This is a genomic window from Enterovibrio qingdaonensis, from assembly GCF_028683135.1.
Taxonomy (GTDB): domain Bacteria; phylum Pseudomonadota; class Gammaproteobacteria; order Enterobacterales; family Vibrionaceae; genus Enterovibrio; species Enterovibrio qingdaonensis.
This window is the reverse complement of the sequence record NZ_JAJUBB010000014.1, coordinates 1-57,671: the sequence shown is the minus strand read 5'-3', so window position 1 is coordinate 57,671 and position 57,671 is coordinate 1. Positions and strand designations below refer to the sequence as shown.

Genomic DNA, 57,671 nt, shown 5'->3' with positions numbered 1-57,671 from the left:
TTGCGAAGCGTATTTTTGATTATCTTTGCTTGTTTTAGCAGAAGATCCTGTAGAGGCGACAGGTGGTTTAGCAATGACTACTGGGACAGCCGCCACAGCCACTGGTGCTGTTGCGACAACCACTGCTGGCGTGCTTCCCTTTTTCCCATAGGATGGTGGAATATACTTTTCTTTCCAAAGGTTGAGCTTTTGGCCAGGAAAAATAGTGTAAGGTTTTGTCAGTTTATTGGCCGCGATAATTTCTTTTACATCACGGTCAGTAATGTAGGCAATATAGTAGAGCGTGTCGCCCTTCTGGACTTCATAATAGCTCCCTCTGTAGCTACCACGCTCTACTTGACTATAGTCTGGGCTGACACTCGACACAGGTGCTGGGCTTGACACCGAACAGGCAGCAAGAAGAACCAACACAGGGAGAAAAAACAAAATTTTCAACTGAATTGAAACCCTTACCACTAGACGTTACCTATGCCAAATCACCAGCAACCAACGGGACAAACCTTACCGCCTCGATTGCTGTTGTCTCAAAATGCTCACCGTTACGGGTCACTTTATACAATACCTGATCTGTCTCACCAACAGGAATAATAAGGCTTCCGCCTTCCGACAACTGCTCACAAAGCACGTGAGGCATTGTCGCCGCAGCTGCGGTTACTATGATAGCGTCAAATGGCCCTTTGCTGGCCCAACCTTTCCAGCCATCACCATGTTTTGTCGAAATATTATAGAGCTCAAGCTGCTTAAAACGGCGCTTTGCCGTCATTTGCAGTTGCTTAATTCGCTCCACGGAATAAACATGCTCGACAAGCTGTGCTAAGACACATGTCTGAAAACCAGACCCCGTTCCAATCTCTAACACTTTACTGTCATGTTTAAGATTCAAAAGCTCTGTCATTTTAGCAACGATATAAGGCTGTGAGATGGTCTGTCCAAAGCCAATAGGTAACGCGTTGTTATCGTAGGCTTGATGCGACATTGCTTCTGAAACAAACAGATGACGAGGAAGCCGCCCGATAGCATCGAGCACAAGCTGATTCGAAATCCCTTGCAATGTAAGTTGTTGAAGAAGTGAATGCGAGTAATTCACCAATGTCACCTTTTATTTGTCCGTTTCAGTTGTAACCCATTGCGTTAATGCAGCTAGAGTATCGTGCGCCGTTAGATCGACCTGCAATGGCGTCAATGAGACACATTGTGTTTCAATGGCATAAAAATCCGTTCCGGGACCGGCATCCTGTTTCGCACCTGGGGGGCCAATCCAATAGATATTTTGACCTCTCGGGTCAACATCGTGAATCATATCTTCAGCACGGTGCCTTGCACCCAAACGGGTAACTTCCCACCCATTCAAGTCATCATAGGCGCAATCCGGCACATTGATATTCAGAATGCGATCAACAGGTAAAGGGCGAGTCTTAGCACCAAGCACCACTTTTTTTACCACTTGTGCCGCAGTATGAAAATGCGAGGAACCACAAAGGGAGACGGCTATCGCAGGGACGCCCATAAAGAAGCCTTCCGTTGCCGCCGCGACAGTACCTGAATAAAGTACATCGTCGCCCAAATTTGCCCCATGATTAATTCCCGTAATCACATAATCGACAGGCTCTTTCACCAGCGCATTGAGTGCCATATGTACGCTATCTGTCGGCGTACCTTGCACAGCAAATCTTCGCTCGCTTACCTCACGCACCCTTAGTGGGTTCTCAAGCGTTAGCGAGTTGGAGGCACCAGATCGGTTTCGATCTGGTGCCACAACCGTTACGGTTGCGATTTCCGACAGCACATCTGCCAGTACATTGATGCCTTCCGCGAATACGCCGTCATCATTACTGATCAGAATGTGCATCAAATTCTCCGTCATTACTTTCTTCAATGATCTCTCGCATTACCGCGGTGGCAAAACATCCAGCGGGTAAAGAGAACTCAATCGTCAGCATATCGCCTTCACGCACCCAGACCATGTTTTCTGGTGACAAAAGAAGTGGACGACGCTCATGACGCATGCGGTTACTGCGAATCACCGCCAACAAGTGAGGTTCAGTATCTACGATAGCCTGCTCAAACGCTTGCGCATCTTGCTGTGTTGGTAATGCGTTATCTCCCGTCATCGGGCCAGAGATCTGCCAATCACCCGCAATCAGTTTTTCAATTGCTGAATCAATGTCTTCAACCAATATGGTTTCTTCATTCGCATTGATCAGCAAATCACCCAGCATGACGGAATGGCATAAGTCTTTCCCAATACGTTCAGACAGAACCTGATTGAACAAGAACGAACGTGCCGCTGATAGATAGAAGCTGCGCTTACTCTTATCGCGAACACGGAATTTGTCTTGCCCCCAATCACGTGCCGAGGTCACGTTGTTACCATTACGACCAAAACGCTGACTTCCGAAATAGTTTGGTACACCTTTTTCACGAATGTCAGCCAGACGTGCTTCAATGGCGTCATCACCATCAAAATCTGTGATAACAAGTTTGAAGTGATTACCAATCAAGTCACCCGGACGCATTTTTTTGTCGTGACGGGCAGTTTCTAAAATGGCATCCACCCCTTCGTGCTCAGCGACAAACTCTGATAAGTCAGGATCAGGCTGCCCAGGCAGATGTACGCTAAACCATTGTTCAGTGACAGCATGGCGATCTTTCAGACCTGCCCAGCTGACGTCACGAGACTTAACGCCACAGGCTTTTGCTAGCTCATTGGCAACATACTTGGTGTTTTCACCGATTTTACGAATGCGCACAAGAAAGTGCTCACCGTGCCCAGCAGGCGTGAAGTCCAACGTCTCACTTACAAAGAAATGTTCTGGCTTAACTTTAAGCTTACCAGTCGCAGTAGGCTTACCATGCAGGTAAGCCAAAGAATTCATTACATCAGTCATGGGAGTCCTTACGGATTATCACCACAGCTTCACAGGCGATACCTTCTTTTCGGCCAGTAAAACCGAGTCGCTCTGTGGTGGTGGCTTTAACGTTAATGTTGCTGATATCCGTTTCAAGATCCTCGGCAATCGCCGCACACATTGCGTCAATATGTGGGGCCATTTTAGGTGCCTGAGCCATGATGGTGACATCCAAGTTACCAATCACATAGCCTTTCGTTTTTACTTTTGCATAGACATCGCGCAGCAGGAAACGGCTATCTGCCCCTTCCCACTCTGCATCGGTATCAGGGAAGTGTCGGCCGATATCACCGGCAGCAATGGCCCCGAGTAACGCATCACAAACAGCATGCAATGCTACATCACCATCTGAATGCGCAATCAAGCCTTGCTCGTAAGGCACTCTGACGCCACCGATAATGACAGGGCCTTCGCCACCAAATTTGTGCACATCAAAACCGTGTCCAATACGAATCATAGTCTGTCCTCTTTCTGTCACATGTTTTCTGCGCGTTGCGACAGAAAAAACGCAGCAAGTGCCAAATCTTCTGGCTGCGTTACTTTAATATTGTCTGCATAGCCAGCAACCAATACTGGCGAACCGCCGCCAAGTTCAATGGCGGAGGCTTCATCGGTTACTGGCCATGATTTTTCGAGTGCTGTAGTCAGCGAAGACAGCAGTTGTTCGCGCTTAAACATTTGTGGTGTCAGCGCATGCCACAGTTCTTCGCGGCACACAGTGTGGTCAATACTGCCATCAACCGATGCGCGCTTCATGGTATCGCGAACGGGCGATGCCAAAATGGCACCATGCGAATGAGTTGTTGCTGCTTCAATCAACAAGTCAATATCACCATGGCGCACACACGGCCTTGCTGCATCATGAACCATGACCCACTCGGCATTGGTTGCATGAAGCCCAGCTAAGACAGAATCAGCCCGCTCGGCTCCCCCCGTTGTAACAATCACTCGGTTATCACAGGCTAAGGACGTTGTTTGGAAATAGGCGTCTTCAGCCCCAATTGCAATGACGACTTTGCTAATTCGGCTGTGCGCTAAGAGGTAGTGAACCGTGTGCTCCAAAATGGTTTTGGTGCCAATGGTAAGGTACTGTTTCGGGCATTCGGCCTGCATTCGCTTGCCAACACCTGCCGCAGGAACAATAGCGACAACGTCGGACACAGGGGTACGAGGCGAGCCAACCTTTTCTTCACTTGCCGGGGTATTCATGATTCTCTTCGCTTAAGTATATGGCGAGCGGGCTTATTCACTGACAATGCGGAAGAAGGTCTCTCCCGGCTTAATCATGCCCAATTCGTTGCGGGCGCGTTCTTCAATGGACTCTTGCCCGCGTTTTAGATCTGCAATTTCGGCAAACATCTGCTGATTACGATGATGGAGCTTATCGTTTGCCAGTGCGGCAGTTTCAGCTACGGCTTTTACTTCGAGGTAATCTGATACCCCATTTTTCCCCCACCAAAGGTGGTATTGGAGCCAGCCGAACAACACGAACAGTAACACTGTCAACATTCGCATCGTTATACGCCTCCACGCTTTAATTCTGAATTTTCTCGGCGATAGTACCGAACACTGTCATTTCTCTAAGGATAGTAATATTCCCACATTCGTCCTTGTCGCACCAGTGTGTGACAATAGCAAACGCGCGAATATCAACAAATTGGCGACGAAAGGCGGAATACGAGTGCAATCGTTCCTTTAAGACGTGCTCAGTATTAAAACAGGGTTTGGCAGAGCAGATAACAAACGTGACAGGCAATTGGCCTCAAAAGCAAAGGTATATTCCGGCGGGCCTGGGGTATACATCAGCTCTTCAAAAGAAAACAGCACCTCGTCGACTATCAACGGAATTGATGAGGGCATGCCAAAGGGACATACAGCCCCCGGAACACAGCCGAGTTGCGCGATCATTTCTTCATCGGTGGCTATCGAGGGACGTTTGCCCATCAGGGCTTTAGTTTTCTTGCTGTCCAATCGCGCGTCTCTGTGTGTGAGAAGCAGTGCATATTCGCCATTTTTAAATGAAAGAAACAAGCTCTTCGTTGGCGTAGCCTGCCAGCCGAGTTCAATGCCTATGCGTTCATCTGTCGCGAAATCCAATATCGGTTCGTGCTGCCAAGATTGGTAGGCCACACTGCACTGCGCCATCAATGCAACATTACGCTCCAGAATCCTTTCCAAAGACTGCGTCATACCGTTCCTTTCCTTTATCCTTTATTCAAGCCCACGCTTAAAAAGTCGTAATCCATTTCTGCATCAACAAGAATGCCACGTAAATCATCATGCCTGCTACCAGAACATCAATGACCTGTCGAACTCGAGGTCGAGACAAAACAGGTGACATCTTTGCTGCCCCCAGCGCAACCCCATAAAACCAAACAAAAGAAGCCAGCACGGTACCAATCGCGAACGCTGTGCGTTCTACGGACTGAAACTGTCCGCCAATCGAGCCTAATACCACCACGGTATCAAGATAAACATGCGGGTTGAGTACGGTCACCGCAAGCGCGCCAAGCACCACGGCCAACAAGCCTTTTTGTGCATTAGCTTCCCCAACATCAATGTCTTCGCTTTCTTCTTTAAATACGCGTCGCAGCGACTGAAACGCATACGTCAGCAAGAAAGCAACGCCACCGAGTGTCACCACGCTAAGGAGAGTCTCGTTGCTCGCTAACATAGCACCACCACCAAAGATCCCCAGCAGAATTAACGCCATGTCACAGAGAAAGCAAATGGTGGCCGTCGCAACATGATGCTGCCTGCGAATGCCTTGGTTAAGGACAAAGGCGTTTTGCGCGCCAATTGGAATGATCATACTCAGTCCCAACCCGAACCCTTGCAAAATGATTGTCGTGCTCACGGCCTCTCCCCCACCTTTTGAAATCACGGTTTCAAGGTAATAAGGTGACAGAAACAAGTAAAACTAATAATTTTAATCTTGTATCAGTTTAACTTATCTAGGGTAATCATGAAGGGATTGGACTACAGGTGGCTAGAAGCCTTAGACGCTGTCATTGCAAATGGCGGGTTTGACCGTGCTGCCGACGCATTGTTTATTACACAATCCGCAGTTTCTCAACGTGTTAAACAACTGGAGAAGCTGGTTGCTCAACCCGTACTGGTTCGCGAAGTGCCACCGCAACCAACCGCCATTGGCAAAAAGCTATTGGGGCTATATCGGCGCGTCCAACTGCTAGAACAAGAGCTCGTCCCTGAGCTTGCTCCCGAGGGAGGCTCACCCATTGTCACCGTCCCCATTGCTACCAATGCCGACAGCCTTGCGACGTGGTTACTGCCTGCTTTATCACCTTTGATGAAAGCGCAAACGCTGGAAATCAATCTAATCGTTGATGATGAAAGCCGAAGCCTCAACCGACTGCGCTCAGGTGAAGCGGTAGTCGCGATCAGCAGTGAGGCCACACCCCTTCACGGCTGTATTGCGGCTCCCCTTGGCACCATGCGCTATCGCTGTGTGTCGACACCTGAATTTAGGACGCGCTACTTTCCCGACGGATTAAACAGAGATTCCGTCAGTCGCGCACCGGCTGTGGTGTTTGACCGCTTTGATGACATGCACACCGTGTTTGTTTCTGAACGTTTTAGTCTCCCCGCGGCGGGTTGGCGAAGCCATATGGTGAGATCGTCAGAAGCATTTGTGAAAATGGCTAAACTGGGTGTGGCCTATTGCCTTATCCAAGAGCTTCAAATTGAGCAAGAGCTGGCCGAAGGTTCTTTGATTGATTTGTGTCCCGACGACGGAATAGAGCGTCACTTGTATTGGCACCATTTTGCTAACCAAAGTGGCGTGTTGGCCGATATGACAGACGCCTGTTTACGCTATGCCAACAAGGTTCTTGGATAATTTTCTGATTCCAGGGATAAACTTCTGCAGTTTGTGGTCAAACAGGCCAGATACAAACAACATGGGAAGAAAATCCATGAAAAAACACCTAATCGCTTCGCTATTCACTGCAACATTGGCTTTGTCTCCGCTCGCGTCCGCAGCGACACCTGAATTTCCACATTTGGAAACTGTCGGTGTGGGTGAAGTGGTTGCTACGCCGGATACTGCCACCGTTAACATTGCAGTGAGCTTGAAACGCACCTCAGCCAAAGCGGCCAAACAGGCGTCAGACGATGCCGTTGCTGCGTTGCTTTCCCGCCTTGAAGAGATGGGGTTGAAAAAGGCCGATGTTGACAGTGCCAACCTGTCTTTGCAGCCTCAATACAGCTACCCGAAAAGTGGTGAACCGAAGCTAACGGGTTACCAAGCTAACCGCAACGTTACCGTTACTGTGCGTGACCTTGCCCAACTGAACACAATTTTGGATGGTGCCCTGTCAGACGGTATTAATCGCGTGAATAACATCAGCTTTTCATCGAGCAAAGAGAAAGCGTTGAAAGAGCAAGCGCGCATGGCAGCGATTGCTGATGCAAAAGAAAAAGCGAGCTCTCTAGCAAACGGGTTTGGTGAGGAGTTAGCTGGCGTCTGGGAAATCCGTTATATGGATGAATCTCCTGCCCGCCCTGTGATGCTGCGCATGGCAGCAGAAGCGCGAAACGTGGATGCCAGCTATATGGACACAGAAATCACCATTCGCGACCGCGTCGAAGTGGTATTTGAACTGAGCGAGTAGTGCCCATAAGAGTAAAAAAAAGAGGCTACCTATTGGTAGCCTCTTTGCGTTATGTCGACAGACATTTGCGGGGGAACAAACTATCTATCTGGTCTTGTTTAATTAGTGAAGGATGCGCGCACGCAAGGTGCCATCGATCGCTTTCAATTTTACCAGTGCTTTTTCTGAATGCTCTGTTTCAACATCGATAACCACGTAACCATACTCAGCGTTAGTTTGCAGATATTGACCAGCAATGTTGATGCCTTCTTCTGCGAAGATGGTGTTGATCTTTGTCAGAATACCCGGCTTGTTTTGGTGAATGTGCAGCAGACGAGATGTACCCACGTGCTCTGGCAGTGACACTTCTGGGAAGTTGACAGAAGACAGTGTTGAACCATTGTCTGAGTACTTCACCATTTTACCAGCGACTTCAATACCAATGTTTTCTTGTGCTTCTTGTGTGGAGCCACCAATGTGTGGTGTCAAAATCACATTATCAAACGCTTGAAGTGGCGAGCTAAATGGGTCGCTATTAGTCGAAGGCTCGGTTGGAAATACGTCCACTGCCGCGCCACCGATGTGACCACTTTCCAGTGCGCCACACAGGGCATCAATGTCAACCACTGTACCGCGCGCAGCATTGATAAAGACCGCACCCGGCTTCATTCGCGCAAACTCTTCACTGCCCATCATATTTTGGGTGGAATCCGTTTCTGGTACGTGCAGAGAGATCACATCGCTTTTATTCAGCAACTCAGACATGGACGCCACTTGTGTAGCATTTCCCAAAGACAGCTTGTTTTCGATGTCGTAGTAGAAAACACGCATACCTAAGTTTTCTGCCAAGATCCCGAGCTGAGTCCCGATGTGACCATAACCGATAATGCCAAGGTTCTTGCCGCGCGCTTCGAACGATTGATCCGCAGACTTCATCCACTCACCACGGTGCGCCATGGCATTTTTCGCAGGGATGCCACGAAGCAATAGCAGAATTTCACCCAAAACGAGTTCTGCCACACTGCGTGTGTTAGAGAAAGGCGCGTTGAAAACAGGGATACCGCGTGTTGCAGCTGCCGTGAGATCGACTTGGTTAGTACCGATACAGAAACAGCCTACCGCGACCAGTTTTTGCGCTTTTGCAAAAACCTCTTCAGTTAATTGAGTGCGGGAGCGGATACCGACGAAATGCGCATCAGAAATGGCTTTTTCAAGCTCTTCGCCTGCAAGAGAGCCTTTGTGATATTCGATGTTGCTGTAACCTGCGCTTTGAAGTACTTCCAACGCGGTAGGGTGAAGACCTTCCAACAGAAGAATCTTGATCTTGTCTTTTTCTAGAGACACTTTAGCCATGCGCTTCTCATCCTTAAAAACAAACCTAAAAATCAAAAATCCGGTTTTAGCCATCCAAATGGCAACAATTAGTGATTAAGGTAACAAAAAGTTGTATGAAAAGGGAGCAGTATTACGCGAATAACGCGAAAAAAAACGGTGTCGCAAGGACACCGCTAACTTATTGAGTTAATTCGACGCAAACGTTTGGCTTTCGTTTCAAAAAAAGTGAAAAAGCTAAAGGTTTGTCTGCGAAGGGGGAATTAGCTTTTCACCACACCATTTGGTGTACCTTCAAGCACTACGTCCGCACCACGATTTGCAAACAGGCCTACTGTCACCACACCCGCGATACCATTGATCGTGTCTTCAAGTTCTTTCGCATTGGTGATTTGCAGATTATGGACATCCAAAATCACGTTGCCGTTATCGGTAATGCAACCTTCACGGTAGCAAGGGTCTCCACCCAGTTTAACCAGTTCACGCGCAACATAAGAACGCGCCATCGGGATCACTTCTACAGGTAAAGGGAATTGGCCCAACACGTCGACTTTTTTACTGTCATCAATGATACAAATAAATTGCTTTGCAATCGCTGCCACGATCTTCTCACGTGTTAGTGCAGCACCACCACCTTTGATCATGTCATTGCTTGGGTTGATTTCGTCAGCACCATCAACATAGATATCCAAGCTTGCCACTTCGTTAGCATCAAAAACCGGAATACCGATCTTTTCAAGGCGCTCAGTTGACGCGACAGAGCTCGACACGGCACCTTTGATTTGCTCTTTCATGGTTTCAAGCGCATCGATGAAGTGATTAACGGTCGAGCCAGTACCAACACCAACAATGGCACCCTTGGTGACGTATTCCAACGCAGCCCAGCCAGCCGCTTTTTTCATTTCATCCTGAGTCATGATGATCTCCTGCAATTTAGGGGGTAATTCGCGAGGCCGATTATACAGATCTGAATTAGACGCGCGCAGATTTTTGACAACGCAGATCCCGTTCTTGTCGATCAACAATGTGTTGTTGTGACGTCCCATGACCAGTGTCGATTCGGCGTTAATATCTCTGGCAAAGGGATGTCCCATGCTTCGACAGGCAGGCGGTCAACTTGCTGGCAATCATGCGCTAAGCCTATTGGCCTTGCCCCTTCTCCGGTTTCATACCACTGTGCCAGCGTTCTGTCGTAGTAGCCTCCCCCCATACCTAAGCGTTGGCCTTGGGCATCAAATGCAACCAAGGGAGTACAAATCACATCTAGTTTTCGCGCAGGCAGGACATCTCTGACATCAAGTTTCGGCTCCAAAATGCCATATCGATTAGGGATCAAGTGACTATTAGGGTGATAGTGGAGGAACAGCAAATGACCTTTACTGAACGGATGAATTACCGGTAGGTAAACAGACTGACCCTTTCGCCAGCAACGCTCAATCAGTGGCGTCGTATCGAGTTCGCCATCGACGGACAAATAGAGTGCAATGTGCGCTGCATTGGACATAGCATCTGACGCTTCAACGCACGTGAGCAATTGATGTGCAGCTAGGTGTTGGCTTTCTTCAGTCAGGGCTCGACGACGTTGTCGAATCTGTTGTCGCAGCAAGGTACGCTGCTCGGAGGTATTCGCTTGCATCGGCTATCCTTGCCGTGTCGCATTGAGAATGTGGGGAAGGCCCCGGAGTGCCGTTGGGATCTTTTGCCCTTGAACCCTGCGGTTCAAGGCGGATGGGCAGAATAGACCGTAGGCTTCTCGGTACGAGCCGAGCTTGCTCAATAGCCTATAACAACTCACCCTTAGATGTGCTTATCGGCTCAGGGACGCGGATCCGCTGACGCACACTCCAGGGTCAAACTGGTTTGGAAACTTACGCTTCCTTCGACACGCTGTGTTTTAACAACGCCTCTTCAATCGTTTGTTGCAGCAGCGACATACGCTGCGCCATTTCATTTCTATCGGCGGCAATATTTTGTTTTTCGGTCTGCAGTTCGTAACAGACATTCAGTGCCGCGATGGTGAGCAACTGCTCTGTATTCGTTACTTTAGTGCGAGCAGACAATTCATGCAACCGCTTATCGAAGTCGTCCGCAGCTTCTTGCAAAGACTGCTCCTGCCCAGCAGGACAGTTAACGCGCATGATCTTTCCAAGGATTCGAATTTCAACAGCTTGCGTGGTCATAATTGTTTCAGAGCTCCCTTCAAAGCGCACTGTCGCACCCTGACGTAACGGGCGCAAATATAAAAAATGGCAGGTCAAACTGCAAGTCTATCCTAAAGAGGATTTGCTCTCGACGAACTAACTAGACGAAAAGTCGTCAATGTGATGAAAATCAGAGCGATTTTTTGGGTTCACCAGTACTTTCAATTCAACAACGGTGACTTTTTCTCAAGAGCTGTTCAGTGGGTTGCTGCTAAGTGATAGCATAGCCGTTGAATCAATTGGTACTCAAGGTGGCCCCAGTGACCCAAGTAACTTTACCTGAATACAGCAATATCGCTACCACGCTTAAATCAGACAGCCTTGCTGTTACCCCTGCAGAAATGCACGGCCTACTGGCGGGCATGTTATGTGGTGGTTTGGACCCTGATTCAAGCAACTGGATGCCAATGCTCTACGACTATACCAATGATGGACAGGGTTGGCCTCACCAATCACTCGGACTTGCCGCCAGTGCACTTGCACAATCAAGCAGTGAGTTGATTGATGGGCAAATGGACTTCGAGCTTCTTCTCCCTGATGAAAATGAATCATTACTCGACCGTGGCGATGCCGTGTCTGATTGGGTTAGTGCTTTTATCGCCGGTATCGGCCTGGTGGGTGTAACCGCAGGCAAGCTGTCTGATGATACAAAAGAAGTCCTCGCTGATTTAGCGGAGATTGCACAGCTCGGTATTGATGAAGATGACGATCAAGAAGAGCAAGCACTGTTACTTGAGCAAGTTATCGAGCACGTCCGAGTATGCGCGATGACGTTGCATGCCGAACTCGGCATCAAACCAGCGAAAGAAGACGCGAAGCCAACACTTCACTGATCGTAGAATTTACTGCCGGAGAGATCGAAGAATGGACGCAAACGCGCCTTCAATGCAGGAATTTGATGTCGTTATCGCAGGCGGCGCCATGGCTGGAGCTACCTTGGCGTTATCCATCGAGCAGTTGACCCAAGGCCAACTTTCCATTGCCGTGGTTGAAGCGGCTATCCCCAACCACTCACACCCTGGCTATGATGCCCGAAGCATTGCGCTGTCTTACGGCAGCAGCCAATTGTTAGCATCGCTGGGGCTTTGGAAAGCCCTCTCTCCTTTTGCGACGGCCATTGAGCATATTCATGTATCTGACAAAGGCCATTTTGGCTTAACCGAGATGCATGCCAAAGACGAAGGCGTTGAGTCGCTAGGCAGTGTGATTGAGCTTGCCGATGCGGGTCGCGTTTTTCACGCAGCACTCACCTCCTCAAAGACGGTTACCCTCTTTTGTCCGGCGTTTGTCACTGATATTCATCGTACTGTCGACGATGTCACGCTGACACTGAACGATAGCAATAAAATCCGAACCAAATTGGTCATTGCTGCCGACGGCGCAACCTCTTCGTGTTGTCAAATGGTCGGTATTGACCGCCATGAGCATGATTTCGAACAAGTAGCACTGATTGCCAACGTGACCACCGCTATGCCGCATCAAGGGAAAGCCTTTGAACGCTTTACTGAAAGCGGTCCAATCGCCTTATTACCCATGTCAGAGGGCCGAAGCTCGCTCGTTTGGTGCGCCAAACCCAAGCAAGCTTCGGAATTGTTAAAGCTGTCTGATAATGCCTTTATTGATGCACTTCAACGTACCTTTGGTTGGCGCTTAGGAAAAATCCTCCATGTTGGTGAGCGCAATAGCTACCCATTAGTCCTTCGCCAAACGACCCAATTGATTTCTCATCGTTTTGCTGTCGTTGGTAATGCAGCGCAAACTTTGCACCCGATTGCTGGTCAAGGCTTCAACCTCGGCCTTCGTGATGTAGTGACCTTAGCAGAAGAAATTGCGAATGCGCACCATAGTGGCGAAGACGTCGGTGGCATGGCGTTACTTCAGCAATACCTTGAACGCAGAGAGCCAGACCGCAATGCAACGGTTGCCATGACATCCGGATTGGTTCATGGTTTTTCGAATACATCTGCCCCGCTCATTCTGGGTAGAAACCTCGGCTTGGCTGCGATGTCAGTCTGCAGTGAATTGAAAGCCCCCTTGCTACAACGTGCAATGGGCTTGGTAGAACGATAATGAAAATGACAAATGTAGATATCGCTATAGTTGGCGGTGGCATGGTGGGTCTAACGTTGGCTGCGGCGTTAGCAGACTCTGATCTTCGTATTGCAGTCATTGAAGGCAGGGAGCCTGAGACTGAACTCAACACATTGCCGGATGTCCGTGTATCCGCGCTTAGCCGCGCCAGTGAGCGAATTTTGAAAAACGTCGGCGCATGGGATGGTATTGTCTCCCGCCGCGCGAGTCCGTATCAAAAAATGGCGGTGTGGGAGCAAGACAGCTTTGCATCGATTGAATTTGATGCGATGGACTTGGGTCAGCCTGATTTGGGTTACATTGTCGAAAACCGTGTTATTCAACTGTCATTGCTAGATCGCATCAAACAACATCACAATGTCACCCTGTTCTGTCCTGATCGCGTCGCATCAATGATGTTCGGTGAATCAGAGGCTTGGCTAACACTAGACTCAGGCAATGCCATTACGGCCAAACTGGTCGTCGGTGCAGACGGTGCCAATTCTTGGGTACGCAACCAGCTTTCTATTCCTCTGACGCATTGGGATTACGGCCACAGCGCACTGGTAGCAAACGTACGTAGCGACGAACCGCATGACGGCATTGCACGCCAAATTTTCACACCGGAAGGTCCGCTAGCGTTTTTGCCACTCTCTGACCCGCACCTTTGCTCCATCGTTTGGTCTCAACCTCCCGAGCAAGCCGATGCCCGTTGCAGCATGTCAGACAGCGAGTTCAACAAGGCTCTCACAGGCGCATTTGATGTGCGCTTGGGGCTATGCCATGTAGAAGGTGATCGCGCCGCATTCCCGCTTAAAATGCGCTATGCGAGAGATTTTGTTGTCGATCGTGTCGCGCTCATTGGCGATGCTGCACACACCATTCACCCACTCGCTGGCCAAGGCGTAAACTTGGGACTACTTGATGCAGCAACGCTCGCCCAAGAACTGACTCGCCTCAGTGAAGATGGCAAAGACATTGGCGAGAAAGCCAACCTACGCAGTTTCGAACGCTGGCGTAAGGCGGAAGCAGCGCAAATGATTGCTGCTATGCAAGGTTTCCGCGATTTGTTTGCTGGTGAAAACCCGGCGAAGAAACTCATCCGTGGTATTGGCTTGATGGCAGCAGCAACCCTGCCAGGCATCAAGACCCAATTTATCAAACGTGCGTTGGGACTATCAGGCGATCTGCCCGCACTCGCGAAGAAGTAGTGATCGCACCACAATAAGCACAATGAGAAAGCCAGCGTAATGCTGGCTTTTTTTATCCGACGTCTTGCTACCCAAACTCACAACGAGAGAATTCAAGCATAAAAAAACGGCTCCCAAGGGAGCCGTTTTTCAATCTAAAGCGGTTTCAGGTAAGCGATTACGCTTGGCCTTTAACTTCTTTCAGACCGTTGAAAGGTGCTTTTTCGCCCAGAGCTTCTTCGATACGGATCAGCTGGTTGTACTTAGCAACACGGTCAGAACGGCTCATAGAACCAGTCTTGATTTGGCCTGCAGCAGTACCTACCGCTAGGTCAGCGATAGTTGCATCTTCAGTTTCACCTGAACGGTGAGAGATAACTGCAGTGTAGCCTGCATCTTTAGCCATCTTGATTGCAGCCAGAGTTTCGGTCAGAGAACCGATCTGGTTGAACTTGATCAGGATAGAGTTAGTGATGCCTTTTTCGATACCTTCAGCAAGGATCTTAGTGTTAGTTACGAACAGATCGTCACCAACTAGCTGGATTTTGCCGCCCAGCAGTTCAGTTTGGTGCTTGAAGCCAGTCCAATCAGACTCGTCCAGACCGTCTTCGATAGAAACGATTGGGAACTGCTCAACCAGACCTGCTAGGTAGTGGTTGAACTCTTCTGAAGTGAAGGTTTTACCTTCGCCTTTCAGGTTGTAAATGCCAGATTCTTTGTCGAAGAACTCAGATGCAGCACAGTCCATCGCCAAAGTAACATCTTTACCCAGCTCGTAACCTGCAGCAGCAACTGCTTCAGCGATTACTTCCAGAGCTTCTGCGTTAGATTTCAGGTTAGGCGCGAAACCACCTTCGTCACCAACTGCAGTGTTGTAGCCTTTAGACTTCAGTACTTTTGCTAGGTTGTGGAATACTTCCGCACCCATGCGTACTGCTTCTTTCAGAGTTGCAGCGCCAACTGGCTGAATCATGAACTCTTGAATGTCTACGTTGTTGTCTGCGTGCTCACCACCGTTGATGATGTTCATCATAGGTAGAGGCATAGAGAATACGCCTGGAGTGCCGTTCAGCTCAGCGATGTGCTCGTACAGAGGCATGCCTTTCGCAGCAGCTGCTGCTTTTGCGTTTGCCAGAGAAACTGCCAGGATTGCGTTTGCACCAAACTTAGACTTGTTATCAGTACCGTCTAGGTCGATCATGATTTGGTCGATTTCAGCTTGGTTAGTCGCGTCTTTGCCTTCCAGTGCGTTTGCAATGTCGCCGTTAACAGCTTCGATTGCTTTCAGAACGCCTTTGCCCAGGAAACGTGCTTTGTCGCCGTCACGCAGTTCCAGTGCTTCGCGAGAACCGGTAGATGCACCAGATGGAGCAGCTGCCATACCAACGAAACCACCTTCCAGGTGAACTTCTGCTTCTACAGTTGGGTTACCGCGTGAGTCAATGATTTCACGGCCCAGAACTTTAACGATCTTAGACATTGTGTTTCCTCTCGTATGTCAATAGCTTAAAAATGCTAATAAAAAGCGGCTGCAAACCTTCGCAACCGCTTATTTGTTCAATTACAGCTCACCACGCTGGTTCTTACCTGCTGCCGCCACGAAGCCTTCAAACAGAGGATGGCCATCACGTGGAGTCGAGGTGAACTCAGGGTGGAACTGACACGCCACGAACCATGGGTGCTCAGGGTTTTCGATAATCTCAACCAGCTTCTTGTCCGCAGACAGGCCAGATACAACCAGACCCGCTTCTTCAATTTGCGGACGCAGCACGTTGTTCACTTCGTAACGGTGACGGTGACGCTCATGGATTGTCGCGTTGCCGTACAGATCACGTGCTTTAGTACCTTCTGCTAGGTGACACAGCTGTGCGCCAAGACGCATGGTGCCGCCCAGATCTGATTTCTCAGTACGCGCTTCAACCTTACCTTCGCCATCAACCCATTCAGTGATTAGGCCAACAACTGGGAATTTGCTGCTCTTGTCGAACTCAGTAGAGTTCGCGCCTTTCATGCCTACTACGTTGCGCGCATATTCAATAAGCGCAACCTGCATGCCTAGACAGATGCCCAAGTAAGGGATTTTGTTTTCACGCGCGAATTTCGCCGCTAGAATCTTACCTTCAACGCCGCGATCACCAAAGCCGCCAGGTACTAGGATTGCATCCAGACCGTGCAGTGCTTCTTCGCCTTTTGTTTCCACGTCTTGAGAGTCAACATACTTGATGTTAACGGTCAGACGGTTCTTAAGGCCTGCGTGCTTCAGTGCTTCGTTGACAGATTTGTAAGCGTCTGGCAGTTCAATGTACTTGCCCACCATACCGATAGTAACTTCACCGGTTGGGTTCGCTTCTTCAAAAATAACTTGTTCCCACTCAGACAGATCTGCTTCAGGAGCGGAGATACCAAAACGTTGGCAAATCAGATCGTCAAGACCTTGAGAACGGATCAGTGAAGGAATTTTGTAGATAGAATCTACGTCCTTCATTGAGATTACCGCTTTCTCAGGCACGTTACAGAACAATGCAATCTTAGAACGCTCATTCGCAGGAATAGCGCGATCGCTACGGCAAACCAGAATATCTGGCTGAATACCGATAGAAAGCAGTTCTTTAACAGAGTGTTGAGTAGGTTTGGTTTTCACTTCACCCGCCGCAGCCAGGTAAGGAACCAGTGTCAGGTGCATGAACATTGCACGTTCACGGCCAAGCTCAACCGCCATTTGACGGATTGCTTCCAAGAACGGCAGTGATTCGATATCACCAACGGTACCGCCGATTTCGACGATAGTCACATCGTGACCTTCGCCACCAGCCAGTACACGCTCTTTGATAGAGTTAGTGATGTGTGGGATAACCTGAATCGTCGCACCTAAATAGTCGCCGCGACGCTCTTTGCGCAGTACGTCAGCGTATACACGACCTGACGTGAAGTTGTTGCGTTTGGTCATCTTGGTGCGGATGAAACGCTCATAGTGACCCAAATCTAGGTCTGTTTCTGCGCCGTCTTCCGTAACGAATACTTCACCGTGCTGGGTTGGGCTCATCGTGCCCGGATCCACGTTGATGTAAGGGTCGAGTTTCATCATGGTCACTTTAAGACCACGTGCTTCTAGAATTGCCGCCAGCGACGCTGCAGCAATACCCTTACCTAGGGAGGAAACCACCCCGCCCGTAACAAAAATGTAATTCGTTGTCATGCTAAACCTGAGAGTTGGATTTAGGGGAAATTATTGGAAATCTGGACGGGACGACATGTTACCAGAGCCAGAAACTTCCCACAACGTGAAAACTATCACACAGCACATCGTTTTTTTTTGTCGTAAATCAATGGAGTGATTTACACCGGTTTGTTGCCTTCGTCACGCTTCACTTCTTGCCACAGCATTTCGAGCTCATCCTGCTGACTTTCTTGCAAGTTTTTACCATTTTCGCGTAATTTCGTTTCAATTTGACGAAAGCGGGTTTCGAATTTTAAATTTGCTTTCCTAAGCGCTGTCTCTGGATTCGTCCCGACATGCCTTGCGAGGTTAACAACGGCAAATAACAAATCGCCGATTTCTTCATCAACACGCGTCTGGTCGACATCGACCATCAACGTTTCTTCCATTACTTCGTGCAACTCCTCTTGCACTTTATCCGCCACTGGCCCTACTGAGTCCCAGTCAAAACCGACACTTGCGCAGCGTTTCTGAAGTTTTGCTGCTCGTCCTAATGCAGGCAAGGCATTTGGCACATCATCCAAAACACTCAGCGGCGAATCGGATGCGGCCTTCGCAGTTCGTTCCTGCGCTTTTATCCCTTCCCAATCGGGCTTTTCAATAGGGTTTCCATCTGCATCTTTTTTGCCAAACACATGAGGGTGGCGACGCGTCAGTTTGTCACAGATAGCACCAATGACATCCTCAAACTCAAACTCGCCCTGCTCTTTTCCGAGTTGACTATAGAACACAATCTGAAACAAAAGATCGCCCAACTCATCACGTGTGTCTGCCCAATCCTTGCGCTCAATAGCATCAGCCACTTCGAAAGTTTCTTCGATGGTGTAAGGAATTATGGAATCAAACGTCTGCTTTTTATCCCAAGGACAGCCCGTCTCCGGGTCTCGTAACTTGGCCATAATTTCCAGTAATTCTTGCATTCGCGACATTTTTTTCATGAGGATTTTCCGGTGTTCAAACTTCGATATATGAAAAAGGGAAAGCCGAGGCTTTCCCTTTATTCGTCACGTTAAATCTAGTGAAGTCGTTTGGCTTCATGCACATCTTTGACTTGTTCAAGCCGCGTGATCACCTTGCCCAGCACATCGATGTCACTTAACTCGAGGTCGAAATCAAGAACCGACATTTGCTGCTTATAGTCAACGCGACTTGCCATGCCCGCCACCTTCACCTTTTCATTGGTGAATACAGTCGTGAGATCTTTAATCAGACCACTTCTCTCAGATGCCAATACACGCACAGTGATTTGGTAGTTACCCACGAAACCGCCGCCCCACACGGTATCAATGATACGCTCTGGCGCGTGGTGGCGGAGCTCCGCGAGCTGCTCACAGTCAGCGCGGTGCACCGAGATCCCACGCCCTTGGGTGACGTACCCTTCGATGGAATCTCCCGGGATCGGCTGGCAACAACGTGCGAGGTGGGTCATCAGGTTATCAACCCCCTCAACCACAACCGCATCGCGCCGCGGCTTCTTCGGTGCAGAAGAGACTTCGGCATGTTCAAGCTTTTCACGAAGCTGCTGATCTTCTTCTTCTTTCGTCGGCTTATTGACTAAAGAATTGATGTAATTGACGACCTGATTGATACGTAAGTCGCCACTACCAACGCCAGCGTAAACCTCATCCAAGCTGTTCATATTGAAACGCTTCATTGCTAGCGAGGCATCTTTGCTGACCGCGCCAATTTTCGCTAATTCAGCATCGAGGATTTCTTTCCCTGCAATCACATTCTTTTCACGAGATTGCTTGCGGAACCAAGCATTGATTTTTGCGCGTGCCCGACCGGAGTTCACAAAGCCCAAGCTCGGATTCAACCAATCGCGGGAAGGATTTGGCTCTTTCTGGGTAATGATTTCTACCTGATCACCCATGTTGAGGTGATAGGTAAATGGCACGATACGGCCTTCGACCTTAGCACCGATACAACGGTGACCCACCTCAGAGTGGATGTGATACGCGAAATCCAGTGGCGTTGCACCAATTGGCAAGTCGACGACATCGCCTTTCGGTGTAAAGGCATAGACACGGTCATCAAAGACCTGACTGCGAAGCTCATCCAGCATCTCGCCAGAATCTGACATCTCTTCTTGCCATGCCAGCAGTTTACGTAGCCAAGTGATTTTCTCGTCATAGCCGCTGCGACCGGCCGAACCGCCTTCTTTGTATTTCCAGTGCGCCGCCACACCAAGCTCGGCATCATCATGCATTTGCTTGGTACGGATTTGGATCTCAACCGTTTTGCCTTCTGGCCCAAGCACGACGGTGTGAATAGATTGGTAACCATTCGGTTTTGGGTTCGCGACGTAGTCGTCAAACTCTTTGGGAAGATGGCGATACTTGGTGTGCACCACACCTAGCGCGGCGTAACAGTCCTGAAGCTGATCAGCAATGATACGCACAGCGCGCACGTCAAACAGCTCATCAAATTCGAGGTTCTTTTTCTGCATCTTACGCCAGATGCTGTAGATATGTTTTGGTCGGCCGTATACCTGCGCATTGATGTTTGACGATCCCATCGATTGCTGCAGGTCGGTCACAAAAGTATCAATGTACTGCTCGCGGTCAATGCGGCGTTCAGCAAGTTGCTTAGCAATTTGTTTATAGGTGCCAGAATGCTGATAGCGGAATGCGTAGTCTTCGATCTCCCACTTAAGCTGGCCAATACCTAAACGGTTTGCCAACGGTGCGTAGATGTTTGCACATTCTTTCGCAACAGTCTGGCGAACCTCATCCGCGTCGTTTTTCACTTCACGTAGGTAGGTAATGCGTTCAGCCAGTTTGATGACCACGCAGCGGAAATCATCCACCATTGAAAGCAGCATGCGGCGGACATTATCCACCTGTGCAGCGGTCGCTTCTTCGTTATTGGCATTCAGGTGGCGAATCGCCGCCATTTCCTGCACACCGTCCACCAGCTTGGCAATGTCATTGCCATAATGCTCTTTCAGAAGCTCATTGCTCAATACTCCATGTTCTACCACAGGGAAGAGCAGTGCAGCGAGAAGGGTTTCCTTGTCCATGCTTAAGGTGACAAGGATTTCAATCATCTCCCGACCCGACCAAAGCGGTTGAGCGAGGGTTTCTGCATCCCCCAGTGATTGGCAATGTTGGTAAGCGTTGATTAATACTTGGGAGACAGCAGCGTCTTGCGCTAGGCCTTCTACCCAGCGTTCAAGCACAAATTCTTTATTGTCGTTTAGGTGCGCGCCACGAATTGCGACCATTTCACTTTCCTGTTCTTTTTCTTGAACGGGCAACCCTCATGGTTGCCCGGTAGGCACTTACGCTTTGACAAACAGTGCCATCGACTCCAAATGCCCAGTGTGAGGGAACATGTCCAACATGCCTAACCTTGCTAAGATATACCCGTTATCGAGCAGTACTTGGCTATCTCGCGCCAATGTAGCAGGGTTACAAGACACGTAAACAATTCTCTCAGCCTGTGATTGTGCCACATATGACATAACCCCTAAAGCACCTGCACGTGCTGGATCGAGCAAAATTTTATTGTATTTTTGCGCTCCCCAATCCGTTTCAGCAGCATCAAGCTCTAGGTTGGCATGGTAGAACCGCGCATTGGACAGTGCATTTCGTTCTGCATTACTTGCGGCCCGCTCTACCATGTTCTCAACACCTTCGATGCCAACGACTGCGTTAACCTGCTGGGCGAGTGGCAGGCTGAAGTTGCCCAAACCACAGAACAGATCCAACACGTTATCGTCAGATTGCACGTTTAGCCACGTCAGGGCCTGTTCGATCATCTTGGCGTTAATGTCCGCATTGACTTGAATAAAGTCCTGCGGCTCAAACTTCAATGACAGATCATCTAATGCATAAAACGGTTGCGCACCCACCAAACGTCGCGCTTCTTCTTCACCTTGCTGGAGATAAAGTACAACGGCATGTTGTTGCGCGAATAACGTTAAGCTCTCAACGTCATCAACATGAAGCGGTTTAATCGCACGTACTAGCAGTACGCGACCCTCACCGGATGTCACAAGTTCAATATGGCCAATCACTCGACGACCGCGTAATCCATCAAGTTGTGAATACAGCTCCGGCAACAAATCATTCAGCGATGCGTCCAACACTGGGCAAGCATTGACGGTCACAATGTCATTGGAATTACGCTGACGGAACCCCATTTCGAATTTGCCATCTTTCGCCACTTTGGTGCTCAAACGTGCACGGCGACGATACCCCAAAGGCGCAGAGACAACAGGCGCATCTTGAGTCAGTTCTGTCGAGGCAAACTTCCGCATCAATTGTCCCAAGATTTCTTGCTTAGCGATCACTTGCGCCTCGTGGCTCAGATGCTGAAGGTTACAACCACCACACTCTCGATAGTGCGCACAAAATGGTTGAACGCGTTCCGCACTTGGTTTCACGACTTTGATTAGCTTTGCACGCGCAAATTGACGCTTGTCTTCTGTTAATTGCGCCAGAATCTCTTCGCCAGGTAAGGCTCCTGCGACAAAAACCGGCTTCTTGCCATCAAATGCAACACCATCGCCTTGGTGGTCTAGTCTGGTGACACTTAACACTTTGTGCTTGGTATCCAAGCTCTTTTTCTTTTGCGGCTTAAAAAAACGCGCCATGATGTTGTTCCAACTACGGCTAAGTGCGCCTTTAACGTGCGCACCTTGCGAATGATACTTATTGACCGTCGAACAGTTGTGATAACCTGCTGAATTATCGCCGACAGCTTTGGTGTAGTGCCGTACCAGAGATTAGAATGTCTCTTAGGTTCTACTGATCCTAGGTACGTCGCGAATTTGACGCCAATTCTCCCACAGAACAAACAGCATGACCAAATACGGACTTCGCGCCAGAGTTATCACCCTAACACTCGCACCGACTTTGATTATCGGTATTTTGCTGAGTGCCTATTTCATCAAAAACCGTTATGTCGAGCTTGAACAGCAACTTAGCGTGACGGGGCAAGCCATCATCGAACCCTTAGCCATCGCCAGCGAAATCGGTTTAACCAATGAAGGTCGGGAAAGCGTTCGGCGTCTGATTGGACACACTCACCGTCAACACAGCCAATATGTTCGAAGCATTGCCGTTTTTTCAAGCCAAAACGAGCTATTTGTTACCTCTAACTATCATCGCAACTTAGACTCGCTCGCGGTGCCGCGTGGACAACCACTTCCCGACAATCTCGAAGTAACACGCTCGGAAGACACCCTATTACTCAGAGCACCTATTAGAGCTATCAGTGGGTTCAACATCGACGAGGTTGATGAAAAGCCGATTGGCTACATCTCTATGGAGATGGACCTCTCCACCGTTAAACTCAAACAATATCAAGAGATCACGTCTGCTGCGGTTGTGCTTCTCTTCGGCCTGATTTTGTCGGGCTTTTTCGCCTACCGACTCCTGCTGGATGTCGAAATCCCCATCAAGCAAATGATCAGCATGATTGACCGTATTCGTCGCGGTCATTTAGACGTGCGTATTGAAGGGAAATTACTTGGTGAGCTCGACACCCTGAAAAACGGCATCAATGCCATGGCGATTTCACTGTCAGAATACCATTTGGAAATGCAGCAAAGCATTGATCAGGCAACTTCCGATCTGCGTGAAACTCTAGAACAACTTGAAATTCAAAACGTTGAACTCGACATCGCGAAAAAGAATGCACAAGAAGCAGCGCGTGTGAAGTCTGAGTTCCTCGCCAACATGTCCCATGAGCTTCGCACACCACTCAATGGTGTCATTGGTTTTACACGCCAAATGCTCAAAACCCAGCTTAGTACCAGCCAACAAGATTACTTACAGACTATCGAGAAGTCTGCAAACAATCTACTGACCATCATCAATGACATACTCGACTTTTCAAAACTGGAAGCCGGCAAACTTCTGCTGGAGAACATCCCGTTTGATTTTGAAGACTCGCTTGATGAAGTCATGCGGCTTCTGGCTCCAATGGCCCATGAGAAAGGCTTGGAGCTTAACCTTCGTATCGACCCACGCATCCCAACGGGTGTGATTGGCGACCCACTGCGCATTCAACAAGTGCTCACTAACCTAATTGGTAACGCAGCGAAATTTACAGAACGCGGCCATATCAGTGTGAGTGTGGAGCTTAGATTGCAGCGTGATGAGCAACTCGAACTGCAATTTACGGTAAGAGATACGGGTATTGGTATCTCTGAGCGTCAGCAAGCACAGTTGTTCCAAGCCTTCAGACAAGCCGATGCAAGTATCAGCCGACGTTATGGTGGCACCGGTCTTGGCTTGGTAATCACACAAAAGTTGGTTCAACAAATGGGGGGAGACATAGGCTTTAGCAGCCGTCTTCACCAAGGATCTACCTTCTGGTTTACCTTAACCTTATTGAAAACCGATTTGCCGTTAATACAGCCTATCGACCAAGCGTCACTGGCAGGAAAAAGCGTGTTGTTGGTTGAGCCGCATCAGGAGACCCGCATTTCGCTCAGTGAACGCCTGTCAAACATCGGGTTGATGGTACAAAGCTACCCGCAGTTCCCTGAAACCTCATCACATTTTGACGCTATTTTGCTGTGCATTGATGCCAATGAGTCACCAGAAACCGATGACGTTATCGATTTGGCAAGGCATGCCGAATCTCGTGCGAACAAAGTGATATTCGGCTTGCCCACCACCGAACTTGCACTTTCTGAACAGCTTATTGAAGCAGGCATCGACGCTTGTCTGGCGAAGCCTTTGCCGCTTCGTAAGCTCGCAGAGCAGTTACAAGAAGACGCTCCTGCCGCTGACGACCTTGTCCTACCAACGCCTCATGCGCAGCCTAAGTTTCCAATTACTGTCATGGCGGTCGATGATAATCCTGCCAACCTCAAACTGATCGAAGCATTGTTGTCCGAGCGGGTTACCAATGTCGTTGTGGCAGCGACAGGTAAAGAAGCCGTTACCAAAGCCTATGAAAATAAGTTTGACCTGATATTGATGGATATACAGATGCCAGAGATGGACGGTGTCACCGCGTGTAATGAAATAAGGAAAGGCCCGCTAAACGCCAGCACCCCCATTGTTGCCGTCACCGCACACGCAATGACGGGCGAGAGAGAGCGTTTACTGCGAGAAGGCATGGATGACTACCTGACCAAACCAATCGAGGAGCACATCCTCGAGCAAGTACTTCACCATTGGACAACCTCCAGCGGTGACGTGCCACTCCCAACAACACCGGTGATGAACATTCAATCGCCCGCTTCACTCGCTCTCAGTGTTGATTGGGCTCTGGCAATGAAACAAGCAGCAGGAAAAGAGCATCTTGCGCGAGACATGCTCCAAATGCTGATCCGCTCGTTTGATGAGGTGGAAGATAAAGTCTCTCAGGCACTAGAAAATCACGACATCGACTTGTGGCCGGTTATCCATAAATTGCACGGCAGCTGCGCATACAGCGGTGTGCCCAAGCTTAAGCAGCTTTGCTACGAGCTCGAAACGCAAATGAAAAGCGGCCAATCTACCGCTGATATTGAGCCTGAACTGCTGGAGCTCATGGACGAGATGCACAATGTCCGCGCGCAGGCACCGCATTACCTCACCCCTGACTAATTGGAAGAAAAGCTGGCACCTGAGGGTGCCAGTTTTTTATACACCCCTCTCTAGCAAAAATTAAGAATGCGTATAAAACAGCAATTTTCACCAGAATGAACGCATATAGCTCCCGGCTTCATCTTCGAGCAATCTCAAAGAAAATTGTCCAGAAATGCAAACAGGTCAAAAACTTCACGATACATCACGTAATACCACCTTTCTGATTTAGTGCTCAGAAAGCCAGTCTGATATATCTCTCAACACTTCGGTTGAAAAACAAACCACTACTGAAAGTGGGAAAATACAACAACGTTAGAGATAAGTATCATGGCTGATGTAAATACAAAAAATTTCGAACTAGTTAAAGCTGCACTCATCGAGATGTTTGATGTGGCTGCAGACGACGTCTCACCTGACGCGAACCTTTATGAAGATCTTGTTTTAGACAGCATTGATGCTGTAGACCTTGTCGTCCACCTACAAAAAGAGATTGGCCAAAAAATCCCACCTGAAGCCTTCAAAAGTGTCAGGACCGTACAGGATGTCGTTGACGCGATTAACGCGCTTCTGCAAACGGCCTAAATAGACAATTGCGTGCGCTTTATGTGCCAATCTCGATAACGACGATATCGATAGCGAACAGGAACATAACAGCGCACGTTTTCAATTAGACACTGGCAATCCCTCAGATTCACGTACGTCATTTCCCTAAGCATCAAGTGCTCATGCCGATGATGCAGGCTATTGGCTGATTGAATCGACGGATTTCTCACGTCCTCACACCTCGGGTTAAGCCTATGCCCCCAAGGTGTTCTGTCACTTATTGAGGTTTGCAAGCGATATGGGCTTACCCACTTTTTCCCAACTTCTCGCTATTGAAGGAAGCCATCTTGTCACGGCGGATTTAGACGACGCAAAGCATTGGCAAGACTTCCAACACGACGTTGCAACTTTGCATGATTTGCTTGCGAACGACACGCGATCGCGCTGGGCGCTTTGCCTGGATGATAGCTACCACATGGCCGTTGCATGCTTAGCATTAGCCCATGCTGGAAAAACGATCATTATTCCGGGAAATCTGCGCCCTTCTGCACTTGCCGAATTATCTGACGCATTCGATGGCGTAATCACGGACAGTGCCGCTATTTCACTTCAAGGAAAGGCGTCCGTGACGCTTCCAGTCGATGCTGCGCAATCCTGCTTACCGCTTCCTCACTTTAATGATGAAGATGTTCAGCTCATCCTCTACACATCAGGATCCAGCGGCACACCCAAAGCCATAGAAAAATCCTTACATCAATTAAACGTAGAAGTGGATACGCTGGAAAACACGTGGGCAGACATCGTTCACGGTAGTGAAATCGTGAGTACTGTGTCTCACCAACATATTTACGGTCTGCTTTTTCGTGTTTTTTGGCCATTGTTTGCACGCCGACCGTTTGCACGGAGCAACATTAATTACTTGCAACAGACTGCATTAAACAGCACACGTCCTTTAACGCTAATCAGCAGCCCTGCACAACTAAAAAGGCTCAATCCCGTCGATCCTGCATTTTACTGTGCCGCCGTATTTTCTTCAGGCGGCCCTCTTCCTTATGCAGCCGCTCAATGCAGTTTATCTTTGCTGGGGCAGTTACCTTTCGAAGTATTTGGCAGTACGGAAACTGGCGGTATTGCGTATCGTCAACAAGAAAACGAAACAACACGCTGGCAATTGTTTGAAGGCATTCATGCCTCGATAAATAACAACGGGTGTTTGTCCGTTAAGTCCCCTTACATCGACCCTCATTCATTTTATGAAACGGCGGACCTTTGTGATTTTAATAGTGACGGCACATTCAGCTTGCTTGGCAGAGCTGATCGCATCGTAAAAATTGAGGAAAAACGCGTTTCTTTAAGCGATGTAGAGTCCAGACTGGTTCAGCACCCTTGGATCAGTGATGCAGCCTGCATTCCATTGGACGAAGACGGCCGACAGTTTATCGCTGCAGCAATTACGCTAAATCATGAAGGGGCCACCCAAATGGCTTCTCAAGATGAGCATGCGCTGCGCTTGAGCATCAGAAAGCTTCTCACACAATGGCTCGACAATGTGGCTATTCCGCGTCGTTTCATACTTCTCGACTCAATACCCCAAAACAGCCAAGGGAAGAGGCAGCACGCCATCATTGAAAGTCTGTTTACTGACGACCCGACTGCATTGTCTCCTCAGCGTCTACCGTCATTGGTCAAAGCAGAAACAACGACTGATCAAGCCAGATTACACCTCAACATTGACAACAAACTGCCTGAGTTTTGTGGGCATTTCCCTAGATTCCCAATCTACCCAGGGGTGTCGCAGATAGATGCAGTTCTGCGCTTCGCCAAAGACCTGTTTCCTATTCATGGTCAGTTTTCATCCATTAATAAGTTGAAATTCGAGGCACCTGTTTGGCCAGGAACACAATTGGTGCTGACGCTCAGTTGGCATGCAGGCACGAAAAAACTGACCTTTCGATATGAATCGGATCAAGGCCTTCATACCCGAGGGGTCGTGAGTTTTATTTAAAACAAGAACCGCTGCCAGAAACGGCGCATTTGACCTTAATTTCGGTCGCACATTCAGTTAGCAGGGAAAGACTATGAAAGAATCAACCAATCAAACCATTTTATTTGGTGAAGGACCGCTGACTATCGAGTCAGTTGAAGCCATTGCAAGTGGCAGCAAAGCCGTACTCAATAACTCACATGCCTATACTGACAAAATCAATCGAAGCGTGGCGTTTCTTGAGAGACTACTGAAAGAAGACGGTGCTATATATGGGGTAACTACTGGATACGGAGATTCCTGTACTGTTGCTATCCCACCGTCTTTGGTTGATGAACTGCCGTTGCACCTTACCCGATTTCATGGCTGTGGCTTAGGTGAAGACCTAAACCCAACTCAAGCCAGAGCAGTCTTAGCGACACGCCTTAACTCACTGACACAAGGTATGTCAGGTGTCAGCATGGATTTGCTGAACCAAATCATCACCTTGATCAACAATGACATTGCGCCTCGTATTCCTCAGGAAGGTTCTGTTGGCGCAAGTGGTGACCTTACCCCACTCTCATACCTCGCAGCGGCATTGATCGGTGAGCGAGAAGTGCTTTACAAAGGCGAAGTTCGCCCAACTCACGAAGTTTACCGAGAGCTGGGTATCTCCCCTATCAAGTTAAAGCCTAAGGAAGGCCTTGCTCTGATGAACGGCACCTCGGTTATGACTGCGCTAGCGTGTCTTGCTTACAAACGTGCGGAATACCTGTCCCAGCTAACAACCCGCATCACAGCCATGGTGTCACTCGCCATGCAGGGGAATGACTTCCACTTTGACGAAGCACTGTTTGCCGTTAAACCGCACCCAGGCCAGCAGCAAGTTGCTGCGCGACTTCGCGATGATTTGAAAGTAAACCGCCCACCACGTAACAGTGACCGTTTACAAGACCGTTACTCATTGCGCTGCGCACCACATGTGATTGGCGTACTGGAAGACAGCTTACCTTGGCTTCGCCAAATGATCGAAAACGAACTCAACAGTGCCAACGATAACCCAATCATCGACGGTGACAATGAGCGCGTTCTGCACGGTGGACACTTCTACGGCGGCCACATTGCGATGGCAATGGACAGCATGAAAACAGCTGTCGCAAACCTCGCTGACTTGTTAGATCGCCAAATGGCACAGTTGATGGACTATAAGTTCAACAACGGCTTACCGTTTAACCTCACCGGTGCCGAAGGCAGCCGCAAGCCAATTAACCATGGTTTCAAAGCGGTTCAAATCGGCATTTCTGCATGGACGGCAGAAGCCCTTAAACACACTATGCCAGCGAGTGTTTTCTCTCGTTCAACAGAATGTCACAACCAAGATAAAGTCAGCATGGGCACCATCGCGGCGCGCGATTGTCTGCGTGTACTGGAACTCACAGAACAGGTCGCGTCAGCGAGCCTTCTGGCGGCCTTCCAAGCACTGCAATTGCGTTGTCGCACCGGCGAGTTATCAATGAGTGAACTCAGCCAACCAGTCCGCGACATGGTCTATAACGTGGGTTCTCAATTTGATTTCGTTAATGAAGATCGTCCATTAGAGCAAGACTTACGCCGCTTTATTTCCTTTATTCAAACGCGTGAGTGGGAGCTGTATGAATGACAACCATTCGCTTGCGCGCTGAAGCAAAGCTAGTCACTGCCTTTCAAGATGCCGACCCCATGGGGGTCGTCTATCACGGCAATTACTTTCGCTATTTTGAAGAAGCTCGTCGCTTGCTCATGGAAAAAATTGACTATGGCTATCGTGCCATGGAGGCCTCGGGTTACGTATGGCCAGTTGTTGATGCGCACGTTCGTTATATTCGTGCCATTGATTACAACCAACCGATCCGGGTGGTTGCAACACTCGCCGAATGGGAAAACCGCCTGAAAGTCGACTACGTGATCTTGAACGCTGCCAATCAACGAATGTGTAAAGCGCACACGGTCCAAGTTCCTGTCACCATTGAGGGGCAAGAAATGCAATTTGCTGCCCCTTCAGTGCTAAAAGAGAAGCTGCTTGCGTACGCTGCGCTCTCTAAAGAATTGGGGGACATCTTTCATGACTGACACCCAAACTACGTATCCACCAATCGCTTCCTTGGTGCCTCATAGAGCCCCCATGTTGCTCGTGGATGAGCTGATCTATGCGGATAAAGCCCATGCACATTGCCAAGCGATACCAACCAGAGAACATCATTTTTTTGATGCTTCCCTGCAAGGTATACCCGCTTGGGTAGGCATCGAGTTGATGGCGCAAACCATCGCAACGTGGGCTGGCTATCAAGACTTTCTGGCGGGAAAGTCTCCCGCAATCGGATTCCTAGTTGGAAGCCGACAGTACAAAGCAACCGTGCCGCATTTCCCCGTCGACAAGACACTCGACATCTTTGTCGAAGAAATCATGAGCGATGGCGGGATGTCCGTGTTCGGTTGCCATATTGAGTTGAACGGTATTGAGGTCGCCACGTGCCAGTTGAGCACCTATGAGCCCTCACCTGAAGCACTCAGTAAAATGACAAAAGGAGTACCAGCATGACACGCACAGTTCTGGTCACAGGTGCCAGTAAAGGTATCGGGCGAGCCATTGCAATCACACTGGCAACTGCGGGCTTTGATATCGTTGTCCACTACGGTAACGACGAAGCCGGAGCAAGAGAGACGCTCACGGCCATCGAAGAAATCGGTCGTTCTGGACGCATCGTACGTTTCGATATACGCAATCGTGAAGAATGTCGAACGTGTATAGAGAATGACATTGAGGCCTATGGAGCCTATTACGGCGTAGTCAACAACGCGGGAGTAACCGCTGACACCGCATTTCCAGCAATGACTGAAGAAGAATGGGATGGTGTTGTCCATACCAATCTCGATAGCTTCTACAACGTCATACACCCCATTGTTATGCCCATGATTCGCCTGCGCACTGGCGGACGAATCATCACCATGTCATCCGTTTCTGGACTTATTGGCAACCCAGGACAAACAAACTACAGCGCAGCAAAAGCAGGCATTATCGGCGCAACAAAAGCACTGGCCATGGAGCTTGGAAAACGCAACATCACCGTCAACTGCGTCGCACCTGGGTTAATAGACACGGGCATGATAGACGAAAGGATCCTTGCTAAAGCCCTGCCTGACATCGCCCTTAATCGAATGGGAACACCTGAAGAGGTTGCCAATGTGGTTGCCTTTTTAATGTCAGATGCAGCCAGCTATGTCACCCGACAAGTCATTTCTATCAATGGAGGTTTTCGATGAATAGACGTGTAGTCGTTACCGGAATGGCGGGTGTCACCGCATTCGGGAACAACTGGGATGCCGTATCGTCTCGCCTTCGCGAGCACAAAAATGCGGTCAAATATACAGAGTCCCTTGAGCAATATAGCGGACTCAACACCCGTTTAACCGCACCTCTAGATGAATTTATTCTGCCCAAGCACTATGGTCGGAAACAAGTTCGATCTATGGGTTTGGTGGCGAAGTATTCAACCGTAGCCAGTGAACTTGCACTCATTCAATCAGGGCTCATGGGCATGGATGTGCTCAATAATGGGCAAACTGGCGTCGCATTTGGCTCGTCGACCGGTAGTAATGGCCCTTCAAGAGCTTTCTCCATCATGATGGAACAGAAGACGACTGAAGCGATTACGGCCAATACCTATGTACAAATGATGCCCGCAACAACAGCCGTAAATGTGGGTCTTTTCTTTGGTCTTCGTGGCCGTGTCATTCCAACCAGCAGTGCCTGCACGTCAGGCAGTCAGGCGATTGGTTATTCTTATGAAGCCATCAAACATGGTTACCAGACTGCCATGGTTGCTGGTGGTGCCGATGAGCTTTGCCCGACCCAACCTGCGGTATTTGATACCTTGTATGCCACCAGCCAGAAAAATGACACGCCAGAAGCAACACCGCGTCCGTTTGATATCAATCGAGATGGAATTGTCATTGGTGAAGGCGCGGGTTCATTAGTACTGGAAGACTATGAACATGCCAAAGCACGGGGTGCCACCATCTATGCAGAAATCGTCGGTTTTGCCAGCAATTGCGATGCTGCGCATATCACTGATCCTCAGATGGAAACCATGCAAATTTGTATGGAAAACGCCCTGAAAAATGCTGGGGTATCCGCTAACCAAATTGGCTATGTATCCGCGCATGGTACGGCAACCAGCAAAGGGGACATTGCCGAAACCCAAGCCACGGCAAATGTATTTGGGCCACGTATGCCAATCAGCTCATTGAAGAGTTACTTTGGCCATACGCTGGGGGCTTGTGGCGCAATCGAAGCGTGGCTTGCGATTGAAATGATGAACAATGGTTGGTTCAGCCCGACCTTGAATCTCGACAATGTCGACCCTGCTTGTGGAGACTTGGATTACATCCGTGGAGAAGAACGTCATATCGATTGCGAATACATCATGAGCAATAACTTCGCATTTGGCGGCGTGAATACGTCTATCGTTTTCAAGCGTTATACTGGGTAAACAAAAACGCCCGCATCATGCGGGCGTTCTTTTTATTCTTTCACTACCACGTCACTACACGGTACGTTCAAGAAGCACAGTTGCAACGGCGTACCGCTTTTCATCTGCGATGGTCAGCATAACATTGTTAACGCCATGACTGTCCGCAATCTCCTTGGCAACACCCGACAAGGTCAATATTGGCTTGCCATGCTCGTCGTTGGTGACATCAAAGTCGTGAAATGTCACGCCACAGGCAATCCCAGTACCCAACGCTTTAGACGCGGCTTCTTTCGCAGCAAAACGCTTGGCAAGATAACGGGCTTTCTGCTTGGTTTGTTGATACTTTTCTAGCTCAGATGACGTGAGGACACGCTGCGCGAACGCCTCCCCCGTATTTCGGGCAATAATGGTTTCAAATCGCCCGATTTCAGCAATGTCAGTACCTAAACCAACGACGGCCATTAACGACGCGCGTCCTGCATGATAGCTTTCATGTCTGCTACTGCTTTAGGTAGGCCGTCAAATACCGCACGACCGATGATGGCGTGACCAATGTTCAATTCGTAGATTTCTGGAATTTTCGCGATTGGCGTAACGTTGTGGTACGTCAAGCCATGACCCGCGTTCACTTTGATACCCAAGTCATGCGCGTAGCTTGCAGCAGCTGCGATTTTCTTCAGCTCTGCTTGCATGTCTTCTTCCGTTTCTGCCTCAGCGTAAGCACCGGTATGCAATTCAATAAACGGTGCACCACACGCTTTTGCCGCATCAATTTGCGTACGGTCAGCATCAATGAACAAAGAAACCTTGATGCCTGCTGCATTCAGTGTCTCTGTTGCCGCTTTGATTTTCTCAAGCTGGCCAGCCACATCCAGACCGCCTTCAGTGGTCAACTCTTCACGCTTTTCTGGCACCAGACACACATACGCAGGCTTCACATCCAATGCGATGTTTACCATTTCATCCGTCACGGCCATTTCTAGGTTCATACGCGTTTGAAGTGTGTCACGCAGAATGTAAACATCACGATCTTTGATATGACGGCGATCTTCACGCAAGTGGACAGTGATACCATCAGCACCCGCACGCTCGGCAATTTCCGCCGCATGGACTGGATCAGGGTACTTCGTGCCACGCGCATTACGAACAGTCGCCACATGGTCAATATTCACGCCCAGGTAAATGGTATTCATTGCGTTGATTTCCTTGTTCTTAACAAAAATAGCTCTCTGCTTTTGAGAGGCTTTGAACCAAGATAAGGCTTGAGTGCCAGCCGTGTAAAGCGTTTCGCCGCTTTTAACTGTTCGCGGGTCGTAAACTGGCGAGACGCCAATGCGAGCAGGTCACTGCCAGTAAATGCGAGGTTACTGCTTTTCATTAACGACGCGACAAACCCCTGTTGCTCTCGAAAAATGTACGTCATGGATTCATCAACAGATTCCCCACTACCGGCGCAGTGCAGAAAGTCCACGCCATACCCCAATGAATCAAGCAGGGCGAGTTCAAAGCGGCGCAGGGCTGGTTCAGGGTTGCTGTGTTGAGCAAGCTCTGTCAGTGCCGTTACATAGTCATAGAAAAGTTGGTGGTATCCCGTTTCCTGCTCAACCACTCGGCTGAGTATCTCGTTGAGATAGAAACCAGAAAAGAGCGCATTACCGGAGAGTGGGATAGCTAAGCCCATGGCTTCCGCTTGACGCAATGTACGCATTTCGCCACGGCCGGACCATTTCATTAGCAGAGGTGTAAAGGGCTGCAAAGCCCCTTTAAGCGGGGAGCGCTTACCACGGGCACCTTTCGCCATAATGCTGACTCGCCCGTGGTTTTCGCTAAAAACATCCAGAATAAGGCTGGTCTCACTGTAAGGGCGTGAGTGCAGAACAAAGCAGCGCTGCAAGCCTTCCATATTGCTCCTGATGTTTTCTATGTTACGTATCTCGGCTTATAGATCGTCGATGTAGCCAAGACTGCGCAGTGCACGCTCGTCATCAGCCCAGCCCGATTTCACTTTTACCCAAAGTTCGAGGTAAACCTTACGGTCGAACAGATCTTGCATGTCCAGACGCGCTTCACGGCCGATGGTTTTGATTTTCTCGCCACCTTTACCGATCACCATTTTCTTCTGGCCGCTACGCTCAACCAAGATCAAACCGTTGATTTCAAAACCGTCAGTTTCTGGGTTGTAGTCAAAGCGTTCGATCTCTACTGTCACCGAATAGGGCAGTTCATCACCGGTGAATCGCATCAGTTTTTCACGGATGATTTCAGAGGCCATAAAACGCTGAGAACGGTCGGTCACGTATTCTTCTGGGAAGTACCACTGACCTTCAGGCAAGTGCTCACGAACCAGTTTCTCAACCACGTCAATGTTTTTACCGCTCTTCGCTGAAACCGGTACAACATCAACGAAGTCCATTTTCTCGCTCAGCACTTGCAGATGCGGAAACAGTTCGCTTTTCTCTTTAACGTTATCCACTTTGTTGATCAGCAATACGACAGGCAGCCCAGATTTCTTGAGCTTGTTTAATACCATTTCGTCATCTGCGGTCCAAACCGTGCCATCGACCAGGAACAATACCAATTCAACGTCGGTCAGTGAGCTTGAAGCTGCACGGTTCATCAATCGGTTGATGGTACGCTTTTCTTCAATGTGAAGTCCCGGCGTGTCCACGTAAACCGCTTGGAAACCGTCACGGGTATCAACACCCATGATACGGTGACGCGTGGTTTGTGGTTTGCGCGACGTAATTGATAGCTTCTGACCAACTAATCGATTCAGAAGTGTCGATTTGCCTACATTCGGGCGACCTACAATGGCAATAAAGCCACAGTGGTGTGTTTGCTGCGTATCTGTCATGAATCCAGCTTTTCTAATGCCAGTTCTGCAGCCGCTTGCTCAGCCTTGCGTCGACTGCTGCCTTTACCGACTACAGGTCGATCCAGACCTGCGACTTCACACTCAACCGTGAACTGTTGGTTGTGTGCTTCACCCTGCACTTTAATTACATTATAGGCAGGTAGTGGCTTGCGACGTCCTTGCAGGAATTCCTGTAGACGTGTTTTCGGGTCTTTTTGGTTCGCACCTGGCTGAATAGTTTCCAGACGCTCTTTATACCAACCCAGCACAATTCCACGTACCGTTTCCAGATCGCTGTCGAGATAGATAGCACCGATAATGGCTTCTACCGCATCGGCCAGAATTGAGTCGCGGCGGAAACCACCACTTTTCAACTCACCCGGGCCCAATTGCAATACGTCACCAAGATCAAACTCGCGGCCCAGTTCGGCCAGCGTGTTACCACGAACCAGCGTTGCACGCATACGGCTCATGTCACCTTCATCAACGTTCGGGAAACGATGGTAGAGATCGTCAGCAATAACGAAACTCAAAATAGAATCACCTAGAAACTCCAAGCGCTCGTTGTGGTTACCACTTGCGCTTCGGTGAGTCAGGGAGAGACTAAGAAGCGCCGCATCGCTAAATTCATAGCCGATACGACGCTGCAATTTATTTGTTGGTGTTGTCATGTCGTTCCAAGTTAATCAATGCCGCCGATGCGGTTAAACCGCACGCCGACAGGTACCCAAGACGGCAAGAAGCTGTCGCCTTGTTCATCAAATTCAAAACTGATCCAGATACCGACCGCTTTACCCACCAGATTTTCTTCAGGCACAAATCCCCAGAAGCGGCTGTCCTTACTGTTGTCTCGGTTATCGCCCATCACAAAATATTGGCCCTGTGGAACAACCCACTCTCCCAGACCAGGCGTCGGGTAGTACTGACCCGTTTGGTTTGGAATGTAAGGATTCACCAAAATCTCGTGTGGTTCTTTACCAAGAACTTCTTCAGCTTGAATAAGGTTAACACCTCGTTGTGTAAACTCGCTCTGATGGATATTGTCTACCGGCACAAACTCGCAGGTAGACTCGCCCTTCTTCTTAATACAAAGACGCTTGTCATCGGTGTAACGCACGGTATCGCCCGGCAAACCGACAACTCGCTTGATAAAATCAATGCTAGGTTGTGGTGGGTATTTGAATACCACCACATCACCACGCTCCGGCTCACCCGTTTCAATTAACTGGTGACGGAACACAGGATCTTTCAGGCCGTAAGCAAACTTCTCCACAAGGATGAAGTCTCCCACCAGCAAAGTCGGCATCATAGAACCAGACGGGATTTGGAACGGCTCATAAATAAATGAGCGCAGAACCAAAACTAAGCCGATAACTGGGAACACAGACGCTGAGGTTTCAATCCAGCTTGGCTGAGGAGCAACACTCGCTACTTGCTCTTCACTCACTTCTCCGCTTTCCATCTGTAGCACTTCTGCTGCCTTTTGTTGGCGACGTGGTGCCCATACAAATTTATCCAGTGCCCAAATGATCCCTGTAAACAGGGTGACGAGCACCAAAATCAGCGAAAAAGTATTAGCCATTGTGTTCCCCTAACCTTCCAAATCCGTTTTTATTCTTTACCTGACTTCTCCTCTGAGAAGTCAGGTATTTTTACTTTTTGAAACCTCGATTCAGCGTTATGCGAAGCTAAGGTTACTTATCTTTACCTACATGCAGAATTGCCAAGAACGCTTCTTGAGGCAGCTCAACGTTACCGATCTGCTTCATACGCTTCTTACCTTCTTTCTGCTTCTGTAGCAGTTTCTTCTTACGGCTTACGTCACCGCCGTAACATTTCGCGGTTACGTTTTTACGAAGCTGCTTAACCGTAGAACGGGCAATGATGTGGTTGCCGATAGCCGCCTGAATCGCGATATCGAATTGCTGACGAGGGATGAATTCTTTCATCTTCTCAACCAGATCACGACCACGGGTTTGAGCTTGGTCTTTGTGCGTAATAATCGCCAATGCATCCACGTTGTCGCCGTTCAATAGCACGTCTACACGCACCATGTTTGACGCTTCATAACGCTGGAAGTTGTAATCCAAAGACGCATAGCCGCGTGATGTTGATTTCAGACGGTCAAAGAAGTCCAAAACAACTTCAGCCATTGGGATGTCGTAAGTCAGCGCAACTTGGTTACCGTGGTAAACCATGTCGACCTGCACGCCACGCTTCTCGATACACAGGGTGATAACGTTACCCAGATACTCAGACGGTACCAGAATATTACAGCGCGCAATTGGCTCACCCATGATTTCAATGTCGTTAACCGCAGGCAATTTCGCTGGGCTATCAACATAAAGGGTATCGCCGTTGGTCTTTTTCACTTCGTACACTACTGTCGGTGCCGTGGTGATCAGATCCAGGTTGTATTCACGCTCTAGACGCTCTTGGATAATTTCCATGTGCAGCATGCCAAGGAAACCACAACGGAAACCAAAGCCCAGAGCTGCAGAGTTTTCTGGCTCATAGAACAAGGATGCATCGTTCAGGCTAAGCTTGCCCAACGCATCACGGAAGTTTTCGTAATCATCAGAAGACACAGGGAACAGACCTGCGTATACCTGAGGTTTTACTTTCTTAAAGCCAGGCAATGCTGTCTCTGCACCGTGTTTCGCAAGCGTCAAGGTATCACCTACTGGCGCACCAAGAATGTCTTTGATACCACAGACAACCCAACCTACCTCACCGGTACGGAGAGCTTGTGTATCTGTTTGCTTCGGCGTAAAGATACCGATGCGATCAACACCCCAAACTTGGCCGGTGCTCATCACTTTAATTTTTTCACCTTTCTTCAGTTCGCCATTTTTGATACGAACCAAAGAAACAACGCCCAAGTAGTTATCAAACCATGAGTCGATGATCAGTGCTTGCAGCGGTGCTTCTGGATCACCTTCCGGAGCAGGAATGCTTCTTACGATATCTTCCAGAACCAGGTCAACGCCAAGGCCAGTTTTCGCTGAACAGCGGGTCGCTTCAGTCGCATCAATACCCACGATGTCTTCAATCTCTTCCGCTACGCGATCAGGGTCGGCAGCTGGCAAATCGATTTTGTTCAGAATTGGCACCACTTCCAGGTCCATTTCAATCGCGGTGTAACAGTTAGCCAGCGTCTGAGCTTCAACACCCTGACCTGCGTCAACCACCAGCAAAGCACCTTCACAGGCCGCCAGTGAACGCGAAACCTCGTAAGAGAAGTCAACGTGTCCAGGGGTATCGATGAAGTTCAGCTGATAGGTTTCCCCATCTTGCGCTGAATAATTCAGCGTCACACTCTGTGCTTTGATGGTGATACCACGTTCGCGCTCCAGATCCATGGAATCCAGAACCTGTGCTGCCATTTCACGGTCGGTAAGACCGCCACAAACCTGAATCAAACGGTCTGATAGGGTCGATTTGCCGTGGTCAATGTGGGCAATAATCGAAAAGTTACGAATGTGCTTCATAGATGGTGTGACTAACTCGTTAGTGAAAATTTGAAGATCTATAGATCAAGTGGCGGGATTCTACCGAAATTAATGGCTAGTCGCTATCCTCAGTTGCGGCATTTATCACCGCTATATCGGTCAGCGAGGTACCCAAGACACGCAAAAGCGTCGGTGTCATCCCGGCATCTCGTTCCATCTTGCGAGAAACGGAGCGGGCTACAAGCACACCCGCACCACCAAATGCCAATGAAGTTAGGATAATCACCCCTTCTCCGGCTGCCAGTAAATTTGCGAGAAACTGGCCGAAAAAAGCCCCAACCATGGCGAAAATGAGCGGCAGTACATACACCACAGCAGCGGATTTCAGTACCGTTTGTTCTTCCAGCCCAATTTCAATGATTGAGCCCACTGCCAGTGGCTTATCGGAAGGTACCTGAATATCCAGCACCTTACCCGGCAATGCATTATTCACAATGCCTGTCCCACAAGCACTTTTAGACGCGCAACTGCCGCAACTGGTTTTTTGTTGGCAACGTACAAAGACAACGCCGTCGCCATTGCCCGTTACCTCTGCGAGAGCTTTAATCATTGTGGTGCCGCGCTTGGTTGTGCAGGCGTACCTTCAGTGACATTCGGCGTTTTAGGTGACGCAATAAAGCGAACCGACTCCGCCACTTTTTTTGCAGTCGCGGGAGGAATATCGCCCACTACCGTCACTTCTGCGTTACCTGAAATATGGCTGTGCAAGGTTCTGCGCCCCTTACGGACGAGTTGCTCCGGCACGGAAAACTTATCCGCCTCAGATAAATAGACAGAGAAACTGAACAACCCATCACTGAACATCTGACTTTCTACCGGACGCTCGGTGATAAGTAAGCGATGTCGGTTGCGATAAATAGGTTTAAACCCAACAGGCAAGTCAGTCACTTGCCAACTTAAGCCAGTGTTCGGCTTATTCGGTAAGTGCACCACTGGCGGCAAATCTACTTTTGCCAACTGACGCATCATGTCACCCACTTGCGGTGAGACCACAACGGACAGAGCGCGATATTGCTCGATAGGGTCACCATCACGATCAAGCAAATCGGCACGAACCAAGAGCTTGCTGTCTTGGTCAATCCATAACACGTAAGAGTAACGCTCACCATCTTTCGGTGAGACCCTCACCACATCACATGCAACGCCTGCTTCGCGAGCTCGACCTAGTGGCACGAAATCATACATGGTCGCGAGTTGCTCGATATTGGTCTGCATAACCGCAGGCAAAGGCGCAACCATTTGCGTGCTTTGAATGGTGAAAGGATCAATGCCCGGTTCAAAATAGCTGATTTCATCTCCACGACGAATCACCTCACGTGGCGGTCCACTGAGGTAAGCGATTTGACCAAAGGATTTACCATCGACAACGGCGTGTCGAAAACGAAGGGGTTCTATGCTGCTTTTTCGAACCAATATATAAGACAGTTCATAATCTAACTGCTCGGTAGCCTGGTGCATATTATGCAGCAATGCCTCGGCGGGGCTTTCATCCGTCGAGGCATTGGCAACCAGGCTGACCAACGCAATTGCGCTGATCAGAATGGGTTTCATCAATCTTGTACGCTCACTTCAGTGTTTAGCGGATCGCTTTCATCTGCAATGTCATCAGCATTAAGTCGAAGTTGCAACTCGTAGTCTTGGAACATCGCATTCACACGACGACGTTGTTCCATCAACTGTGCCTCAGATGGACTTGCTTGCATTGACTCGCGGCTCAAGCTAACAGGCTGCGCAGATCCAGACAGCGGAATAGTTTGAAGAACAGGAGGTTGAGTCTCCGCCAACATAGGATCTGATTCCAACCCACCATTGTATTGCTGAACACCAACGATCACCGCGAGTGAAACGGCCGCTGCCATACCCACTTGCGTCAATTGTTGTAGCCACATCGGCATCGAATTTCTCGCAGCCACTGGCGTGGGTTGTGCTTCTTGCATTGGGATAACGTCTTGTTGCGGCGCGGTACCATGAGCAGGCTCATTTTCCAGTGCCAATGCAACGCTTGCAGCAATATCCCAGCTTTGTTCTTTCGGGGCATCTCCGCGCAGTACGTCTCGGGTCGCAGCATAACTTTTCCATGTTTGCTGCGTTTCCAGATCCATTTCGATATCGTCAAAAGACGCTGAATGTTGCACATCACCGTCGAAAAACGCAGAAAGATTCTCTTTTCCAGCCATTTATTTCACCGTTATTAACAGCTAACTCTGTTACTGATTAATCAATGGACGAACACGCTTATCTACCGCTTCCCTGGCTCGGAATATGCGCGAACGCACCGTTCCTACCGGGCAGTCCATTACTTCTGCGATTTCTTCATAGCTAAGGCCATCAATCTCTCGCAGCGTAATCGCCGTTTTCAAATCGTCAGGCAGTGCTTCAATGGTATTGAACACTACCTCTTTCAACTGTTCTGACAACATAAGGTTCTCAGGGTTCGAAATTTCTTTCAGTGCGCCACCATTTTCATAGTTTTCCGCCTCTTCAGCATCGATATCACTTGAAGGCGGGCGCCGACCCTGAGCCACTAAATAGTTTTTGGCGGTATTTACCGCGATACGATACAACCAAGTATAGAAGGCACTCTCGCCTCGAAACCCGGGTAAAGCGCGGTACGCTTTGATGAAGGCTTCTTGCGCCACATCTGGTACATCGCCACTGTTGCTCACATACCGCGAAATCAGGCTACACACCTTATTCTGATACTTGATAACCAACAGGTTAAATGCTTGCTTATCGCCACTTTGTACGCGCTCTATCAGGGCTTGATCAGTTAACTGCTCGCTCATTCGAGCGTTTACTCCTTTATTATTGATACCAATATGCCTTTGTTGCTTGATCGAGTCTGAATGTCATTCGTCAACGCAATGTCAGCATTTGGTATTTCTTTTCGCTCTTCGCCACTGTCTGCCACTTCATCGTCGAGTCGCTAGCCATAAAGATTGAGCACGGTGATATGAGTGACAAAATAAATGAAAGTTCCCAAATTTGTCGAGAAACGTCTGATGTTCTGATCTCTCTCGCAAAGTCTACCAGATTGTCGGGCAGCTCTGTATCCCATCGCCTTTTCTCACTCGTACATATTTACGCCATTCTCCCTCTCGAATGATTGGTGTACACTGACGCAAAAACTATATCTCGTTGTTTCAAAGGCCAGTGCATTGAGATGCGTGTGGCAACTTTGAGAGAAAGGAATGCGTATCAATGAGTACTCACAAAGAACATATCTGTGACGTTCTTGTCATCGGCAGTGGTGCTTCCGGGCTGTCACTGGCGTTGCACTTGGCATCCACACAAAAAGTCATGGTCCTGAGCAAAGGACCAAGCAACGAAGGCGCGACTTACTACGCTCAGGGCGGTATTGCAGCTGTATTTGATGAAAATGACTCAGTAGAGTCACACGTTGAAGACACGCAAATCGCAGGCGATGGCCTTTGCAATGAAGATGTCGTGAACTTTATCGCGGAAAACGCGAAAGAATGCGTTCAATGGCTGATTGATGGTGGCGTACCGTTCGATCTCGACGAAGACAGTGATGACGACGAACCTAAGTTCCACCTAACCCGTGAAGGTGGGCATAGTCACCGACGCATACTGCATGCTGCTGATGCGACAGGCATGGCTGTGCAGACCTCTCTGCAAGACAACGTGATGCAACATCCGAATATTTGTGTGATGGAAAGGCACAATGCGCTGGACTTGATCACACGGAAAAAAATCGGCATCACGGGGCCTAACCGTGTACTTGGTGCCTATGTCTGGAACCGAGACAGAGAAGCCGTGGAAACCGTACGCGCTAAATTTGTGGTGCTCGCAACCGGTGGCGCATCAAAAGTTTACCAGTACACATCTAATCCCGATGTGTCTTCTGGTGACGGTATTGCCATGGCGTGGCGTGCTGGCTGTCGGGTAGCCAATCTTGAATTTAACCAGTTTCATCCGACCTGCCTGTTCCACCCAGAAGCGCGAAACTTTTTGCTGACCGAGGCACTGCGTGGTGAAGGTGCTTACCTTCGTCGTCCAGATGGCTCCCGCTTTATGGCAGACTTTGATAAACGCGCAGAGCTGGCTCCTCGTGATGTGGTCGCACGTGCGATTGACTATGAGATGAAGCGTATGGGTGCAGATTGCATGTACCTTGACATCAGCCATAAAGACCCTGAGTTTGTCATTAAACACTTCCCGACAATTTACGAGAAACTAATGACATACGGGTTTGATTTGACCAAGCAACCTATCCCAATTGTCCCTGCCGCACATTACACCTGTGGCGGTGTGATGGTAGATAAAAATGGTCAAACAGACTTAGAGGGGTTGTACGCGATTGGTGAAGTCAGTTACACAGGTCTTCATGGCGCAAACCGTATGGCCTCTAACTCGCTGCTAGAATGCGTGGTTTATGCATGGGCGGCGGCGCAACATATTGGCGACAATGCGGCCAAAGCGGAAGTTCCTCCATCATTGCCTCACTGGGATGAAAGTCAGGTCAGTTGCTCAGATGAAGAAGTTGTACTCCAACACAACTGGCACGAACTGCGTCTTTTTATGTGGGATTACGTCGGTATCGTGCGCTCAACGAAGCGATTAGAACGTGCACTTCGCCGTATCGAACTGCTAAAGCAAGAAACGCATGAGTATTACAGCAATTTCCGTGTTTCGAATAACTTACTGGAAATGCGTAATCTGCTTCAGGTAGCTGAATTGATGGTCCGTTGTGCAATGGCACGAAAAGAAAGTCGAGGCCTTCACTACACGCTCGACTACCCAGAGAAACAGGAAGAAAGCGGCCCAACCATTCTGGTGCCCGATTTCCCTTGTTAATAGAAAAGCGCAATAACCAGCATTAAAAAGCCCTCGATAACGAGGGCTTTCTTTTTCTCATTGTCTTACGCGCGGAAAGCGGAAATTGCAAATTCCAACTCTTTACTTTGCTCTGCCACCCTTTCCGCAGCCAAAGCATTCTCGCTGGTTGACGCGGTATTCTTTGCGGTGATTTCCTGAATAGAATGCACATTCAGGTTCACTTCTTTGGCAACCATGCTCTGCTCTTCAATCGCGGCGGCGATCTGGGTACTCATATCCATGATTTGTTGCATATCGTGCATGATGTTATCCAACTCATTGGCTGCATCTTCAACATGTGTTACCGATTCTTCACTGTCTTGCTGGCAGGCAGAAATACGGTCGACCACCAAGTTAGTTTGCTGTTGCAACGACGCAATCATAGTCGCAATTTCATCTGTGGATTTATGGGTACGGGTCGCCAATGAGCGCACCTCATCCGCCACCACCGCAAAACCTCGGCCCTGCTCGCCTGCGCGTGCAGCTTCGATAGCCGCGTTCAAAGCGAGTAAGTTCGTTTGTTCGGAGATATCTTTGATCACGTGAACAACGGTACCAATTTGTTCAGAGAGTGACACCAAACTCTGAATATCTCGGTTTGCATCATCCAGCCCTTGAGACAAGGTCACAATTGCTGAACGGGTATTTTGAACCGTAATGTGCCCTTTGTTTGCACGTTCCAAACTGTGCGATGCATTCTCAGCGGCACGCTCTGTGTTAGAGGCGATCTCGCGAATTGTCGCTTCCATTTCATTGACCGCCGTTGCAGCCATGTCAGCTTCTGCATGCTGTTTATCCAGTGCAACCTCGGCTTGGTGACAACGCTCACTGACTTCCATTGCAGTGCTATTCAGTGTTGAGCTTGAAGTTTTCACACCCGCGATCACCACCTGACAATGCTCTAGCACCGAGTTGAAATCAGCGGCGACAAGAGAAATCTCATCATTGCCTGTCGTGTCGGCGCGTAAGGTCAAATCGCGGTCAGCGGCAACCTGCTCCATCGTTTGAGTCAGCGTTGTAATTCGACGTTGAATATAGCGATTTAGCCAAATACTCAGTGCAATAAGAATAATGGATACCAAGGCCAGTAGCGTTGCAACAACCGTTACTACGGTACCTGATGCCTTTTCAAGCTCACCTGTAAGCTGAGCACGCATCGCGTCAAAGTCGGCTTCAACCTGATGCGACTGCTGGCGTATTGCCCCGAGAAGACCGGACTTATGGTCTAGCCCGACTTTCTTGTTTAAAGCGTAATATTGTTCGATTAACGCCTTTTGTTCCTTCAGGTTCTGCGCATTGCCGGTGACCAAACGATTCCACGTTTCAAGGTATTCGGTGTAACGATTTTCACTGATATCAGCGACAAACAAACGCGCTAACGTCACAAGGTAGTGCGCATTCGGGTCTTCTGACGCCGCCAAGACATTTTCATTTGCCTGTGTTATCTCACCGCGAAGCCCAGATTCACGATCCAGCCCCAGTGCCCGATAACCATCAGACAGTGTTAAAAATCCATCTTGATAATTATCCATCGCTTGAGCAACCGCACCGATTTGCGGAAGCGTTAGATCTAACTCTTCGGCATATTGACGCAGTTGGACTAAATCATTTTTAAAGCTGTTACTTTGCAGCTCAAACGCCTCAATATATTTCGCATCAAGGCGAGCAAGAAAGTCTTTCTCATTTCTTCGTAAGTTCAACAGGCTTACTTCAAGATCCCCAACGAGGGTCAGCTTGGTTTTGAGATCGATCATACGCTCTGACGCTTGCCAACCTATGAGGGAGAAAAGCAACAGAGAGGCGGCTGAAAAAGCAGTGAGAAGGTAGAGTTTCGTCCGAATATTCATGGCAGTTTCCCGGAAAACTTTTGGGCATTGCCTTGTTATCGGTAACAAATTTATATTTTTTAGGTACGGTATACAGTAAATCAATAAGACGTGAGCAATATCACCCTTTTAACTCTAAACATATCCGACTGATATGGCGAAAGTCTTGGGCAGGAAAAGCATCAAACATTAACGGTATGCGCTTCACATTGTGAAGTTCACCGACCTCCAAGACAAAGCCTAATGGGCACTGAAAGGTGATTTGCCCCACTTGGAATTCACTGTTACGCCAGTAGCAATGTCCATCGATATGCAATGAAAAATTGCCCGTCATCGAAAAAATATAACGACGACAACGTTGTAATTCTTTACCTAGAAAGACAACTAATAAGGTTTTGATCTCTAAAGGCCACACACCAGCAGACAACAATAGCAATGTCACTGTTATGTAGCCTAAAAAGACACTCCGTAATAGAAATGTAGACGGGGCTAAATGTGTATTAACGTAGTTTGCTGCGGTTATGCGCGACAATTTTATCCGTCATCGCCGCTAGCTCAGGTTTTTCGCTACGACTATGCCCCATCATCCAAGTAAAAAGATCCGGATCATCACACTCCAACAAGGCAACAAAATCCAGCTTTTCTGATTCCGTTAAGGCGTCAAAACACTCTTCGAAAAACGGCATTATAATGACATCAAGCTCCAGCATTCCGCGTCGGCACGCCCACTTGATTCGCGCTTTATCTTCTGCGCCCAGCATGATTACCTCTGAAAATACATCATAGAAATTGGCACAAATAGTATCAGTGGGTCGTCAGCCTTGCTATGACCGTATTATTGAATCTTGCAACGCTGTGATCTGACCCCATATCAGTGGTATATAGATAGCAGCCGCATTAACATATATCCCTAAGTAACCTGAAACTGCTCGGGTACATAGCCACTGACTTTTAAGCGAGAGACACCATGACTAACTGGTATTCAACGCACAACTTTTCTCGACTCCCACTTTCTTCTGACAGTGCTCTACCCGCTCTGTCTGTGATGGCGCTGGATAATCTTGCACTTATTACTGCGGTTGGTGCTGACACCATCAGTTATCTGCAAGGCCAACTAACCTGCGATCTTGTCTCGCTGGATAAAACACAATCGACGCTAGCAGCGCACTGTGATGCCAAAGGTAAAGTGTGGTCTGCAATTCGCCTTTTCCATCACAACGATGGTATTGCGTATGTTCAACCCGCCTCTATTGCCGAAAAGCAGTTAACTGAAATTAAAAAATACGCCGTGTTTTCTAAAGTGGCCTTCGCACTGAGTGACCAAGTCCTTATCGGTGTCGCTGGGGAAAAAGCGGACAATGCCGTGCAGTCACGCTTTATTGGTGAAGGCGATGTTCGAGTCACCCAAACAGGCGCAGCAGTAAAAATCGAAGCTAACCGTTGGCTACTTGCTATCAATGCGGAAGAAGCCGATACCATCATTGCTGAACTTGGCGATCGCTGCGTCTTGAGCGATAGTAGCCTTTGGGAACTGTATGAATTGCGGGCGGCGATCCCAGCCGTTGATCTGGTGAACACCAATGAATTCATTCCACAGTCTTTGAATCTGCAAGCCCTTGACGGTATCAGCTTTAAAAAAGGCTGTTATACGGGTCAGGAAACCGTGGCGCGTGCAAAATACCGTGGCATCAATAAGCGCGCAGCATACCTGCTGGAAGGTGAGGCATCTGACGCACCAAAAGCGGGTGATGTATTCGACCGCAGCGTAGGTGAAAACTGGCGTACTGGCGGCACTGTCCTATCAGGCTACCGCTTTGATGACGGCAAGGCACTGGCATTGGTGGTACTTCCAAACAACCTAGATGATGACAGCCAGTTCCGCTTGCCGGACACCGACCTGCTTTGGCACAAATTGGCTCTACCGTACAGCTTGGAAGAAGCGTGAGCCTCGTGATGCCTGAGATTGACACCCCCATTCTTTCTATTCTTAGAGACGCCGGTATTGTTCACCGTATTTTGCCGCACCAACGTGCGGCAACATCTGTGCTGGATGCAGCAGAACAGCGCGGCGTAAACCCTGATCAGATGGTCAAATCTATGTTGCTTCGCGACATGGGCGGCGTGTTGGCACTGGCTTGCCTACCTGGAACCGCCTCTGTAGACCCTCGCAAGGTGCGAGACATACTTGGCTGTCGTCGCATGACCTGCGCGGATAGCGGGCATGTACAAAGCATCACAGGCTACTCTCCGGGCATGGTCACCCCACTTTCAGTGATGGGTTTCATGCCAATCATTATTGACCCGACCCTTGAGCAATATGAGTTCGTCAATATCAGTAGTGGCTCCCCGATGGCCGGTGTAGAACTTCGATTCGACGATCTGGTTCAACTGTGTTCACCAACCATTGCAGATATTCGCAGAGACGCGAAAGAGGAATGAGTGCATGAAGCTGGTCAACTGGCGTGGTGTTGATTTGAATCTATTGGTCGCTTTTTCGGCACTAATGGAAACGCGCAGCGTAACCCGTGCAGCAGAGAAGCTGTCCATCGGCCAATCAGCGATGAGTCACAATCTGTCTCGCCTTCGCACCTTGCTGGATGACCCGCTGTTTCATCGTCAGGGCAATGAAATGTTGCCTACATCTCGCGCATTCGAGTTGGAACCTATCGTTAACCAACTTCTAGAAACAATCGCCCTCGACGTGCTTACCCCTGTTCAATTCAACCCCTCGCAATATCATGGTCCAGTGCGTATCGGGTTAACAGACTATGCTGAGCTGGTGTTCGCTCCCGTTCTTTTTGATGTATTTCGTCAACAAGCACCACACTGCCAACTCAGCTGTCGCCCTGTCGACAGAGCGAGCTACAAGGAAGCATTGAAAGCCGATCACGTGGATGTGGTGCTAGGTGCTGTTGAAACAGAAGACCCGCTGTTTCAGATGGAAGATCTCTACACCGAGCAACACGTATGTTTGTTTGATCCCTCTTCAACTGGGCTGAACACCGCTTACGCTAGACGACTACACCACTACCCCACATGCGTTGGTAACCGTAGATGGACAGCTCAGCAGCCCCGTCGATGCCACGTTGAAGGCCCTAAACTGTGACCGACAAGTGGTCATGGGCTCACAACGTTTTCTCACGGTCAGGCATCTTCTGTCAGGTCGAAACCTTGTCTGCACGGTGGCTGAACTCATGGCAAAACTTGACATGTTTAATGACACACTGGCCATCAGCCCGACACCAGTTGATGTGAGTAGCTTCGGTATTCGCCAAATCTGGCATAAGAAAAATGCCACCAACGCAAAAAATGTGTGGATTCGTCAAACCATTCACCAGACTGTCATTCAACAAGTACATGATTTACGTGCAAGATAACCTGCTAGCCCGCGTATTTTCTGGAATGTGACCCCAAGCTTATTCATCGACTTGCATAGATAAAATTTGAAGTAACTGTCTTGCTTGTCACATTGTGGTCACACCCTCATCGTTATAATGCCGTCCGCCAGAATTCCAGACGTTATCGCTGGAAAATGGAATGTTGGCTATACAAAAACGATAAAGGAATAACAAATGCGGATGTTTAATCGATATGTCCCCACCATGATTGCAAAGCACGTTTACCGTTTATTTAAGGGGCGTCTTTCCATTGAGGGCCGGGGAGATTTCGAGTTTCATCAGGGATTGGTGCAAGCCCAATCAAACGCCGATATTCAGCACTACCAGACCGTAAAGGAAATCAATGCTGAGATCCGACGCTTGAAAGAGCTTTGATTGTCGCGCTAACACTTCGCTTGAACAAAAAAACACCGCCTATGCGGTGTTTTTTTTATCTTATTGTTCGCAGAGAATTACTCTTCTTCGTCAAGGGTATCTTGATACGACTCAGCATCCAGCAGTTCATCTAGCTCAGAGTCATCGCTGATACGTATCTGGAACAACCAGCCATCACCATAAGGGTCTGTATTCACCAACTCTGGTTGCCCTTCCAGCTCTTCATTAATGGCCACAATTTCACCCGTCAGCGGGGTATAAATGTCTGACGCTGCTTTTACTGACTCTGCGACCGCACAATCATCACCCGCATCAACCGTGTCACCCTCGTCTGGCAAGTCCACGAAAACCATATCCCCAAGCATTGCCTGCGCGTGGTCAGAGATACCAATTGTATATACCCCGTTACCTTCCGGTCTTACCCATTCATGGGAATTGGTGAACTTCAGCTCAGATGGGATATTGCTCATAAGTCAGGTTCCTTCTAAAAATCATGCTGCAGACGGTCAATGAATAGTAAAGCGAATATTTCTAGATAGGCAAATTAGGAAAGCCTTAAGCACTTCGCAAGAAAAATCAGCGTCCGAAAATCAATAGTTTTAACTCGATCAAGCCTTTGCAATATCACCCAAGATTGTCGAAAAACTGGCAACAAAAAGCGCCAGCCCCAAATAAGGAGTCTGGCGCTTTTTAAAGCATGGAGTTAGCCATCATTTTTAGGCATATGAACATCCATTTGCGGGAACGGAATTTCAATACCCTCTTTATCCAGTTCTTCTTTAATTGCCTGTAACAGGTCGAAATACACACCCCAATAGTCAGAAGTGCGCACCCAAGGACGAACAACCAAATTCACGGAAGAATCAGCTAACTCTACAACACCAATGGTTGGCTCAGGTGTCGACAACAAGCGAGACTCTTCAGACAGAACGCGCGCCAATACCTCTTTGGTTTTGTGCAGATCGGCACTGTAAGACACGCCAATTACGTAATCAATACGTCGAGTATCATGCTTAGAGTAGTTGGTGATCGGGTTAGAAATGATTGCGCCGTTAGGTACTACCACCATCTTGTTGTCTGGTGTAGTAAGGACAGTCGAGAAAATTTGGATCGAATCCACCGAGCCCGATACGCCGCCCGCTTCCACATAGTCACCGGATTTAAACGGACGGAACGTCACAATCAACACGCCCGCAGCAAAGTTAGAGAGAGACCCTTGCAGTGCCAAACCAACCGCTAAGCCTGCGGCACCGATAACCGCAACGACTGAAGCGGTTTGAACACCAAGACGCCCCAACGCTGCAATGATAACAATCACGAACAGAAGGTAACGAACAAAGGTGTGTACAAAGCTAACAACAGCTTCATCAAGCTGCTTTTTACGCATCATACCCGCAATGCCATTTGCGATTGCTTTGACGACCCAGTTACCAATAATGAGGATGAGAATGGCAGCGATAATGTTCACTGCATACTGAAGCAGGAGTTCCTGATTGCCACTGAACCAGTTCATGGCTTCATTTGTTGCATTTTCCATTGCGATTTCCTTGATGTTGTAATGGCTTTACTTTGGCCTATCTGAGATGCGATTGCTGAATCTATCGAGCACTCGTGAGAACCACTCAGATAAAAACAGAGCAGAGTGTACAGTTTATGCATCGAAATCCAGTGTCTCAAATGTAGAACAACAACATGGTTCCATCCTTCTTTAATGCCGAACGAGCGCATAAAAAAACCCTGCCGATTGGCAGGGTTTCATCAAAACAGTGAGCGTTATGCCACTTGTTTTGGTTCTTGATTCATTTGCTCTTTCGCTGCGGCATGGTAATGAACATCCATTTGCGGAAATGGAATTTCAATACCTTCTTTGTCCAACTCTTCTTTGATGGCTTGCATCAGGTCGAAGTATGCGCCCCAGTAATCTGCTGTTTTCACCCATGGACGAACCACGAAGTTAACAGACGAGTCCATCAGCGCGTGAACGCCTACGGTTGGCTCAGGGTCTTTCAGTACGCGCTCATCTGCCATAACAACGCGAGTCAACACTTCTTTGGTCTTCTGAAGATCAGCCTTGTAAGACACGCCAATAACGAAGTCGATACGACGGGTTTCATGGCGCGAGTAGTTGGTGATTGGGCTAGAGATCACGGTGCCATTTGGTACAACTACCATCTTGTTATCCGGTGTTGTCAGAACAGTCGAGAAGATCTGGATTGACGCAACAGAGCCTGCAACCCCACTCACTTCAACGTAATCGCCAGATTTGAACGGACGGAAGGTCACGATCAATACGCCCGCAGCAAAGTTTGACAACGAACCTTGCAGTGCCAGACCGATTGCCAGACCTGCCGCACCAATTACCGCAACGATAGACGCAGTTTCTACGCCAAGGCGACCCAGTGCCGCAATCAGCACGATGGTAAACATCACATAACGTGCCATGTTCTCGATAAAATCGACAACCGTTTGGTCAAGGTTACGCTTTTTAAGCACGGTTCCCACCGAGCCAGCTACTTTCTTCACGATCCAGTGACCAACCAACAGGATCAATACAGCGGTCAGGATATTCATCGCGTACTGAATCATCAATTCTTGGTTTGACGCCAGCCAGTGCATTGCTTCAGTTGCTGTTTTCTCAACAGCGTGCGCAGCATTTTGCTCAGTCATTTTTCTCTCACTTCTAAATAACTAAACCATCTCGATATCTCGCGTCAAAAAGACGCGCTATCAAGATGGTTTAGGGACTTCTCACTATGGTCTGAATTTCAGCCATAAAAAAACCCGCTAAATTTAGCGGGTTTTATCAATTTTTGTAATAAGTTTTTTAACTAAACTTAAATTACAGAACGTCGATAGCGTTCAGGTCAGCAAATGCTTTCTCAAGACGAGTAACCATAGAAGCTTGACCAGCACGTAGCCATACGCGTGGATCGTAGTACTTCTTGTTTGGCGCAGATTCGCCAGTTGGGTTACCGATTTGACCTTGTAGGAAATCACGGTTTTCAGCTTCGTAAGTACGGATACCGTCCCACGTTGCCCACTGAGTATCAGTATCGATGTTCATTTTGATAACACCGTAACCGATAGACTCTTGGATTTCTGCTTCAGAAGAACCAGAACCGCCGTGGAATACGAAGTTCAGCGCGTTAGGTGCGATGCCGAATTTCTCTGCACAGTAAGCTTGTGAATCACGCAGAATGGTTGGAGTCAGTACAACGTTACCTGCTTGGTAAACACCGTGTACGTTACCGAAAGATGCAGCGATAGTGAAACGTGGGCTGATTGCGCTCAGTTTCTCGTATGCGTATGCAACGTCTTCTGGAGAAGTGTACAGCTCAGACGCGTCCATGTGGGAGTTGTCTACGCCGTCTTCTTCACCACCAGTACAACCCAGTTCGATTTCCAGAGTCATGCCCATCTTTTCCATGCGAGCCAAGTACTCAGCACAGATTTCGATGTTTTCTTCCAGAGATTCTTCTGACAGGTCAATCATGTGAGAAGAGAACAGTGGCTTGCCAGTTTCTGCGAAGTGCGCTTCACCCGCGTCCAGCAGACCGTCGATCCATGGCAGCAGTTTCTTAGCAGCGTGGTCAGTGTGCAGGATAACTGGAACGCCGTAAGATTCAGCAACAGCGTGAACGTATTTTGCGCCAGCTACTGCACCAAGGATTTGTGCACCTTGACCTTCCAGCTTAACGCCTTTACCAACGAAGAAGCCTGCGCCACCGTTAGAGAATTGAATAACAACTGGTGCTTTAACTTTAGAAGCAGCTTCCAATACACCGTTGATTGAATCTGTGTTTACTACGTTTACCGCTGGAAGAGCGAACTTGTTCTCTTTAGCAATTTCAAACACTTTCTGTACGTCGTCACCAGAGATAACGCCAGGCTTTACAAAATCAAAAATCTTAGACATAACAATAGTCCTATTTACTCTGTTGTCTTTGAAGAAATCATTACCGAGCTGGCTCTATCCTGGCCAACTCAGCTAAATCGGCAAACGTTTGCGATCAGCGCTGCGCATTGTACCCAAACGTGATTCCAAACACATTACTTTTTGCATTTGGATATGCGCCTAAGTCCTTCAAACGTGGAGTTAGACGCATAAAAAACGGGAGCAATAACCCCCGTTCATCATTACGCTTTCGCGCGGTTTTCCAGCATTTCAACTGCTGGCAGAACTTTACCTTCAACGAACTCAAGGAAAGCACCGCCACCGGTAGAGATGTAAGATACATCCGCTTTGATACCGAACTTGTCGATAGCTGCCAGCGTATCACCACCGCCCGCTACAGAGAAACCTGCAGAGTCAGCGATTGCTTTAGAAATACCTGCAGTACCTGCTTCAAAGTTTTTGAATTCGAACACGCCTACTGGGCCGTTCCACAGGATAGTTTTTGCGTTACCGATGATTTCCGCCAGTGCTGCAGTTGAATCTGGACCCAAGTCGAAGATCATGTCGTCGTCTTGTACTTCAGAAACGTGCTTGATTTCAGCTTCTGCGTTCTCGTCGAATGCTTTCGCACATGCAACGTCAGTCGCAACTGGGATTGAACACTCTTTCATCAGTTTCTGAGCGGTTTCGATCAGGTCTGCTTCGTACAGAGATTTACCTACGTTGTGGCCTTCTGCTGCGATGAAGGTGTTTGCAATACCACCGCCAACAACCAGTTGGTCAGCGATTTTAGACAGAGACTCAAGAACAGTCAGTTTGGTAGAAACTTTAGAACCACCAACGATAGCAACCAGTGGACGCTCTGGGTTGTCCATTGCTTTGCCCAGTGCTTCAAGCTCAGCTGCCAGCAGAGGACCCGCACATGCGATTGGTGCAAACACACCTACACCGTAAGTAGATGCTTGTGCGCGGTGCGCAGTACCGAATGCATCCATTACGAATACGTCACACAGTGCCGCGTATTTCTTAGACAGTTCGTCTTCGTTTTTCTTCTCGCCTTTGTTAAAGCGAACGTTTTCCAGAACAACCAACTCACCCGCGTTCAGCTCTAGGCCGTCTACGTAGTCTTTTGCCAGTTTAACGTCACAATCCAGTGCGTCGTTCAGGTAGTTAACAACAGGTTGCAGAGAGAATTCTTCCGCGTATTCGCCTTCCGTTGGGCGGCCAAGGTGAGAAGTCACCATTACTTTCGCGCCAGCTTCCAGGCAGTGCTTGATAGTTGGCAGAGACGCTAGAATACGCGCGTCAGAAGTCACTTTACCGTCTTTTACTGGTACGTTCAGATCGGCACGGATAAATACGCGTTTGCCAGCCAGATCCAGATCGGTCATTTTGATTACAGACATTTTCGTCCTCTCTCTAAGTTGCAAAAATTAAAAATTTGCTAAGGCTTTCTTTACTCCAGAAAGCCGTGGCTCAAGCCTTCGAGCCACCAGTAACTGTTGCCATGGCCAATGCCGTATCTAACATACGGTTAGCAAAACCCCACTCGTTATCACACCATACCAACATCTTGATTAAGTTATGATTACTAACCCGAGTTTGAGAACCATCAACGATGGCACTGTGAGGGTCATGGTTAAAATCTATCGAGACAAGTGGTGCCTCGGTATAGTCGACAATGCCGCTTAATGTACACCGAGCGGCCTCCTCGAGTGATTGATTTACGTCATTAACTTTCACTTTTGTGTTAACTGTGACACTCAAGTCCATTGCTGTGACGTTAATTGTTGGCACTCTAACCGAAATAGCTTCAAATTTGTCAGAAAGTTTCGGAAAGATTCTTCCAATTCCCAAATGTAATTTGGTGTCGACAGGAATAATTGACTGACTCGCTGCGCGTGTGCGGCGCATATCTGAGTGATAAGCGTCAATCACTTGCTGATCGTTCATGGAAGAGTGAATAGTGGTAATCGTGCCAGACTCAATACCAAACTGTTCGTCAAGAACCTTGATAACAGGGACGATGCAGTTTGTGGTACAAGAGCCGTTGGAGACGATACGGTCAGAGGGTTGAAGCGTATCTTCATTTACACCAAAGATAATGGTGTTATCCAAGTCGTTCCCGCCTGGGTGGGAGAACAAGACTTTTTTCGCCCCCGCATCAATATGCGCTTGGCCGTGTTCACGGTTACCAAACACACCCGTGCAATCGAGCACGATATCTATGTCTAAATCGCGCCAAGGCAATAAAGAGATATCACTGAGATGGAGAATACGGATATTGTCATCACCAACAAACAGGTACTCCTGACTGTTAGTAACTTTCTTGAAGAATCGACCATGGCTGGAGTCGTACTGCAGAAGGTGCGCCATCGCATCGGGCTCAGCGAGCTCGTTAACCGCAACGACTTCGATTTGATCTCGTTTGTTACTTTCATACAGTGCACGCAGTACACTGCGACCAATACGGCCAAAACCATTAATTGCAACGCGTAGTGCCATGTTCCCTGACGTTCTTGATTTGCTAATGATATGCGGCAACAGTCTATCTCAAGCACATGAAATACGCACGTACAATGTGATTTTCCTCTCACACGCCATACGGAAAACTAACACTGTACTGAGGTAAACAGCACGTAAAAAGTGCTGCAATTCATTATTGCAGAACGAACGCAGCAGAATAAAAAATAGCGGGGGTGCCCGCTATTTCCGTTGCTACAGGTGATCGAGCCAGTACAACCGTAAGGCTTACTCACACTCACCGAAACCTGCGTAACTACATTAACCATTTCCACCAAATAAAGAGCGCAAGGAACCCGAAAAGGTACACTAAGCCGGAAAGGGATAACCATTTCATTGGTGTACTCAGCGACAGTTCTTTTGGCAGCTTGGTATTGGTTACTAAGATGTAATTTAACAACGCAAACACTGGCGTAGTCACAAACGCCATCACCATCGCGAAGTCCAACATAGGGATTAGTGCATTACCCCAAAAAATAATAATCCCCATTGCAGCGACTGATACCGCGAAAATCCACAGTTGCAGTACGCGTGGGTGCTGCGTTTCCTGGCGTTTAATCAAGCGTTGTGACTCGGCCACCACGCGAGAATACCCGTCAATAACGGTAATCGTGCTGCCGAAAATACAAAAGAAGGCAATCACAGCGATAAGGTAGCGCGACCATTCACCGATGGTTGATGCATACAGACTGACAAGCTGATGAGAGAAGCCTACGCCAGATTGGGCAAACTCTACGCCTGAGCCGTGAAGCACTAACGCCCCTAATGCGAGAAAAACAATCGCCAGAATCGCGGTACCAATGTAACCCACATTGAAATCAAACAGTGCAGAACGTGCCGTCACTTCTTGTTGGCGTTTTTGACTCTTCAGCCACATAGATGTAATGCTCGACACTTCGATCGGCGCAGGCATCCACCCCATCGTCACAACCAAAAATCCGATCGCCGCTAGCGTCCAAGGCGATGGAGAAATGGCGATTTCTTTGACCGGAGCAGGGCTTGCAAAAGCAATCACAACAGCAGCGACCGTTGCCACCGTCAGCACGGCCATGATCACTTTCGATAGGACATCGAGTGCTTTGTAGTGCCCTGCGAACAAGATCCCCAAACACACGACAATAACAACCGCTGACAATACTACTGGCGACAGCGTAAATGGAATGAAATAGCCCAAGAGGCTAGCACTAAAGAGTAACAGCGCAGCGATATTCACCACCGCAGAGAACAAACATAGAGGCGCAAAGACCCAAAGATAAGGGCGTCCTAATTTGGCATAGCCTTCAACAAGGCTCTCGCCTGTTCCCAACGTATATTGAATTCCTGCTTTGAAAAAAGGGTATTTGAACACATTAACCAACAGGATAAGCCCTGCCAGTTGCCAACCATAGATTGCTCCTGCCTGGGTAGATGCAACCAAATGCGACCCACCAACAGCGGCCGCAGCCATCATGATCCCCGGCCCCATTGACCGGACTAATTGGCGTAAGGTTTGTGCACCACCTTGTGCCGTGGAAAGAGAGTTTTCCATTGTCGTTCCTTGTAAAAGTTATGTTGTGTTTGGGCTTTTAAATTTGTCTTTTTTGAGTGTTTTATCATTGTCAAGACAGATACTAGATATCACAAAAAACTTAAGCGTCAACATAAAGTTACAAGTCGGGGCATAAAAAAACCCGCAGAGAACTTCTGCGGGTTTTTGGTGAAAAAAAGCGCGAATTACGCGAGCAATTCTTTCGCAGTCTCAACCACGTTTTCAGTGGTGAAGCCAAACATCTTAAACAGTTGGTCAGCTGGCGCAGACTCACCAAAGGTGGTCATGCCGATGATGCGACCGTCAAAGCCAACATACTTGTACCAGAAGTCAGCGATGCCCGCTTCGATTGCAACACGTGCAGTCACATCTGAAGGCAGGACTGATTCACGGTACGCTGCATCTTGCTTATCGAACACGTCAGTTGCTGGCATTGATACCACGCGCACTGCTTTACCTTCTGCTGAAAGCTGTGCTGCTGCTTCTACTGCCAATTCAACTTCTGAACCGGTTGCGATCAGGATAAGCTCAGGCTTACCTGCACAATCTTTCAGGATGTAACCACCCTTCGCGATATCAGCCACTTGCTCTGCTGAACGGTCTTGTTGTGCCAAGTTTTGACGCGAGAAGATCAGCGAGGTTGGGCCGTCTTTGCGCTCAATCGCCAGTTTCCAAGCAACCGCAGACTCAACTTGGTCACATGGACGCCATGTGCTCATGTTTGGCGTCAGACGCAGTGATGCGATTTGCTCAACAGGCTGGTGCGTAGGACCGTCTTCACCCAGACCGATTGAATCGTGGGTATAAACTTGGATGTTCTGCACTTTCATCAGT

57 protein-coding genes, 1 other RNA gene and 1 pseudogene (1 of these 59 running past the window's edge) are annotated in these 57,671 nt (G+C 48.6%); 18 read left to right on the top strand and 41 right to left on the bottom strand.

The features are described from left to right. The 9 genes from LRP49_RS17405 to LRP49_RS17365 form a co-directional block, all read right to left on the bottom strand. A protein-coding gene (locus tag LRP49_RS17405; protein WP_274143583.1) for a peptidoglycan DD-metalloendopeptidase family protein crosses the window boundary here: on the bottom strand, positions 1-435 show its start. The gene continues 504 nt to the left of window position 1, outside the view; the window shows 435 of its 939 coding nt (coding positions 1-435); it begins with the start codon at positions 433-435; the stop codon falls past the left edge of the window. Between the two features lie 31 nt (positions 436-466). Next, positions 467-1,087 (bottom strand): protein-L-isoaspartate(D-aspartate) O-methyltransferase, encoded by a 621-nt coding sequence (locus LRP49_RS17400; protein ID WP_274143582.1) that lies wholly within the window; start codon positions 1,085-1,087, stop codon positions 467-469. A gap of 12 nt (positions 1,088-1,099) precedes the next feature. Continuing rightward, positions 1,100-1,849, bottom strand: a complete 750-nt coding sequence (surE, locus tag LRP49_RS17395) for a 5'/3'-nucleotidase SurE (protein WP_274143581.1) — start codon at positions 1,847-1,849, stop codon at positions 1,100-1,102. Next, positions 1,830-2,888, bottom strand: a complete 1,059-nt coding sequence (gene truD, locus LRP49_RS17390; RefSeq protein WP_274143580.1) for a tRNA pseudouridine(13) synthase TruD — start codon at positions 2,886-2,888, stop codon at positions 1,830-1,832. Before truD ends, surE begins: the two co-directional genes overlap by 20 nt. Next, positions 2,881-3,363: a 2-C-methyl-D-erythritol 2,4-cyclodiphosphate synthase gene (ispF, locus tag LRP49_RS17385; RefSeq protein WP_274143634.1), complete on the bottom strand. Its 483-nt coding sequence runs from the start codon at positions 3,361-3,363 to the stop codon at positions 2,881-2,883. The genes truD and ispF overlap by 8 nt, the downstream gene beginning before the upstream one ends. 20 nt (positions 3,364-3,383) lie before the next feature. Further along, entirely contained in the window at positions 3,384-4,118 is a 735-nt protein-coding gene (ispD, locus tag LRP49_RS17380; RefSeq protein WP_274143579.1) for a 2-C-methyl-D-erythritol 4-phosphate cytidylyltransferase, read from the bottom strand. Between the two features lie 33 nt (positions 4,119-4,151). Continuing rightward, positions 4,152-4,424 (bottom strand): cell division protein FtsB, encoded by a 273-nt coding sequence (gene ftsB / locus LRP49_RS17375; RefSeq protein WP_274143578.1) that lies wholly within the window; start codon positions 4,422-4,424, stop codon positions 4,152-4,154. Between the two features lie 180 nt (positions 4,425-4,604). Continuing rightward, positions 4,605-5,099, bottom strand: coding sequence for a YbaK/EbsC family protein (locus LRP49_RS17370; RefSeq protein WP_274143577.1), 495 nt, complete (start codon positions 5,097-5,099; stop codon positions 4,605-4,607). Between the two features lie 37 nt (positions 5,100-5,136). Further along, the gene (locus LRP49_RS17365) at positions 5,137-5,766 is read right to left on the bottom strand and encodes a LysE/ArgO family amino acid transporter (RefSeq protein ID WP_274143576.1); all 630 of its coding nucleotides are present in this window, start codon (positions 5,764-5,766) and stop codon (positions 5,137-5,139) included. Between the two features lie 108 nt (positions 5,767-5,874). On the opposite strand from LRP49_RS17365, the gene LRP49_RS17360 reads away from it, so the two are divergent. Both LRP49_RS17360 and LRP49_RS17355 read left to right on the top strand, forming a co-directional pair. Continuing rightward, positions 5,875-6,768 (top strand): LysR family transcriptional regulator ArgP, encoded by an 894-nt coding sequence (locus tag LRP49_RS17360; RefSeq protein WP_274143575.1) that lies wholly within the window; start codon positions 5,875-5,877, stop codon positions 6,766-6,768. A 76-nt stretch (positions 6,769-6,844) separates the two neighbouring features. Then, a complete protein-coding gene (locus LRP49_RS17355) occupies positions 6,845-7,543 on the top strand; it encodes an oxidative stress defense protein (protein WP_274143574.1) in 699 nt (232 codons plus the stop codon). Between the two features lie 102 nt (positions 7,544-7,645). On the opposite strand, the gene serA is transcribed toward LRP49_RS17355, so the two are convergent. The 5 genes from serA to zapA all read right to left on the bottom strand — a co-directional run bounded on the left by serA (position 7,646) and on the right by zapA (position 11,034). Further along, on the bottom strand, positions 7,646-8,875 hold the full coding sequence (gene serA / locus LRP49_RS17350; RefSeq protein WP_274143573.1) for a phosphoglycerate dehydrogenase: 1,230 nt from the start codon (positions 8,873-8,875) through the stop codon (positions 7,646-7,648). Positions 8,876-9,117: 242 nt separating this feature from the next. Beyond that, the gene (gene rpiA / locus LRP49_RS17345) at positions 9,118-9,771 is read right to left on the bottom strand and encodes a ribose-5-phosphate isomerase RpiA (protein WP_274143572.1); all 654 of its coding nucleotides are present in this window, start codon (positions 9,769-9,771) and stop codon (positions 9,118-9,120) included. A gap of 101 nt (positions 9,772-9,872) precedes the next feature. Next, a complete protein-coding gene (locus LRP49_RS17340; protein ID WP_274143571.1) occupies positions 9,873-10,490 on the bottom strand; it encodes a 5-formyltetrahydrofolate cyclo-ligase in 618 nt (205 codons plus the stop codon). Between the two features lie 35 nt (positions 10,491-10,525). Further along, positions 10,526-10,708: non-coding RNA, 6S RNA (ssrS, locus tag LRP49_RS17335), on the bottom strand. Between the two features lie 14 nt (positions 10,709-10,722). Next, entirely contained in the window at positions 10,723-11,034 is a 312-nt protein-coding gene (gene zapA / locus LRP49_RS17330; protein WP_274143570.1) for a cell division protein ZapA, read from the bottom strand. 281 nt (positions 11,035-11,315) lie between these two features. Between zapA and LRP49_RS17325 the strand changes: the two genes are divergently transcribed. The 3 genes from LRP49_RS17325 to LRP49_RS17315 are packed head-to-tail and all read left to right on the top strand — an operon-like array spanning position 11,316 to position 14,336. Continuing rightward, a complete protein-coding gene (locus LRP49_RS17325) occupies positions 11,316-11,888 on the top strand; it encodes a YecA/YgfB family protein (RefSeq protein WP_274143569.1) in 573 nt (190 codons plus the stop codon). Between the two features lie 31 nt (positions 11,889-11,919). Then, complete coding sequence (ubiH, locus tag LRP49_RS17320) at positions 11,920-13,125, top strand: 2-octaprenyl-6-methoxyphenyl hydroxylase (protein WP_274143568.1); 1,206 nt, start codon at positions 11,920-11,922, stop codon at positions 13,123-13,125. Then, positions 13,125-14,336, top strand: a complete 1,212-nt coding sequence (locus LRP49_RS17315) for an FAD-dependent 2-octaprenylphenol hydroxylase (protein ID WP_274143567.1) — start codon at positions 13,125-13,127, stop codon at positions 14,334-14,336. Before ubiH ends, LRP49_RS17315 begins: the two co-directional genes overlap by 1 nt. 157 nt (positions 14,337-14,493) lie before the next feature. Here LRP49_RS17315 and eno read toward each other — a convergent pair whose 3' ends face one another. The 5 genes from eno to rlmD form a co-directional block, all read right to left on the bottom strand. Further along, positions 14,494-15,795 carry a phosphopyruvate hydratase gene (gene eno, locus LRP49_RS17310; RefSeq protein ID WP_274143566.1) on the bottom strand — a complete coding sequence of 434 codons (1,302 nt, stop codon included), beginning with the start codon at positions 15,793-15,795 and terminating at the stop codon, positions 14,494-14,496. An 81-nt stretch (positions 15,796-15,876) separates the two neighbouring features. After that, positions 15,877-17,511: a CTP synthase gene (locus tag LRP49_RS17305; RefSeq protein ID WP_274143565.1), complete on the bottom strand. Its 1,635-nt coding sequence runs from the start codon at positions 17,509-17,511 to the stop codon at positions 15,877-15,879. Between the two features lie 140 nt (positions 17,512-17,651). After that, on the bottom strand, positions 17,652-18,470 hold the full coding sequence (gene mazG / locus LRP49_RS17300; RefSeq protein ID WP_274143564.1) for a nucleoside triphosphate pyrophosphohydrolase: 819 nt from the start codon (positions 18,468-18,470) through the stop codon (positions 17,652-17,654). Between the two features lie 77 nt (positions 18,471-18,547). Next, positions 18,548-20,758, bottom strand: coding sequence for a GTP diphosphokinase (gene relA / locus LRP49_RS17295; protein ID WP_274143563.1), 2,211 nt, complete (start codon positions 20,756-20,758; stop codon positions 18,548-18,550). A gap of 57 nt (positions 20,759-20,815) precedes the next feature. Continuing rightward, a complete protein-coding gene (gene rlmD / locus LRP49_RS17290) occupies positions 20,816-22,132 on the bottom strand; it encodes a 23S rRNA (uracil(1939)-C(5))-methyltransferase RlmD (protein ID WP_274143562.1) in 1,317 nt (438 codons plus the stop codon). A gap of 208 nt (positions 22,133-22,340) precedes the next feature. On the opposite strand from rlmD, the gene barA reads away from it, so the two are divergent. From barA to LRP49_RS17250, 8 genes are all read left to right on the top strand, one after another. Then, a complete protein-coding gene (barA, locus tag LRP49_RS17285) occupies positions 22,341-25,085 on the top strand; it encodes a two-component sensor histidine kinase BarA (protein WP_274143561.1) in 2,745 nt (914 codons plus the stop codon). A 309-nt stretch (positions 25,086-25,394) separates the two neighbouring features. Further along, on the top strand, positions 25,395-25,649 hold the full coding sequence (locus LRP49_RS17280) for an acyl carrier protein (protein WP_274143560.1): 255 nt from the start codon (positions 25,395-25,397) through the stop codon (positions 25,647-25,649). A gap of 259 nt (positions 25,650-25,908) precedes the next feature. Next, complete coding sequence (locus LRP49_RS17275; protein WP_274143559.1) at positions 25,909-27,615, top strand: ApeI family dehydratase; 1,707 nt, start codon at positions 25,909-25,911, stop codon at positions 27,613-27,615. Between the two features lie 73 nt (positions 27,616-27,688). Then, positions 27,689-29,236 (top strand): HAL/PAL/TAL family ammonia-lyase, encoded by a 1,548-nt coding sequence (locus LRP49_RS17270; protein WP_274143558.1) that lies wholly within the window; start codon positions 27,689-27,691, stop codon positions 29,234-29,236. Then, on the top strand, positions 29,233-29,685 hold the full coding sequence (locus LRP49_RS17265; RefSeq protein WP_274143557.1) for an acyl-CoA thioesterase: 453 nt from the start codon (positions 29,233-29,235) through the stop codon (positions 29,683-29,685). Before LRP49_RS17270 ends, LRP49_RS17265 begins: the two co-directional genes overlap by 4 nt. Then, a complete protein-coding gene (locus tag LRP49_RS17260; RefSeq protein ID WP_274143556.1) occupies positions 29,678-30,154 on the top strand; it encodes a hotdog family protein in 477 nt (158 codons plus the stop codon). Before LRP49_RS17265 ends, LRP49_RS17260 begins: the two co-directional genes overlap by 8 nt. Then, positions 30,151-30,876 carry a 3-ketoacyl-ACP reductase FabG2 gene (locus LRP49_RS17255; RefSeq protein WP_274143555.1) on the top strand — a complete coding sequence of 242 codons (726 nt, stop codon included), beginning with the start codon at positions 30,151-30,153 and terminating at the stop codon, positions 30,874-30,876. Before LRP49_RS17260 ends, LRP49_RS17255 begins: the two co-directional genes overlap by 4 nt. Next, entirely contained in the window at positions 30,873-32,105 is a 1,233-nt protein-coding gene (locus LRP49_RS17250) for a beta-ketoacyl-ACP synthase (protein ID WP_274143554.1), read from the top strand. Before LRP49_RS17255 ends, LRP49_RS17250 begins: the two co-directional genes overlap by 4 nt. A 54-nt stretch (positions 32,106-32,159) precedes the next feature. Here LRP49_RS17250 and acpS read toward each other — a convergent pair whose 3' ends face one another. From acpS to rpoE, 11 genes are all read right to left on the bottom strand, one after another. Beyond that, positions 32,160-32,549 (bottom strand): holo-ACP synthase, encoded by a 390-nt coding sequence (acpS, locus tag LRP49_RS17245; RefSeq protein WP_274143553.1) that lies wholly within the window; start codon positions 32,547-32,549, stop codon positions 32,160-32,162. Continuing rightward, positions 32,549-33,280: a pyridoxine 5'-phosphate synthase gene (gene pdxJ, locus LRP49_RS17240; RefSeq protein WP_274143552.1), complete on the bottom strand. Its 732-nt coding sequence runs from the start codon at positions 33,278-33,280 to the stop codon at positions 32,549-32,551. The genes acpS and pdxJ overlap by 1 nt, the downstream gene beginning before the upstream one ends. Then, positions 33,277-33,990, bottom strand: coding sequence for a DNA repair protein RecO (gene recO / locus LRP49_RS17235; protein WP_274143551.1), 714 nt, complete (start codon positions 33,988-33,990; stop codon positions 33,277-33,279). Before recO ends, pdxJ begins: the two co-directional genes overlap by 4 nt. Positions 33,991-34,026: 36 nt before the next feature. Beyond that, the gene (gene era, locus LRP49_RS17230; RefSeq protein WP_274143550.1) at positions 34,027-34,941 is read right to left on the bottom strand and encodes a GTPase Era; all 915 of its coding nucleotides are present in this window, start codon (positions 34,939-34,941) and stop codon (positions 34,027-34,029) included. After that, on the bottom strand, positions 34,938-35,612 hold the full coding sequence (gene rnc / locus LRP49_RS17225) for a ribonuclease III (protein WP_274143549.1): 675 nt from the start codon (positions 35,610-35,612) through the stop codon (positions 34,938-34,940). The genes era and rnc overlap by 4 nt, the downstream gene beginning before the upstream one ends. Before the next feature lie 11 nt (positions 35,613-35,623). After that, positions 35,624-36,523, bottom strand: coding sequence for a signal peptidase I (gene lepB, locus LRP49_RS17220; protein WP_274143548.1), 900 nt, complete (start codon positions 36,521-36,523; stop codon positions 35,624-35,626). A gap of 112 nt (positions 36,524-36,635) precedes the next feature. Continuing rightward, positions 36,636-38,432, bottom strand: coding sequence for a translation elongation factor 4 (gene lepA, locus LRP49_RS17215; protein ID WP_274143547.1), 1,797 nt, complete (start codon positions 38,430-38,432; stop codon positions 36,636-36,638). A gap of 76 nt (positions 38,433-38,508) precedes the next feature. After that, positions 38,509-39,003 (bottom strand): SoxR reducing system RseC family protein, encoded by a 495-nt coding sequence (locus tag LRP49_RS17210; RefSeq protein ID WP_274143546.1) that lies wholly within the window; start codon positions 39,001-39,003, stop codon positions 38,509-38,511. Beyond that, the gene (rseB, locus tag LRP49_RS17205) at positions 39,000-40,004 is read right to left on the bottom strand and encodes a sigma-E factor regulatory protein RseB (protein WP_274143633.1); all 1,005 of its coding nucleotides are present in this window, start codon (positions 40,002-40,004) and stop codon (positions 39,000-39,002) included. The genes LRP49_RS17210 and rseB overlap by 4 nt, the downstream gene beginning before the upstream one ends. Then, on the bottom strand, positions 40,004-40,630 hold the full coding sequence (locus LRP49_RS17200; protein WP_274143545.1) for an RseA family anti-sigma factor: 627 nt from the start codon (positions 40,628-40,630) through the stop codon (positions 40,004-40,006). Before LRP49_RS17200 ends, rseB begins: the two co-directional genes overlap by 1 nt. Before the next feature lie 30 nt (positions 40,631-40,660). Beyond that, complete coding sequence (rpoE, locus tag LRP49_RS17195; RefSeq protein WP_274143544.1) at positions 40,661-41,239, bottom strand: RNA polymerase sigma factor RpoE; 579 nt, start codon at positions 41,237-41,239, stop codon at positions 40,661-40,663. Positions 41,240-41,654: 415 nt separating this feature from the next. Here rpoE and nadB point away from each other — a divergent pair, with 415 nt between their 5' ends. Continuing rightward, a complete protein-coding gene (nadB, locus tag LRP49_RS17190; protein WP_274143543.1) occupies positions 41,655-43,271 on the top strand; it encodes an L-aspartate oxidase in 1,617 nt (538 codons plus the stop codon). Between the two features lie 65 nt (positions 43,272-43,336). On the opposite strand, the gene LRP49_RS17185 is transcribed toward nadB, so the two are convergent. The 3 genes from LRP49_RS17185 to LRP49_RS17175 all read right to left on the bottom strand — a co-directional run bounded on the left by LRP49_RS17185 (position 43,337) and on the right by LRP49_RS17175 (position 45,879). Further along, positions 43,337-45,139 carry a methyl-accepting chemotaxis protein gene (locus LRP49_RS17185; protein ID WP_274143542.1) on the bottom strand — a complete coding sequence of 601 codons (1,803 nt, stop codon included), beginning with the start codon at positions 45,137-45,139 and terminating at the stop codon, positions 43,337-43,339. Between the two features lie 100 nt (positions 45,140-45,239). Beyond that, positions 45,240-45,650: a protein YgfX gene (locus LRP49_RS17180; protein ID WP_274143541.1), complete on the bottom strand. Its 411-nt coding sequence runs from the start codon at positions 45,648-45,650 to the stop codon at positions 45,240-45,242. Next, complete coding sequence (locus LRP49_RS17175; protein WP_274143540.1) at positions 45,619-45,879, bottom strand: FAD assembly factor SdhE; 261 nt, start codon at positions 45,877-45,879, stop codon at positions 45,619-45,621. The genes LRP49_RS17180 and LRP49_RS17175 overlap by 32 nt, the downstream gene beginning before the upstream one ends. Positions 45,880-46,085: 206 nt before the next feature. Between LRP49_RS17175 and ygfZ the strand changes: the two genes are divergently transcribed. The 4 genes and pseudogenes from ygfZ (at position 46,086) to LRP49_RS17155 (ending at position 48,891) form a co-directional block, all read left to right on the top strand. Continuing rightward, positions 46,086-47,063, top strand: a complete 978-nt coding sequence (gene ygfZ / locus LRP49_RS17170; protein WP_274143539.1) for a tRNA-modifying protein YgfZ — start codon at positions 46,086-46,088, stop codon at positions 47,061-47,063. A 5-nt stretch (positions 47,064-47,068) separates the two neighbouring features. Then, the gene (locus LRP49_RS17165) at positions 47,069-47,557 is read left to right on the top strand and encodes an aminoacyl-tRNA deacylase (protein ID WP_274143632.1); all 489 of its coding nucleotides are present in this window, start codon (positions 47,069-47,071) and stop codon (positions 47,555-47,557) included. A 4-nt stretch (positions 47,558-47,561) separates the two neighbouring features. After that, a pseudogene (locus tag LRP49_RS17160) lies at positions 47,562-48,495 on the top strand (LysR family transcriptional regulator). A 195-nt stretch (positions 48,496-48,690) separates the two neighbouring features. Continuing rightward, positions 48,691-48,891: a DUF1107 family protein gene (locus LRP49_RS17155; protein WP_274143538.1), complete on the top strand. Its 201-nt coding sequence runs from the start codon at positions 48,691-48,693 to the stop codon at positions 48,889-48,891. Positions 48,892-48,968: 77 nt separating this feature from the next. Here the strand turns inward: LRP49_RS17155 and gcvH are convergent, their stop codons facing one another. From gcvH to LRP49_RS17115, 8 genes are all read right to left on the bottom strand, one after another. Further along, positions 48,969-49,361 carry a glycine cleavage system protein GcvH gene (gene gcvH / locus LRP49_RS17150; protein ID WP_274143537.1) on the bottom strand — a complete coding sequence of 131 codons (393 nt, stop codon included), beginning with the start codon at positions 49,359-49,361 and terminating at the stop codon, positions 48,969-48,971. 233 nt (positions 49,362-49,594) lie between these two features. Next, complete coding sequence (mscS, locus tag LRP49_RS17145) at positions 49,595-50,428, bottom strand: small-conductance mechanosensitive channel MscS (protein ID WP_274143536.1); 834 nt, start codon at positions 50,426-50,428, stop codon at positions 49,595-49,597. Positions 50,429-50,664: 236 nt separating this feature from the next. Further along, positions 50,665-51,558, bottom strand: coding sequence for a small-conductance mechanosensitive channel MscS (mscS, locus tag LRP49_RS17140; protein ID WP_274143535.1), 894 nt, complete (start codon positions 51,556-51,558; stop codon positions 50,665-50,667). 172 nt (positions 51,559-51,730) lie between these two features. Then, positions 51,731-52,807, bottom strand: coding sequence for a class II fructose-bisphosphate aldolase (gene fbaA, locus LRP49_RS17135; protein ID WP_274143534.1), 1,077 nt, complete (start codon positions 52,805-52,807; stop codon positions 51,731-51,733). 221 nt (positions 52,808-53,028) lie between these two features. Further along, positions 53,029-54,192 (bottom strand): phosphoglycerate kinase, encoded by a 1,164-nt coding sequence (locus LRP49_RS17130; protein ID WP_274143533.1) that lies wholly within the window; start codon positions 54,190-54,192, stop codon positions 53,029-53,031. A 70-nt stretch (positions 54,193-54,262) separates the two neighbouring features. Continuing rightward, positions 54,263-55,291, bottom strand: a complete 1,029-nt coding sequence (gene epd / locus LRP49_RS17125) for an erythrose-4-phosphate dehydrogenase (RefSeq protein ID WP_274143532.1) — start codon at positions 55,289-55,291, stop codon at positions 54,263-54,265. Between the two features lie 274 nt (positions 55,292-55,565). After that, positions 55,566-56,837, bottom strand: coding sequence for an NRAMP family divalent metal transporter (locus LRP49_RS17120; protein WP_274143531.1), 1,272 nt, complete (start codon positions 56,835-56,837; stop codon positions 55,566-55,568). 185 nt (positions 56,838-57,022) lie between these two features. After that, positions 57,023-57,671: transketolase-like TK C-terminal-containing protein (locus tag LRP49_RS17115; RefSeq protein ID WP_274143530.1), on the bottom strand; the 649-nt coding region annotated here is incomplete at its 5' end.

What these genes read in the sequence shown, in the direction of transcription:
- surE (WP_274143581.1), bottom strand. Translation starts at nt 1,849, where the DNA reads ATGCACATTCTGATCAGTAATGATGACGGCGTATTCGCGGAAGGCATC.
- truD (WP_274143580.1), bottom strand. Translation starts at nt 2,888, where the DNA reads ATGACTGATGTAATGAATTCTTTGGCTTACCTGCATGGTAAGCCTACT.
- ispD (WP_274143579.1), bottom strand. Translation starts at nt 4,118, where the DNA reads ATGAATACCCCGGCAAGTGAAGAAAAGGTTGGCTCGCCTCGTACCCCT.
- ftsB (WP_274143578.1), bottom strand. Translation starts at nt 4,424, where the DNA reads ATGCGAATGTTGACAGTGTTACTGTTCGTGTTGTTCGGCTGGCTCCAA.
- LRP49_RS17370 (WP_274143577.1), bottom strand. Translation starts at nt 5,099, where the DNA reads ATGACGCAGTCTTTGGAAAGGATTCTGGAGCGTAATGTTGCATTGATG.
- LRP49_RS17360 (WP_274143575.1), top strand. Translation starts at nt 5,875, where the DNA reads ATGAAGGGATTGGACTACAGGTGGCTAGAAGCCTTAGACGCTGTCATT.
- LRP49_RS17355 (WP_274143574.1), top strand. Translation starts at nt 6,845, where the DNA reads ATGAAAAAACACCTAATCGCTTCGCTATTCACTGCAACATTGGCTTTG.
- serA (WP_274143573.1), bottom strand. Translation starts at nt 8,875, where the DNA reads ATGGCTAAAGTGTCTCTAGAAAAAGACAAGATCAAGATTCTTCTGTTG.
- rpiA (WP_274143572.1), bottom strand. Translation starts at nt 9,771, where the DNA reads ATGACTCAGGATGAAATGAAAAAAGCGGCTGGCTGGGCTGCGTTGGAA.
- LRP49_RS17340 (WP_274143571.1), bottom strand. Translation starts at nt 10,490, where the DNA reads ATGCAAGCGAATACCTCCGAGCAGCGTACCTTGCTGCGACAACAGATT.
- zapA (WP_274143570.1), bottom strand. Translation starts at nt 11,034, where the DNA reads ATGACCACGCAAGCTGTTGAAATTCGAATCCTTGGAAAGATCATGCGC.
- ubiH (WP_274143568.1), top strand. Translation starts at nt 11,920, where the DNA reads ATGGACGCAAACGCGCCTTCAATGCAGGAATTTGATGTCGTTATCGCA.
- LRP49_RS17315 (WP_274143567.1), top strand. Translation starts at nt 13,125, where the DNA reads ATGAAAATGACAAATGTAGATATCGCTATAGTTGGCGGTGGCATGGTG.
- eno (WP_274143566.1), bottom strand. Translation starts at nt 15,795, where the DNA reads ATGTCTAAGATCGTTAAAGTTCTGGGCCGTGAAATCATTGACTCACGC.
- LRP49_RS17305 (WP_274143565.1), bottom strand. Translation starts at nt 17,511, where the DNA reads ATGACAACGAATTACATTTTTGTTACGGGCGGGGTGGTTTCCTCCCTA.
- mazG (WP_274143564.1), bottom strand. Translation starts at nt 18,470, where the DNA reads ATGAAAAAAATGTCGCGAATGCAAGAATTACTGGAAATTATGGCCAAG.
- relA (WP_274143563.1), bottom strand. Translation starts at nt 20,758, where the DNA reads ATGGTCGCAATTCGTGGCGCGCACCTAAACGACAATAAAGAATTTGTG.
- rlmD (WP_274143562.1), bottom strand. Translation starts at nt 22,132, where the DNA reads ATGGCGCGTTTTTTTAAGCCGCAAAAGAAAAAGAGCTTGGATACCAAG.
- barA (WP_274143561.1), top strand. Translation starts at nt 22,341, where the DNA reads ATGACCAAATACGGACTTCGCGCCAGAGTTATCACCCTAACACTCGCA.
- LRP49_RS17280 (WP_274143560.1), top strand. Translation starts at nt 25,395, where the DNA reads ATGGCTGATGTAAATACAAAAAATTTCGAACTAGTTAAAGCTGCACTC.
- LRP49_RS17275 (WP_274143559.1), top strand. Translation starts at nt 25,909, where the DNA reads ATGGGCTTACCCACTTTTTCCCAACTTCTCGCTATTGAAGGAAGCCAT.
- LRP49_RS17270 (WP_274143558.1), top strand. Translation starts at nt 27,689, where the DNA reads ATGAAAGAATCAACCAATCAAACCATTTTATTTGGTGAAGGACCGCTG.
- LRP49_RS17265 (WP_274143557.1), top strand. Translation starts at nt 29,233, where the DNA reads ATGACAACCATTCGCTTGCGCGCTGAAGCAAAGCTAGTCACTGCCTTT.
- LRP49_RS17260 (WP_274143556.1), top strand. Translation starts at nt 29,678, where the DNA reads ATGACTGACACCCAAACTACGTATCCACCAATCGCTTCCTTGGTGCCT.
- LRP49_RS17255 (WP_274143555.1), top strand. Translation starts at nt 30,151, where the DNA reads ATGACACGCACAGTTCTGGTCACAGGTGCCAGTAAAGGTATCGGGCGA.
- LRP49_RS17250 (WP_274143554.1), top strand. Translation starts at nt 30,873, where the DNA reads ATGAATAGACGTGTAGTCGTTACCGGAATGGCGGGTGTCACCGCATTC.
- acpS (WP_274143553.1), bottom strand. Translation starts at nt 32,549, where the DNA reads ATGGCCGTCGTTGGTTTAGGTACTGACATTGCTGAAATCGGGCGATTT.
- pdxJ (WP_274143552.1), bottom strand. Translation starts at nt 33,280, where the DNA reads ATGAATACCATTTACCTGGGCGTGAATATTGACCATGTGGCGACTGTT.
- recO (WP_274143551.1), bottom strand. Translation starts at nt 33,990, where the DNA reads ATGGAAGGCTTGCAGCGCTGCTTTGTTCTGCACTCACGCCCTTACAGT.
- era (WP_274143550.1), bottom strand. Translation starts at nt 34,941, where the DNA reads ATGACAGATACGCAGCAAACACACCACTGTGGCTTTATTGCCATTGTA.
- rnc (WP_274143549.1), bottom strand. Translation starts at nt 35,612, where the DNA reads ATGACAACACCAACAAATAAATTGCAGCGTCGTATCGGCTATGAATTT.
- lepB (WP_274143548.1), bottom strand. Translation starts at nt 36,523, where the DNA reads ATGGCTAATACTTTTTCGCTGATTTTGGTGCTCGTCACCCTGTTTACA.
- lepA (WP_274143547.1), bottom strand. Translation starts at nt 38,432, where the DNA reads ATGAAGCACATTCGTAACTTTTCGATTATTGCCCACATTGACCACGGC.
- LRP49_RS17210 (WP_274143546.1), bottom strand. Translation starts at nt 39,003, where the DNA reads ATGATTAAAGCTCTCGCAGAGGTAACGGGCAATGGCGACGGCGTTGTC.
- rseB (WP_274143633.1), bottom strand. Translation starts at nt 40,004, where the DNA reads ATGAAACCCATTCTGATCAGCGCAATTGCGTTGGTCAGCCTGGTTGCC.
- LRP49_RS17200 (WP_274143545.1), bottom strand. Translation starts at nt 40,630, where the DNA reads ATGGCTGGAAAAGAGAATCTTTCTGCGTTTTTCGACGGTGATGTGCAA.
- rpoE (WP_274143544.1), bottom strand. Translation starts at nt 41,239, where the DNA reads ATGAGCGAGCAGTTAACTGATCAAGCCCTGATAGAGCGCGTACAAAGT.
- nadB (WP_274143543.1), top strand. Translation starts at nt 41,655, where the DNA reads ATGAGTACTCACAAAGAACATATCTGTGACGTTCTTGTCATCGGCAGT.
- LRP49_RS17185 (WP_274143542.1), bottom strand. Translation starts at nt 45,139, where the DNA reads ATGAATATTCGGACGAAACTCTACCTTCTCACTGCTTTTTCAGCCGCC.
- LRP49_RS17175 (WP_274143540.1), bottom strand. Translation starts at nt 45,879, where the DNA reads ATGCTGGGCGCAGAAGATAAAGCGCGAATCAAGTGGGCGTGCCGACGC.
- ygfZ (WP_274143539.1), top strand. Translation starts at nt 46,086, where the DNA reads ATGACTAACTGGTATTCAACGCACAACTTTTCTCGACTCCCACTTTCT.
- LRP49_RS17155 (WP_274143538.1), top strand. Translation starts at nt 48,691, where the DNA reads ATGCGGATGTTTAATCGATATGTCCCCACCATGATTGCAAAGCACGTT.
- gcvH (WP_274143537.1), bottom strand. Translation starts at nt 49,361, where the DNA reads ATGAGCAATATCCCATCTGAGCTGAAGTTCACCAATTCCCATGAATGG.
- mscS (WP_274143536.1), bottom strand. Translation starts at nt 50,428, where the DNA reads ATGGAAAATGCAACAAATGAAGCCATGAACTGGTTCAGTGGCAATCAG.
- mscS (WP_274143535.1), bottom strand. Translation starts at nt 51,558, where the DNA reads ATGACTGAGCAAAATGCTGCGCACGCTGTTGAGAAAACAGCAACTGAA.
- fbaA (WP_274143534.1), bottom strand. Translation starts at nt 52,807, where the DNA reads ATGTCTAAGATTTTTGATTTTGTAAAGCCTGGCGTTATCTCTGGTGAC.
- LRP49_RS17130 (WP_274143533.1), bottom strand. Translation starts at nt 54,192, where the DNA reads ATGTCTGTAATCAAAATGACCGATCTGGATCTGGCTGGCAAACGCGTA.
- epd (WP_274143532.1), bottom strand. Translation starts at nt 55,291, where the DNA reads ATGGCACTACGCGTTGCAATTAATGGTTTTGGCCGTATTGGTCGCAGT.
- LRP49_RS17120 (WP_274143531.1), bottom strand. Translation starts at nt 56,837, where the DNA reads ATGGAAAACTCTCTTTCCACGGCACAAGGTGGTGCACAAACCTTACGC.